Source organism: Pseudomonas sp. GNP014 (assembly GCF_054344005.1).
In genome coordinates this window covers 2,941,863-2,999,533 of sequence record NZ_JBTGUS010000001.1, presented here as the reverse complement: position 1 = coordinate 2,999,533, position 57,671 = coordinate 2,941,863, and the positions used below count along the sequence as shown (strand labels likewise).

The window sequence follows — 57,671 nt, the reverse complement described above, 5'->3', positions numbered from 1 at the left end:
GCCGTAAACATGGCCACAGCCAAATCCAGCGACAACACCATATTGGCGCTATTCCCTCCCCACGCTCCAGACGCCACCACCCCGGTGGTCGGTGCTGTCTATGGTGTGCCCAAGCATGTCTACGACCTCAAGCCCATGGGCCTGACCATCGTCGTCGACCCTCCGCAATCTGGCACGCTGCAAGAAGGCGATGTCATTCGGCTGCGGCTCAACGGCGCCGATACCGAAGCCACAAAAACCGTCCTGGCTGGCGAAGAAAATTCCCGTCACACCCTGTATCTGCCCAAGGGCCTGCTGCTGACCGATCGCGTCAATACCCTCGTTTACACCATCACCCGCATCAGCGAAAACAAAGGCACCTCCACGCCGGAGCTGACTCTGCTGTACAACAGCATCCGCCCCGGCATCGAGGATCGCTCGCCCGGCGATAGCGCCCATTCCGAACTGCAACTGATCCTGCCCCAGGACGTGCTCGACGACGGCATCGACGCCGACCGCGCCAAACAGGGCGTGCAAGTATGTTTCGCCTACCCTTACTGCCGCGCCTACGACCAGATCCGATTGAACTGCAACGGTCAGGATGTCGCGCACACCGTGACCGCCGCCGAGGCCCCGCCCACTCCCTCGGCCGAGCCGACCAGGATCTGCGTGATGGTCGAGGAAGCGGTGTTCCTGAGCGCCGGGGACAACCCGAAGTTCATCTTTTCCTACACCGTCACCGACCAGCTCGGCAACGGGCCGGACACCGATTCGCCCTATTCCGGCGCGGTGGAGGTCGATGTGAACCTGAAGGAAACCCGCCTGGTCGCCCCCGATCTGGCCGAGGATCCGGATGACCCGAACGACGATCCGAGCACTATTGATCTGGACAAACTCTCCGGCAAGGATCTGACCGTATTGGTCCACACCTTTGCTCCGTTGTGGCAACCCAACGATAAAATCCGCGTGAGCTACAGCGCCACCGCGTCGAACGGCACCGTTACCCTGCACAGTGTGGAACAGGACGTCGTGCGCATCCCGTTCACCTACAAACTGATGGTGCCCAACGCCAAAGTAATCGCCGGCAGCGTGGTGCGGGCGAAGTACGAATTGCTGAAAAATGGCAACGTCTTCGCCACTTCGAAAAATGCCGTGGCCGAAGTCATCGGCTCAGAGGCTATCGAGTTGTTGCCGCCAGTACTGCTGAAACCAGCGGTGAGCCCGATCGACGCGCTGGCCTATCCGCAAGGCGTGACCATCCGGGTCGAATATCTGGGCGCTCTGCCAGGCGACAAAGCGCGGCTGGTGGAGGTCAACCCACCGACAGGCGCACCGCAGTTTCCACTGGTGCCGTTCAACAATAATAAACGCACAAACACTGTATTAAGTCTGGCGTTCCTGACAGCCAGGCATGGCAAGGAAATTCGGTTGCGGTGGAACCTGAATCGCGATAATGCACAGAAAGGCAAGTCGCCTGATTTGAACCTGAGCGTGTCGAAGATTAACGAGGGCGATACGCGTTTGCCGACGCCGGTGGTGGATGGCAAGACCGGCAATGAACTCGACGTGGCGCTGTTACAGCCCACCGCCCAGCTCACCGTTGCGACCTGGCCGCACGTCGAGGGTGAGCGGCTGTGGTTGCAATACGAGGGCAAGGACAATCAGGACAAGACCGTGACCTTCGACGACCTTCGCGGTGAAGTGGGCGTGGGTGCATCAGGCTTGAGCAGGACGGTGCCGCTGGACTGGTTGAAAGACTTGAAAGATGGCAGTGAATTGAAGGTGACGTTCAAGGTTAATTTTGATGGGGTGGCGAATGCGGCGACGGCGGTTGGGTTTCCTCGGCGCATTTACACCGTCAGCACCGTGGAGGATGTGAAACCGACAATCGACTCAATCAAAGGCTTACCACCGAGCAACATCGAAATCCCGGACAACGGCTACACAGTAGAAACTTCAGTGATTCTCATCGGTATAGCCGCAAGGGGCCAACAAGTTGATGTAGTGGATGGTGACGAATCTAAAGGTGAACCCTTCGCAAGTCCGACAGATGGAGAATGGAGGCTGACTGTTACAGATCTGGACTTGGGCAGTCACAGTTTTACTGCCAAAGCGCTGTACGGCTCTGGCGCATCGTCGCCGGCCAGAACACTGACAGTAGCGCCACCATTCGTTATAGATACATCGACAATGCTCATCAACAGCGTTTCCGTAAAATACAACTGGCCAACCACCGGGCTTGAATCAATAGGTAACTCAAAAACAAGAACCCCCACCGGCGGACTTGAACCGTACAGCTACGAGTCTAGCAATACAGCTGTAGCCACTGTATCGAATCAGGGCGAAGTTAAACGCCTGAAAAACGGCAACGTCACCATTACGGTGTACGACGCCGTTAGAAATTCTGTGAGCTATCCGGTCAGGCTGGAAAATGTGTGGCAAATGCACGTAAAAAATGTGGGGGCAGTAAATTTTGATGGGGCAGTGGCGTGGATGAACAGCCTCGGCGCCTCGCCAATGACGCAAGAAGCAGTCAATGATTTCTTACGCGTCTACCAGACTCCCTATACCTTCTTTGGGCAGAACGCCTGGTGGTGCACAACCGCTGGATGTTCCGGAAACTCTGCACTTCTTTTTGATCCATCCCCCCGCATTTCTCGATGTGAAAATAAAGGAGGTCCAAACGGGGCTTGGGCATTGAAGCCATTCAACTAGGGAGCTGAACGGAGCCAAACCACATTTTCCCGTTTTTTAGTACAAAAGATCGCAGCCTTCGGCGACTCCTGCAAAAATCGGGAGTTGCCGAAAGTTGCGATCTTTTGCTTTTAGGACTTACCCGATTCGAACCGGTCCGCTAACAGTTAGCCGCACCCTGACCACTCGTCGAAAACCCCAACCCACCTGTCAGATCTGACAGGTGCGCTTTCCCCCACAAAGCGCTCTGATAACTCCTGCCCGCCCACCGTCCAGGAGCCGTAAACATGGCCACAGCCAAATCCAGCGACAACACCATATTGGCGCTATTCCCTCCCCACGTTCCAGAAGCCACCACCCCGGTGGTCGGTGCTGTCTATGGTGTGCCCAAGCATGTCTACGACCTCAAGCCCATGGGCCTGACCATCGTCGTCGACCCTCCGCAATCTGGCACGCTGCAAGAAGGCGATGTCATTCGGCTGCGGCTCAACGGCGCCGATACCGAAGCCACAAAAACCGTCCTGGCTGGCGAAGAAAATTCCCGTCACACCCTGTACCTGCCCAAGGGCCTGCTGCTGACCGATCGCGTCAATACCCTCGTTTACACCATCACCCGCATCAGCGAGAACAAAGGCACCTCCACGCCGGAGCTGACTCTGCTGTACAACACCATCCGCCCCGGCATCGAGGATCGCTCGCCCGGCGATAGCGCCCATTCCGAACTGCAACTGATCCTGCCCCAGGACGTGCTCGACGACGGCATCGACGCCGACCGCGCCAAACAGGGCGTGCAAGTGTGTTTCACCTACCCTTACTGCCGCGCCTACGACCAGATCCGATTGAACTGCAACGGCCAGGATGTCACGCACACCGTGACCGCCGCCGAGGCCCAGCCCATTCCCTCGGCCGAGCCGACCAGGGTCTGCGTGATGGTCGAGGAAGCGGTGTTCCTGCGCGCCGGGGACAACCCGAAGTTCATCTTTTCCTACACCGTCACCGACCAGCTCGGCAACGGGCCGGACACCGATTCGCCCTACTCCGGCACGGTGGAGGTCGATGTGCATCTTCGGGAAACCCGCCTGGCCGCCCCCGATCTGGCCGAGGATCCGGACGATCCGACCGACGATCCGAGCACCATTGATCTGGACAAACTCGCCGGCAAGGACCTGACCGTATTGGTCCAGACCTTTGCTCCGTTGTGGCAACCCAACGATAAAATCCGCGTGAGCTACAGCGCCACCGCGTCGAACGGCACCGTTACCCTGCACAGTGTGGAACAGGACGTCGTGCGCATCCCGTTCACCTACAAACTGATGGTGCCCAACGCCAAAGTGATCGCCGGCAGTGTGGTGCGGGCGAAGTACGAATTGCTGAAAAATGGCAACGTCTTCGCCACTTCGAAAAATGCCGTGGCCGAAGTCATCGGCTCAGAGGCTATCGAGTTGTTGCCGCCGGTGCTGCTGAAGGCAGTGAGCCCGATCGACGCGCTGGCGTATCCGCAGGGCGTGACCATTCAGGTCGAGTATTTAGAACACCTGCCAGGCGATAAAGCGCAGCTGGTGGAAGTTAACCCACCCGCAGGTGCACCAGGGTTTCCATTGGTGTCGTTCAACGCCAATAAACGCACCAACACCTTGTTGAGCCAGGCTTTTCTGATCGCACGACAAGGCAAGCCCCTGGTGTTTCGCTGGCACCTGAATAGCAATAACGCGGAGGTTGCCCAATCGCCTGAGCTGAACCTGAGCGTGTCGAAAATTACCGAGGGCGATGCACGTTTGCCGACGCCGGTGGTGGATGGCAAGACTGGCAATGAACTCGACGTGGCGTTGTTACAGCCCACCGCCCTGCTCACCGTTGCGGCATGGCCGCACGTCCAGGGTGAGCGGCTGTGGTTGCAATACGAAGGCAAGGACAATCAGGACAAGACCGTGACCTTCGACGACCTTCGCGGTGAAGTGGGCGTGGGTGCATCAGGCTTGAGCCGGGCGGTGCCGCTGGCCTGGCTGAAAGGCTTGAAAGATGGTCGTGACTTGAAGGTGACGCTCAAGGTTAATTTTGACGGGGTGGCGAACGCGGCGACGGCGGTGGGGTTTCCGGTGCGCTCTTATACCGTCAAGGCAGGCGCCGACGTGCAACCAGTGATCACCCGGGCCGAAGACAGCCAAGGCGTGGAGATCCCGCAGGGAGGCACGACACGTGACACCACCGTGATCCTCACCGGCAGCGCAACCCCGGGTCAGAAGGTGCAAATCTTCGACGGCGCCGCCGACAAGGGCGAAGCCAGCGCCGACCCGCTGAGCGGAATCTGGAGCCACAGGATCAGCGGACTGACCGTCGCAGAGCACCCCTTCACCGCCAAGGCCTTGTACGGTTCAGGCCAGACATCGACCGTGCGCAGCCTGAAAGTCTCCGCGTTGCCCGAGCTGATTATTGACAAAACACCGGTGGTGCTCAGCGCCCGCAACTGGATCGCGGTAGGGGAAGAACTGCAGAAGCTTCTGGTCGCCAATCCGACGCCGCCGGTCGGCACCTACGCAGACCGATTTCCGCAGCAAGGCACCCCGCCCTATACCTACACGTCTGCCAATGAGGAGATTGCCGTTGCCAACCCAACCAACGGACGGATTTCCGGGACGGGGAATGGCACGACGACCATTACCGTTGCGGATGCGAGTGGGGATGTGGTGGAGATTCAGGTGACGGTTAGTCGAGTCAGGCGGATACATCGGTCGCCAAACAAGTTAAACACTTGGTACGACGCCGACCAATGGCGAGATGCCAATGATCTTGGCACGATCACCAACGCATCCGTAGATAATGAGTTGGAAAGGTTCTTCCCTTGCCAACTATCACCTGCCCCCCTCGCTCCGCACCCCGATTCGACGATTGGGTGGGTCCAAGGTCAAGGCTGCCTGGCGGTCGGAGATGAACGTCGATGGAGATCGCTCGCTAATCTCCCGCCTTTCTACGCTTTGGGATATTCAGTGTGTTGCACATGATTTGAATCTCGCCCCCTTGATCCGAAAAACGTTATTTCCCCTCCCACCCCGTTAAGGGCGTGGAGGGGAATTGATTCTGTCGCTGGCAGACAAATCAAAAGATCGCAGCCTTCGGTGGCAATCTTTTGCACTTAAACCACAGCGTTTAAAAAACACCTTCAGACACGTCTTACAGGCTACACATCCTTGCGCCATTGCCTACAGCTACGCCAGAATCGGCCGGCTTGTGGGTCTTGGGTGCGGGTTCTATTGTGGGTCGGTCGCTGACACATCAGTGATCGGGTCTCGCAGCCCGTCGATCTCTGGACGCACAACACCCGCTTTTTTTATGGCGGCTGTACGTGGGAGACCTTCGGGTCTGCCGGTTCTAGAGTCCCGGTCTGCGACCCGCGTATAGCTGCCACCCTCATTCGTCTCGCAGCGAACGTTGGCAGCTCCAATGACTCTAGGAGCTTCTCCATGATCAAACCAACACCCAACCCGCCCGAAACCGACGCCACCTCCCCCTACGAATCCCTCGACTCAAAAAAACTCCACGAAGCCGCCGACCGCGCCCTCGATCACTACCTCTGCCCGCCCGGCTCCCCCCCACTGCCACGCAGAAGCCGCGGGATGTACGCCGTCACCGCCGACTTCAAAAACGAAGAACTGCTGGTCGATGCCAGCGACACACTCGCTTCAGCCAGAACCATCGCCCATGACGCCGCCGCCCTGTTGCCGGTAGCGCAGCGCCGGACGCTGCTGGGGATTGCGCAACTGATCATGCTGAGTGAGCTGGCGGTGAACCGCGCGCTGGATAATCTGCAATTGCCCCAATAGCAAGGATCTGTGACAAGGACTGAGCAAGGCGTTGTGGCCGCTGACGCCTTCGCGGGCAAGCCCGCTCCCACAGGGGACGGTGTTGCCCACAAACCTGTGTTTACACGCACAACCTGTGGGAGCGGGCTTGCCCGCGAAGGCGGCCTCGCAGCCAGCACAAGTCTTCAGGCATAAAAAAACCGCCGTCCGGTTCAATCGGGACGGCGTTTTTTTTGTTTCATCACGGCAGAGTCAGGAATCACGCCGCAGATCCGGCGGAATCGGCAAATCATCCTTGAGCGGATCCGGGCGCTTGCCCTTGCCCGCACGGTGCTGGCGGATCTGGTAGACGTAGGCCAACACCTGAGCGACGGCCAGATACAGCCCGCCGGGGATTTCCTGCTCCAGCTCGGTGGAGTAGTAGATCGAACGCGCCAGGGCCGGCGATTCGAGGAGCATGACGTTGTTGGCCACGGCGATTTCGCGGATTTTCAGTGCGAGGAAGTCGCTGCCCTTGGCCAGCAGCACCGGTGCCCCGCCCTTCTCCGAGTCGTACTTGAGCGCCACAGCGTAGTGGGTCGGGTTGGTGATGACCACGTCGGCATCGGGAATCGCCGCCATCATCCGCCGCTGGGACATCTCGCGCTGCACCTGACGGATCCGCTGCTTGACCTCGGGCCGGCCTTCCTGATCCTTGTGCTCGTCGCGCACTTCCTGCTTGGTCATCTTGAGCTTTTTCATGCTCTCCCAGATCTGCACCGGCACGTCCACCGCCGCGATCAGGATCAACCCGCAGGCCATCCACAATGTGCTCCAGCCGACCAGCAAGACGCTGTGAATGATCGCCTGGTCCAGTGGCTCATGGGCAATGCGCAGCAGGTCGTCGACGTCCGACGACAACACCACGAGCGCCACCGCCAGCACGATGAAAAACTTCGCCAGCGCCTTGAGCAGCTCGACAATCGCCTTCATCGAAAACATGCGCTTGAGACCGGCGCCGGGGTTCATCCGGCTGAACTTGGGCGCCATGGAACCGGCGGCAAACAGCCAGCCACCGAGGGCGATCGGCCCCAGCAGTGCAGCGAGCAGCAAGGTGATCATGATCGGCTGAATCGCCACCAGGGCGATCTTCCCTGAATGCAGGAGAAAGGTGCCCATCGAGCGTTGATCCATGATCACTTCCCGCGACAGCGAGAAGTTCATGCGCATCAGCTCCATCAGATCCTGCGCGAGCATGCCGCCGAAAATCAGCAGGCCACCGGCGCCGGCCAGCATCACCGCGAGGGTGTTGAGCTCTTTGGAGCGCGCAACCTCACCCTTTTCACGGGAATCCTTTTTGCGTTTCTCCGTGGGGTCTTCTGTTTTGTCCTGACCGCTTTCGCTCTCAGCCATGACTCAGCGCGCCTGTGCCAGTTCGCGTAAAAACTGCAGAGCCTCGGCGGCCAGCGGTTGATACTGGTTGAGAATGTCCGCCAGACCGACCCAGACGATGAACAGGCCGAGCACCAGGGTCAGCGGGAAACCGATGGAGAAGATGTTCAGTTGCGGCGCCGCGCGGGTCATGACGCCAAAGGCGATGTTGACCACCAGCAGCGCCGTGATCGCCGGCAAGACCAGCAACAGTGCCGCACCCAGGACCCAGCCGAGTTTGCCGGCCAGCTCCCAGTAATGTGCGGTCATCAGACCGCTGCCGACCGGCAGCGTGGTGAAACTCTCGGTGAGGACTTCGAACACCACCAGGTGGCCGTTCATCGACAGGAACAGCAAGGTCACCAGCATGGTGAAGAACTGCCCGATCACCGCCACCGACACGCCGTTGGTGGGGTCGACCATCGAGGCGAATCCCATGCCCATCTGGATCGCGACAATCTGCCCGGCCACCACAAAGGCCTGGAAAAACAGTTGCAGGGAAAAGCCGAGAATCGCGCCGATCAGAATCTGCTCGGCAATCAGCAGCAAGCCGCTCAGGTCCAGCGCATTGACCGCCGGCATCGGCGGCAGGTTGGGCGCGATCACCACAGTAATTGCCAGGGCGAAGTACAGCCGAATGCGCTTCGGCACCAGGGTCGTACCGAACACCGGCATGACCATCAGCACCGCGCCGACGCGAAACAGCGGCAACATGAATGTCGCCACCCAGGTACTGATCTGGGTGTCGGTCAGCTGAAGCAACGATTGCATGGCTTAGCCAATGACCATCGGGATGTTGTGGTACAGCTGGATGATGTATTCCATGAAAGTCTGCACCAGCCACGGGCCGGCGACGATCAGCGTTACCAGCATCACCAGCAGTCGCGGCAGGAAACTCAGGGTCTGTTCGTTGATCTGCGTGGCGGCCTGGAACATTGCCACCAGCAGGCCGACCAACAGGCTCGGAATCACCAGCACCGCGACCATCAGCGTGGTCAGCCACAATGCTTCGCGGAAAATGTCGACCGCAACTTCAGGGGTCATGGCGAGACACCGCCGAAGCTACTCGCCAGGGTGCCGATAATCAGCGCCCAACCATCCACCAGGACAAACAGCATGATCTTGAACGGCAGGGAAATGATCAGCGGCGAGAGCATCATCATCCCCATCGCCATCAGCACACTGGCAACGACCAGGTCGATGATCAGGAACGGAATGAAGATCATGAAGCCGATCTGGAACGCGGTTTTAAGCTCCGAGGTGACGAAGGCCGGCACCAGAATAGTCAGCGGCGCCTGATCCGGCGTGGCGATGTCCGTGCGCTTGGACAAGCGCATGAACAGCTCCAGATCGCTGCTGCGGGTCTGGGCGAGCATGAAGTCCTTGATCGGCACCTGGGCCTTTTCCACTGCCTGTTGCGCGGTGAGTTTTTCCGCCAGGTACGGCTGCAGCGCATCGTTGTTCACCCGATCGAACACCGGGGCCATGATGAACAGCGTCAGAAACAGCGCCATGCCGGTGAGGATCTGGTTCGACGGCGTCTGTTGCAGGCCGAGGGCCTGACGCAGGATCGAGAAGACAATGATGATCCGGGTGAAACTGGTCATCAGCATGACGAACGCCGGAATGAAGCTCAGCGCGGTCATGATCAGCAGGATCTGCAGGCTGACCGAATACTCCTGCGCGCCGTCGGCGTTGGTGCCCAGCGTGATCGCCGGGATCGACAACGGATCGGCGGCGAACGCCAGCGGCGCGGCCAGCAACAGGGCCAGCGTCAAGACGATGCGTAGCGCACCCATTACTTCTTATCCTTCTGATCCTTGCCGAGCATCTTCAACAGATGCTGGGCAAACTCCGGAGTGGCTTTCTCGCTGGTCGCCGGCACCGGCACCGGCTCCTTGAGCACGTGCAGCGCGGTGATGGTGCCGGGGCTCAGGCCGAGCAGAATCTGTTCGTTGCCGACCTGCACCAGCATCAGCCGGTCACGCGGCCCGAGGGCGCGCGAACCGATCAGTTCGATCACCTGGCCCTTGCCGGCAGGACCGGCCTGCTGCACACGGCGCAACAGCCAGGCGAGGAAAAAGATCAGCCCCAGCACCAACAGCAAGCCGAACACCAGTTGCGTCAGTTGCCCGGCCACACCGCTGTTGACCGCCGGTGCGGCGGCTGCGGCGGCAGGTGCGGCGGCCGGTTCCGCCGCCAGCACGCTCAATGGCAACGCCAGCAACGCCCAGAGAAACCGTTTCACTCAGCGCAGCTTCTTGATGCGTTCGCTTGGGCTGATCACGTCGGTCAGGCGGATGCCGAACTTCTCGTTGACCACCACCACTTCGCCGTGCGCGATCAGCGTACCGTTGACCAGTACGTCCAATGGCTCACCGGCCAGACGATCGAGCTCGATCACCGACCCCTGGTTCAGTTGCAGCAGGTTGCGGATGTTGATGTCGGTGCTGCCGACTTCCATCGAGATCGACACCGGAATGTCGAGGATCACGTCCAGGTTCGGACCGTCCAGCGTCACTGGATCGTTGTTCTTCGGCACGCTGCCGAACTCTTCCATCGGCAGACGGTTGGAGCTGGCCGTACCGGCGTCAGCGGCCAGCAGTGCGTCGATGTCAGCCTGGCTGCCATCACCGGTCTCTTCCAGGGCCGCAGCCCATTCATCAGCCAGTGCCTGATCGTCCTGGGCGTTCATATCGTCGTTCATCATTTGTCCTCGGCGGGCAACAATTCAGTTAAATGCGTGGGAATAAGAGCGGCGCTTCAGCGACGCTCGATCGGCTCGATCACCTGCAACGCGAGGTTGCCTTTGTGCGAGCCCATCTTGACCTTGAAGGCCGGTACGCCGTTGGCGCGCATGATCATGTCTTCCGGCATTTCCACCGGGATCACATCCCCCGGCTGCATGTGCAGGATGTCGCGCAGCTTCAACTGACGGCGGGCCACGGTGGCGCCGATCGGTACGTCGACATCGAGCACGTCCTGACGCAGGGCGTTGACCCAGCGCTCGTCCTGATCGTCGAGGTCCGACTGGAAACCGGCGTCGAGCATTTCGCGCACCGGCTCGATCATCGAGTACGGCATGGTCACGTGCAGGTCACCGCCGCCGCCATCGAGTTCGATGTGGAAGGTGGAGACCACAATCGCTTCGCTCGGGCCGACGATGTTGGCCATGGCCGGGTTCACTTCCGAGTTGATGTACTCGAAGTTGACTTCCATGATCGCCTGCCAGGCTTCTTTCAAGTCGACGAACGCCTGCTCCAGCACCATGCGTACTACGCGCAGTTCGGTCGGGGTGAATTCACGCCCTTCGATCTTGGCGTGACGGCCGTCGCCGCCGAAGAAGTTGTCCACCAGTTTGAACACCAGTTTGGCGTCGAGGATGAACAGTGCGGTGCCGCGCAGCGGTTTGATCTTGACCAGGTTGAGGCTGGTCGGCACGTACAGCGAGTGCACGTATTCGCCGAATTTCATCACCTGGACGCCACCGACGGCAACGTCTGCCGAGCGGCGCAGCATGTTGAACATGCTGATGCGGGTGTAACGGGCAAAACGCTCGTTGATCATTTCCAGAGTCGGCATGCGTCCACGGACGATGCGATCCTGGCTGGTCAGGTCGTAGCTTTTGACACTGCCGGGTTCGGCAGCGTTATCGGTCTGTACCAGACCATCGTCGACACCATGCAACAGCGCGTCGATTTCATCCTGGGACAGCAGATCCTGCACGGCCATGTCGTGTTCCTACTGCAGTACGAAATTAGTGAAAAGCAACTGTTCGATCACCACTTTGCCCAGCTCTTTCTGCGCCACTTCCTGGACGCTGGCTGTGGCCTTCTGGCGCAGCATCTCCTGGCCGACCGGGGTCGCCAGTGTGGCGAAATCCTGACCGGAGAAGAGCATTACCAGGTTGTTGCGGATCACCGGCATGTGCACTTTGAGCGCTTCGAGATCAGCCTGATTACGCGCCAGCATGGTGATGCTCACCTGCATGTAGCGCTGACGGCCGTTCTGGTTGAAGTTGGCGACAAACGCCGGCGCCATCGGCTCGAAGATCGCCGGCTGCTTGCCGACCGGCGCGGCTTCGGCCGCTGCGGCAGGCTTGCTCTGAGCACTGTGCATGAAGTACCAGGTTGCGCCCACGGACACACCGATCGCCAGCAGCAGAGCCACCACGATCAGGATGATCATCTTGAGTTTGCCTTTGGTCGCGGGGTCTTTTACAGCTGCTGCTTCGCTCTTCGCCATGCCAATAATCCGTCACTAATCGGGTTTTCACAGTCGCACCGCAAGGCAAGAGCAAGTGTTATGCCAGAAGTGTCGGAGCACAGGACGAGAGGGAATGGTGAATCGATGCAAGCGCCTGTGGGAGCTGGCTTGCCAGCCCCCACAGATTTCAGGGAGGGTGTATCAGGCGTAATAGTCGACGGCGCTGGAGCCGATCACGCTGGTGGTTTGAGCAGCCGCTTCAGCCACAGCCGCCGGCGTCAATTCTTCTTCAGCCGAGTCCAGACGACCACCCGCAGCGCTGGTGCGCCCAGTCTGGCCCTGCTGCGCCTGCTCCTGGCCTTGACCCTGCCAGCCACGCCCCTGATCGGACACGTTGACGTCGACCTGACCCATGCCCTGCTGGGTGAACATGTCGCGCAGGCGATGCATCTGCCCGTCCAGCGCTTCACGCACACTTGGGTGCGCGCTCATGAACGTCACTTGCGTCTGCTGATCCGGCACCATGTTCACGCGGATGTCCAGACGCCCCAGTTCCGCGGGCTGCAATTGAATGTCCGCCGCCTTCAGGTTGGCGCTCGACAGGTACATGACGCGGTTGACCACTTCTTCGGTCCAGCCGCTCTGATGCATGGCGATCGGCTGGTTCACCGGAACGGCGTTCGCGGTCTTCGGCGTCGCCGCCTGGGTCAGCGCCGCCAGACGGTTGGCGAAGTCATCGACACGCGTATCGCTGGTGGCGGCTTTCAGGTCTTTGAGGCCATCTTCGATCAGCCCGCTGAATGCTTTTTCGCCACCCTGGCTGGTGCTGTCCTTGTCGGCCTGCACGTCGAGCATGCTGGCCATGCCGGCGGCGAAGTTCTGCGCCGAAGTCAGCTCGCCATCAGCCTGAGCCTGCGCAGGCGTGGCTTTCGGCTGGGCCTGGCTGGCGGCGGAAATGTGCCCGCCCTGCTCCATCGCCATGCGTACGACGGGCAACGCATCGAGCGGATCGGCTTCTGGGTCGAAAGCACTGTCGGGCGCCGGGTCTTTGACCGCATTCGGCAAGACCGCCACCGCCGGCGCTTCGCTGGCTGCCGGTGCCGGCGTTGCAACCACTGGCGCCTGCACGACGGGCGGCGTCACCGCCGGCTGCACGGCGACGGCCAGCGCCGGATCCAGTGTCGGATCCACTGGCGCGGTATCGGCCACCGGCGTTTGCGCAGTATCGCGGGTGTCATCGCTGGCGCTCTGGTCGTCACTCGCTGCCGGCTTGTCGGCAGGCAACGCTTTGCCGCTATCGGCAACCGGCGGTTGCGGGGCGGCAGACTGGTCTTGGCCGACGTCCTTTTTGCCGCTGTTATCGGCCGCCTTGTCCCGCGCTGGTTTCGCCGGGTTGTCGGCGCTCACGGCGGGCTTGGCAGGGGCCTGATCGGCGAATACCTGAGCGAAGCTCGAAGCCTTGTCCCCGGCGTCTGCGGCCGTCGCCGGCGCTTTGGACGAGGCGGCTTGCGCCTTGGCCTGAGCGGCGGTCTGAAGAAGAATATTGGGGGTCGCAGGCATAACACGGTCTCCGCTGCACTGGGATCGTAGGTACAGTTGGACGAGATAACTGCAAGTGCCGGGCCAGTTTCACCCGACACTCGATAAAAGCGCCGGACGGCGGCTTTCAGTGGGTCAGTGCGTGTTGCCGCTCGCCTTCATAAACCGGGCGTACTTCGCAGAACTCGCTGCTGATATCAGCGACCAGCCTGGCAATTTCCGAGGGGCTCTTGTCTTTGGCCTCGGCCTCCAGCTCATGACAGAGTTCTGCCAGGCGCACAGCGCCCATGTTGCTGGCGCTGCCCTTGAAACTGTGGGCAACCTCGGACAATACCCTGGCATCAGCGGTCTTTTGCAGCTCATGCAAGCGACTTTCGGAATCGGCCAGAAAGGTATCCAGCAGTTCCGGATAGCCGTCCTCCATGACTTCGCGCAAGAGGCTCAAGGCCTCGCGATCCACATGTTTGTCAGTCACTTGTTCACTCCTTGATCAAGAATTGCGCCGATTATGCCTGAACCTCCCAGAAAAACTCCACGCGGGCACTACGACCTTCGTCCGACCAACTGGCGTTATGCCCCAATTGCCGGACCAGGCTGACACCTCGCCCCGACAGGCGGACGCCGTCGAGGGGGCGCCCCATGATCCGGGCCACATCGAAACCCTTGCCACTGTCTTCGACCCGAATGATCAGACGCCCACCCTCGCCGTGCGGCAACACCTGCAAATGTACGCGCACGAAGCCTTCCTGCAACGCCTCCAGCCTCGCGTTGCGCTGCTGGTAATAACGAGCAAAACCCTCGGCATCGCGCTTGAGGCTGGAATCGAGCCCGAGCACACCGTGTTCCAGCGCATTGGAATACAGTTCGGCAAGCACGCTGTACAGCGCACCGCTTTGCGCCCGCAAGCCATGCACCTCCAGAAGCAGTTGCAAAAGATAGGGCAAAGGATTGAAGCGCTGGAGCGTGGCGCCGCGAAACTCGAAGCTCACCGACCAGTCCAGCGGGCAGGATTGACCGCTGTCGGAATACACCGGAGCCGGCAGACGAACCTGTGCCGGCGCCAGCAGACTGACCTCGACCATGCTCACATCGTCACGTGCCTCACCACGAAAATCGCGCAGCGCCTGCTCGATATCGTCAAACAGCCGATCAGGCTCACGACTGGCGGCGAACACCCGCTGCAAGCGCTCGACGCCGAACAACTGATCGTTGGCATCACTGGTGTCGATGACTCCATCGGAGAGCAGAAACACCCGATCACCGACCGCCATCGAGTGCACTTCCGTACGATCGTCAAACGCCTGCGGACTCAGCACCCCTAACGGCAAATGACGCGCAGCCAGCGGCTCACGCTCGCCCGTAGCAATCCGGTGCAGATACCCGTCGGGCATGCCGCCGTTCCACACCTCCACCGAGCGCCGCTGAAAACTCAGGCACAACAATGTCGCGCAGCAGAACATGTCCACCGGCAGGATGCGTTTGAGCTTGGCATTCATTTCGCGCAGGGTTTCGGCCAGGCCATAGCCTTTGGCGGTCATGCCGTAGAACACTTCGGCCAGAGGCATCGCGCCCACCGCCGCCGGCAGACCGTGGCCGGTAAAATCGCCGAGCAGGACGTGCATGTCTCCGGCCGGCGTGTACGCGGCCAGCAACAGATCGCCATTGAACAGCGCATAAGGCGATTGCAGGTAGCGGATGTTCGGTGCGCTCAGGCAGCCGGAATGCGCGACCTTGTCGAACACCGCTTTGGCCACGCGTTGTTCATTAAGCAGGTAATCGTGGTGTCGGGCGATCAGGTCGCGCTGTTGCAGGACCGTAGCCTGCAAGCGGCGCAAGCGATCCATCGCCTTGATTTTGGCGGCAAGAATCACCTGATTGTAAGGCTTCGCCAGAAAATCGTCGCCACCAGCCTCCAGACAACGCGCCAGCGCCTCGCTTTCGGTGAGCGAGGTCAGAAAGATGATCGGCACCAGGGTTTCCCCGGCCAGCACCTTGATCTGCTGTGCCGCCTGAAACCCATCCATCACCGGCATCATCGCGTCCATCAGCACCAGGTGCGGTTGCTGCTGACGGAATACTTCAACCGCTTCGGCGCCGTTGGCTGCCGTCAGCACTTCATGACCCTGACGGCGAACGATGGTCGACAACAGCAAGCGATCGGCAGCACTGTCTTCGGCGATCAGGATGGTCAGCGGCTCTTGCGCCTGCATGACGGTCAACTGATGTCGAACAGTTTGTCGAAATTGGAGATGGCGAGGATCTTGCGCACGTCGGAGTTGCTGTTGACGACCCGTACATCAGAGTGATCGCCGCCGGCGTGATCGCGCAGCAGAAGCAGCATGCCCAGCGCCGAGCTGTCGAGATAGGTGGCCTCTTTGAGGTCAACCACAATGGACCCGGGTTTTTTTTCAACCCTCTCGTAGGCTTCGCGAAACTCCTGGTGCCGGCCGAAATCGAAACGCCCCCTGACCGAGATCGTCAGTTTTTTTCCATCCGCAGAGACTTCTGTAACGACTGACATTGACTGGCTTCCTTGTCATTGACGAACGTGTACAAGGTTTAGCACTTGGACAGGTTTGGGGCAAGGCTGGAGGCCGGATCAAATGGGGAGCGATTTAAAACGAATCATGGCGCGGCAAGCGCTGGGCCAGTTCGTCTAGCAGCTTCTGCTCGCGCTTGTCCTCGGCCCGCTGCGCCTCTTCGCGATAACGCTGCACCAGCTTGCGCAAACCTTCGACGCGGGCGAAGGCCTGTTGCCAGGCCTCACGGGCCTTCTCGAGGTTGTTCTGGTGCCAGACCAGGCTCTGGCGCTGCTGATCGACGGCGGTGTCGAGTTGCGCGAGAAAGCCTTGAAAGCCCAGCAGCCATTGCCCGGTTACCCCGGTGCTGCCGCGCACGATCCATTGCTCGGAATAATCCAGACGAAAGGCGTGGAGGTCAGCGAGCTTGCTTTGCGCCACTTTCACCTGCCCCTGGAAATACCCCAGGCGCTGCACGGCGGCTTTCTCGGCCTTCTCGGCCATGTCCACCACCGGCGCCAGACGCGCGGCTCGACTCAGGGCCATGATCGGTTAACCGCCGGGAGCCGGGGCGAAGAGCGAAGCCAGATGGTTTTCACTGGAGCCCAGGTTAACGTTGTCGTTGAGCCCCTGGCGCAGGTACATCGTCATGGCCGGATGCAGATTGATCGCCGTGTCGGTTTCGCGGTCCCCCCCGGCCACGTAAGCGCCGACGCTGATCAGGTCGCGACTCTGCTGATAGCGCGACCAGTATTGCTTGAACATCTGCGCATGGTTCATGTGCTTGATGCCAACCACCGCCGGCATTACCCGGCTGATCGACGCTTCAATGTCGATGGCCGGGTAATGACCTTCTTCGGCCAGACGCCGGGACAGCACGATGTGGCCGTCGAGCACGCCCCGCGCCGAGTCGGCAATCGGGTCCTGCTGGTCATCGCCCTCGGACAGTACGGTGTAGAACGCGGTGATCGAGCCGCCACCCTTCTCCGCATTACCGGCACGCTCCACCAGTTTCGGCAGTTTGGCGAACACCGAGGGCGGATAGCCCTTGGTCGCCGGGGGCTCGCCAATGGCCAGGGCAATTTCCCGCTGGGCCTGGGCGAAACGGGTCAGCGAATCCATCAGCAACAGGACGTTCTTGCCCTTGTCGCGGAAATACTCGGCGATTCGCGTGCAATACATCGCCGCACGCAGACGCATCAACGGCGCATCGTCCGCAGGAGATGCGACGACCACGGAGCGCTTGAGACCTTCTTCACCGAGAATGTGCTCGATGAATTCTTTAACTTCTCGACCCCGCTCACCGATCAGCCCGACGACGATGATGTCGGCCTCGGTGAAGCGGGTCATCATGCCCAGCAGCACGGATTTACCGACACCGGTACCGGCGAACAGGCCCAGACGCTGGCCCCGACCGACCGTCAACAAACCGTTGATGCAACGGATGCCGACGTCCAGCGGCACGCTAATCGGATCACGGTTGAGCGGGTTGATCGTCGGGCCATCCATCGGCACCCAGTCTTCGGCCTTCATGCTGCCCTTGCCGTCCAGCGCACGACCGGCGCCGTCGAGTACGCGGCCGAGCATGCTCATGCCCATCGGCAAACGCCCGGCGTCGGCCAGTGGCACCACGCGGGCGCCCGGGGCAATACCGGCAACACTGCCGACCGGCATCAGGAAGACTTTGTTGCCGGAGAACCCCATGACTTCCGCTTCCACCTGGGACGGGTGGTAAGTGTCGTCATTGATCACCATGCAGCGGGTGCCCATGGCGGCGCGCAGGCCTTCGGCCTCCAGCGTCAGGCCGACCATGCGCAGCAGGCGGCCTTCAAGGATCGGCGCACCGGCAATTTCGGTGGCTTCGGCGTAGGTGCTCAGGCGCTTGGCGAAACTGGTGCGTTCAAGGCGCATCGGCGGTGTCCGCGAGCGGCGCGTCAGGGCTGACGGCCGGTTTGGCGTCCTCGGGAATATCCAGACTCAAATCGGCAGCGGCCGGGTGCAGGGCCTGTTCGTGCAACTGATCGAACAGTTTGGCCATGACCTGACTGACCCGCGACTCGATGCTTGCGTCGATGCGGCTGTGCTCGGTTTCGACCCGGCAGCCGCCCGGCAGCAGCGTTTCGTCTTCGACGATGCGCCAGTTTTCTTCATGGCGTTCGCGCAGGGCTTTGACCTGGGCGAAGTCCTGCGGGTTGACGTACAGGCGCACATTTTCCACGCCCAGCGGCAACAGTTTGAGGGCATCGCGCATGACGTGTTCGATCTGGCTCGAGTCGATGGCCAGCTCGCGCCTGATCACTTGTCGGGTGATGTGCTGAACGAGGTCGACCAGAGACTTTTCGATCTGCGTGTCCTGCTCGGCAATCGGTTCGAACAGGTGGCTCATCAGTTGCTCGAGGCTGGCGATTTTCGCCGCCAGCGCAACTTCAGCTTCCTGACGCACCTTCAGCGTGGTGCTGTGAAAGCCTTCTTTTTCGCCGATGGCGAAGCCCTCGTTGTAAGCCTCCTGACGGATGCTCTCGAGTTCTTCCAGGGTCAGTGGCTGGACTTCTTCCAGCGGCACTTCTTCCATTTCCGGCGGTTCGGGCTCCGGCTCCGGCTCGGGTTCCGGTGCCGGCGGATCGAAGCTGGGCATGGTCCAGGATTCGAAACCGCGAACATCCCGGGCACGGATCAGATCCGTTACATCGTCATGCTTGTCCATGGGCTTAGATCATTTCCTCGCCGCCCTTGCCACCGAGCACGATCTCGCCGGCTTCGGCCATACGACGGGCAATGGTGAGGATTTCTTTCTGCGCGGTTTCCACGTCGCTGACGCGCACCGGGCCTTTGGCCTCGAGGTCGTCGCGCAACAGTTCGGCCGCACGCTTGGACATGTTCTTGAAGATCTTCTCTTTGACGCCTTCGTCGGAACCCTTGAGGGCCAGCACCAGGACATCGGAAGAGACTTCGCGCAACAGCGCCTGAATGCCGCGATCGTCGACGTCGGCGAGGTTGTTGAACACGAACATGAGGTCTTCGATCTGACCGGACAGGTCTTCGTCGACTTCGCGGATCGAATCCATGAGCTGGCCTTCGATCGAGCTGTCGAGGAAGTTCATGATGTCTGCCGCACGCTTGATGCCACCCAGGGTGGTGCGCGAGGCATTCGAGTTGCCGGAGAACTGCTTCTCGAGAATCTGGTTCAGCTCTTTCAGCGCGGCTGGCTGCACGGTGTTCAACGACGAGACGCGCAGGATGATGTCCAGACGCACTTTGTGGTCGAAGTTGCCGAGCACTTCACCGGCCTGATCCGGGTCGAGGTACGCAACCACGATGGCCTGGATCTGCGGGTGCTCGTAGCGGATCACGTCGGCAACGGCGCGTGGCTCCATCCATTTCAGGCTGTCGAGGCCGCTGGTGTTGCCACCGAGCAGGATGCGGTCGATCAGGCCGTTGGCCTTGTCTTCACCCAGGGCCTGGGTGAGCATTTTGCGCACGTAATCGTCGGAGCCGACGCCGAGGCTGGTCTGGTCGCCGACGATGTCGACGAACTCGCTCATGACCTGCTCGACCTGCTCGCGATGGACGTTGCCCATCTGCGCCATGGCCACGCCGACGCGCTGAACCTCTTTCGGGCCCATGTGACGCAGCACTTGTGCGGCATCGGTCGAACCCAGGGACAGCAGCAGAATCGCGGCTTTGTCGACCTTGTTCAGTTTGACGGTAGCGGCTCGGTTATCACTCATCTGCGTTAATCCACTCTTTCACGACCTGAGCCACGCGACCCGGATCTTCGGCCACCAGACTCTTGATTGCATTCAGCTGCGCGTCATAACCCTCGCTCGGGCTCGGCAACAGAATGCTCTGCGGACCACCGAGGCTCACGCGGTCGTTGGCCAGTTCGCCGTCCAGGCCGCCCATGCCACCGAGTTCCACGTCGCTGCCCAGACCGGCCAGCTCCTTGCCTTTGCCACCGCCAGTGATGTTGTTCAACACCGGACGCAGCACACCAAACACCAGCACCAGGATGAACAACACGCCCAGCACTTGTTTGACGATGTCCCAGAACCATGGCTGGGAGTAGAACGGAATATCGGCGACCACTTCGCCGCGCTCGGCGGAGAACGGCATGTTGATCACGCTGACGCTGTCACCACGGCTGGCATCGAAACCGACGGCGTCCTGCACCAGACGGGTGAAGCGCGCCAATTCGTCGGCGCTCCACGGCGCACGGCTGGTTTCACCGTTGGCCGGGTTGACCTTGACCTGATCGTCGACCACCACCGACACCGACAGACGATTCAGGCGACCCTGCTGCTGTTTGGTGTGGCTGATGGAACGGTCAAGCTCGAAGTTCTTGGTGGATTGTTGACGCTTGTCCGCCGGGTACGGTGCAAGCATAGGCTGGCCGGTGGCCGGGTCCATGATTTGCTGACCGTTGGCATCGACCAGTGGCTGACCGGGTTGAATCATGCCGGCCGGCGCTGCGGTGCCACCGGTGGTTTGCGGCGCCGAGGCTGGCGACGGCGGCTGGTTGCTCAGGGCACCCGGCACACCTTGCGGGCCATTGCTGGCGGTGCGTTGTTCGTTGACCGACTGCTCGCTGCGCAACGCCGGCTGATCCGGGTTGAACTGCTCGGCGGTCGATTCGACGGCACTGAAATCGACATCGGCCGAGACTTCAGCCTTGTAGCGATCGTTGCCCAGTACCGGTTGCAGGATGTTGTGCACGCGCTGGGTGAGCATGCTTTCCATGCGGCGGCTGTAATCGAACTGCTTGCCGGCCATGGTCATTTCGGAGTTTTCCGCCTGATCGGAGAGCAGGTTGCCCTTCTGATCGACGACGGTGATCTGCGATTTGCTCAGTTCAGGGACGGACGTAGCCACCAGGTTGATGATCGCGACCACCTGCCCCGGCTCCAGCGAACGGCCGCTGTACAGTTCAACCAGAACCGAAGCACTTGGCTTGCGCTCATCACGCACGAACACCGAGCTCTTCGGAATCGCCAGGTGCACGCGGGCACCCTTGACGTTGTTCAGACTGGAAATGGTGCGCGCCAATTCGCCTTCGAGGCCGCGACGGTAGCGGGTGGCTTCCATGAACTGGCTGGTGCCCAGACCCTGTTCCTTGTCGAGGATTTCGAAACCGATGTTGCCGTCGCTGGGAGTGACACCAGCGGCCGCGAGTTTCATCCGCGCACGGGACAGGTCGTCGGCCTTGACCAGCAAGGCGCCGGAGTTCGGCTCGACGGTGTAGGGAATATCGGCGGAGGCCAGGGTGTCCATGACCTGCTTGGCGTCCATGCCGGCAAGGCTGCCGTACAACGGACGGTAATCCGGCTGCTGCGACCACAGCACCACGGCAAAGCCAATCGCCACGCTCGCAGCCAGGCCGACCAACAGGCCCACCTGACGCAGCATGGTCATCTCGGAGAGGTTTTCCAGGAAGGACAGGCCGAACAGCGGCGGTTTGCCGTCTATCGGGGTGGCCTTGGCCGGAACGTTATCGGCGACTGCTTCTGCCATGACTCAATCTCGTCCTTAAACCGGCATCTGCATGATGTCTTGATAGGCTTGAACCAGTTTGTTGCGCACCTGGGTCAGAGCCTGGAACGACACGCTGGCTTTCTGCGAAGAAATCATCACGTCCGTCAGATCGACGCCGCTTTTGCCGATTTCAAATGCGTTGGCCAACTGGGTCGACGCCTGCTGGGTATCGTTCACTTTGTTGATGGCCTGACCGAGCATGTCGGAAAAGCTGCTACCTGCCTGTTCAGGGACGGCGGCAGTCGATTTCGGCGCAGACATGGCATCCATTTGCATGGCCTTCATGTCCATCATCAACCGATTAAATTCAATACCTTGGCTCATGGTCTACTCTCTTGGGCGGCCCGCAATTTTTTGACACTCACTCGGCGGGTACACAGGTGTTAGCAACAAGGGTGCCAGCTCGGCTGACCTGTTTCATAAAAGCCGTTCCGGGCTCCCGGCCAGCGCTGAATCACCGTAACGACCGTGGGAGGGGACTTGGTCCCGAAGCTGGCAGGTCAATCACATCATCCGTGAATGACCCAGCGCTTTCGGGAACAAGCCCCCTCCCACATTTGCCAGCGTCAACTTTCAGGTGGCGAACAGATAACCTTCGACGTCCATCCCGGCATCGCGCATTTGCGCCAGTTTGTAGCGCAGGGTGCGCGGACTGATGCCGAGCTTTTCCGCCGCTTCCTTGCGCCGCCCGCGCTCGCTGCGCAGGGTGTCGATGATCATCTGGAACTCGCGGCGACGCAGGTCATCACCCAGCGCGCCGGCCGAATCCGCTTCGATTTCAACTTCACGCACCACGCCCGGCGTCGGCGCCGATACCGGCAACGCGGCGAATGTCACCGGCCCTGCCAGACAGAAATCCTGCGGCTGAATCAGGCCGCCCTGTTGCAGGATCAGTGCACGCTGAATGGCGTTATCCAGTTCGCGCACGTTGCCCGGCCACGTGTAGCCCGTCAGGCACGCCTGCGCCGCGGGCGAAAGTTTCGCCGCAGCATGCTTCATTTTATTGACGTGTTTGGCCAGCAAGCGCTCCGCCAGCGGCAAGATATCGGCAGTGCGCTCGCGAAGTGGACGCCAGGCCAACGGGAAAACCGACAGACGGTAATAAAGGTCTTCACGGAACCGCCCCGCCGCCACTTCGCCCGCCAGATCGCGGTTGGTGGTGGCGACCACACGGATGTCGAGACTGATCGGTTTGCGCGCTCCGACCCGCTCCACTTCGCGCTCCTGCAACACGCGCAGCAGCTTGGCCTGCAGGCCGAGGGGCATTTCAGAGATTTCGTCGAGCAACAGCGTGCCGCCATCGGCCTGCTCGAACTTGCCCGCTTGCGCTGCGATGGCGCCCGTGAACGACCCCTTCTCATGACCGAATAATGTCGCTTCGAGCATGTTGTCCGGGATGGCCGCGCAATTGATCGCAATGAAGGGCTGACTGGCGCGATGGGATTGCTGGTGAATGTAGCGCGCCAGCACCTCCTTGCCAGTGCCGGACTCGCCAGAGATCAGCACCGTGGAATCGCTGCGCGCCACCCGCGCGGCCAGTTCCAGCAACTGCGCGCTGGCAGGTTCGACCGCGATCGGACCTTCAGCATCGCTGGCGCCGGGGTTGCCCAAAGCATGCCGGGCGACCAGGTCAAGCAAGGCCTTGGGCTCGAACGGCTTGACCAGATAATCCGCCGCACCCTGGCGCATTGCATCCACCGCACGCTCGACAGCGCCGTGGGCGGTCATCAGCAACACCGGCAGTTGCGGCTGCCGGGCCCGCAACAGTGCGAGCAATTGATGGCCATCCATGCCGGGCATGTTGACGTCGCTGAGCACCAGGCTGAACGCTTCACGCGCCACCGCCGTCAACGCTTCTTCAGCGCTACCGACGGCCTGGTAATCGTGGCCGGCCAGCAACAGCGTATCGGCCAGCGCCTCGCGCAACGAGCGGTCATCCTCGACCAGCAAAACCTTGATGCCCATGACCTTCACTCAGCTCCCTGTCCAGCGGAAAACAGCGGCAGAATCACCTGCGCGCACGTGCCGCGCCCGACCCGCGAACGCATCTGCAATTCTCCCTGATGTGCCCGGGCGACTGCCTTGACCACGGTCAGGCCGAGGCCGGTGCCGGTGACTTTGGTCGTGAAAAACGGCTCGCCAAGCCGCTCGAGCACAACCGGATCAATACCGCTGCCACTGTCGCTGACGCACAAACGCAGGGTTTTGTCGCGGGTGTAGCAGTGCACTTTCAGGCGCACGTTGCCGTCACTGGCCTGAATCGCGTTTTCAATCAGGTTCAAAATGGACCCGACCAGCGTGTCGCGATTGCACAGCAACTCGCCGACATGGCTGTCGCATTGCCAGCGAACGGGCAAGTCCTGCACATGGGTCAACGCCGCGGCTTGCAGCGACTGCATCAAGGCATTGGGGGTGATGCGATCGGTCAGCGGCAGCTCGCCACGGGCGAACACCAGCATGTCGCGCACCTGATGCTCCAGCTCATGCAAGCGCTCCTTGAGACGCCCGGCAAAGCGCTGCTGGGTGGCGACCGGCAGTTCCTGTTCGGTCAAATGACTGGCGTAGAGCAACGCTGCGGAAAGCGGTGTGCGGATCTGATGGGCCAGCGAGGCGACCATGCGCCCCAGCGAAGACAGGCGCTCGTGACGCGCCAGTTGATCTTGCAGGTGACGGGTTTCTGTCAGGTCATTGAGCAGCACCAACTGCCCCGGCTCGGCATCCAGGGAGCGGGTGGCAATCGACAGGCGTCGACCGTTTTTCAGGGAAATTTCATGACCGTCGTCTTCACGCGGGGCGAAGCAACGGGTGATGACGTGACGCCACAACTCGCCTTCCAGCGGAAGCCCGAGCAGGTCGATGGCCGCCGGGTTGGCCTCACGGACGATGCCATGGCCGTCAATCACGATAACGCCACCCGGCAACAGATCAAGAAGGTGTTGCAGGCGGTTGGCCAGACGCTCTTTTTCCGCCAGTTCCTGCATGCGCTGGGCACTGACCACGGCCAGTTCACCCTTGAGCTCGGTGACCCGCGCTTCGAGCATGCTGTAGGAATCGGTCAGCTGGCTGGACATCTGATTGAACAAGGCGAACGCCTGCTCAAGACCCTGTCGGCTGGCCTGCTCTACGGAGGACGGCTGCCCCTCGGAGCTGGAGGCAGAAGACATCTGGGCGGCTTGGGGCATTGTGCTCTCTCGCTTGGCTGACCGTCAGTTAAACGGAACGTTGCGAGGGATGTAGCAATACCCGTGCCTAAAAAAAACTGCTTATAAATGAGGTGCTTGAAAAACAGGCGTCAATCATCTGCCTGTTCATCGCCTTCCCGCCGGCTCATGCCGTACTTGCGCATCTTTTCCACCAGCGTGGTACGACGAATGCGCAGGCGTTCGGCCGCACGCGCCACAATGCCGTTGGCATCGTCCAGCGCCTGCTGGATCAGGCCCTGCTCCAGACCACCGAGGTAGTCCTTCAGGTCCAGGCCTTCCGGCGGCAACATGGCATTGGCGGTAAAGTCCGGGGTATGGCCGTTGATGGCCACGCGCTCTTCGAGATCGCTGCGCAGGCTGTCGACCATCTGCTCGTCTTCGTCATCGACGTAGCGGAATTTCTTCGGCAACTCGACCACGCCGATCACCCCGTAGGGATGCATGATCGCCATGCGCTCGACCAGGTTGGCCAGTTCGCGGACGTTGCCCGGCCAGCCGTGACGGCACAGCGACATGATCGCCGCGGAGTTGAAGCGGATCGAACCGCGCTTCTCGTGCTCCATGCGCGAGATCAGTTCGTTCATCAGCAACGGGATGTCTTCGACGCGCTCACGCAGCGGCGCCATCTCGATCGGGAACACGTTGAGGCGATAGTAGAGGTCTTCGCGGAAGGTGCCGATCTCGATCATGCTTTCGAGATTCTTGTGGGTCGCAGCGATGATGCGCACGTCGACACTCTGGGTCTTGTTGCTGCCCACGCGCTCGAAGGTACGCTCCTGCAGCACGCGCAGCAGCTTGACCTGCATCGGCAACGGCATGTCGCCGATTTCGTCGAGGAACAGCGTACCGCCGTTGGCCAGCTCGAAACGCCCGGCACGGCTGGTGATCGCGCCGGTGAAGGCGCCCTTCTCATGACCGAACAGTTCGCTTTCCAGCAGCTCTGCCGGAATCGCCCCGCAGTTGACCGGGACGAACGGCGCGTCGCGGCGCTTGGAATGGTAATGCAGGTTGCGCGCGACCACTTCCTTGCCGGTACCGGACTCGCCCAGGATCAGCACGCTGGCGTCGGTGTCAGCCACTTGCTGCATCATCTGCCGGACGTGTTGAATCGCCCGGCTGGTGCCGACGAGGCTGCGGAACAGATTGGGTTCGCGATGCCGGCCGCGCTCGCGGGCCTGGTCGTACATTTCGCGATAGACCTGGGCGCGATGCAGGGAGTCGAGCAACTTGCTGTAGCTGGGCGGCATTTCGAGGGTCGACAGCACGCGGCGACGCTGGTCTTCAGGCAGGTCAACGGAAGAATTATCACCCATTAACAAAACCGGAAGGAACTCATCCCATGTCGAGAGTGTCTTTAACAAGCCCAAAAGCGCACCAGGAGCATTCACCGTCCCGATCAGTACGCAAATGACTTCACGACTTGATGACAAAGAGCCGACAGCCTGCTGCCAGTCATGGCTGCCGCAGGGCAAATTTTCTTCGCCAAGAAAATTCAAGATCACCGCCAGGTCGCGGCGGCGGACGCTATCGTCATCAATCAGCAGAATTTTGGTTTCACGCCACATGCAATAGCAACTTCCCTAGTCAACTCAATGCCCGAAAAATGGGGCAAGCGAGACGCTTGCAGGACACCATGTGCCTGTAGACGCCTGAAATCTGAAAACAGCCACTAGTTAAGTCAAAAAACCGTGCACAGTCAAATTTATGGCGCACATGTCTGGATTAACTGGGGGTTAATTAACCAAACAGATGGTAAACCTTTGCCGCGTTCTGCGCTTGGGTGATCTGCGACATCTCATCGACTATCGCCTGCCGCTCACCGGTCGCTGCATCCAGCAACCGCTTGTAAACCCCGAGCAACTCCTCAAGGTTGTCGCGCAACGCGGCCTCGTCCACCGAAGCTTCACTCAAGACGTCTTCCATGCAGGAACGGCAAGCCATGTCCAGCTCGCTGATGGCTTCCCAGTTGCGCTCGGCCAGAGCACCGACCAGAGCCTCGCGGGTTTCTTCGATTCGCTGCAATACAAGACTCATGGTGATCTCCTTAAAACTGTGGAGCCGGCGTGCCGATGGCATCCCAGCCGTCCTTGACCGTACGCAGCAGGTCAGCGACTTCGTCGAGGATCTTTGGATCGGTCTTGGCGTTGGCTTCGGTCAGACGCTTCATCATGTATTCGTAGAGATTAGCCAATTCGCCAACCTGTTCCGACCGATTCTCCAGATCAAGCCCTTCAAGCAAACCACCGATGATGCCGATGGCTTTGCCGATCAGGATGCCCTTGTTCGGGATGTCCTTGCGCTCCATGGCGCCTTTGGCCTGAGCGATACGATCAAGACCGCCCTCCATCAGCATCTGCACCAGGCGGTGCGGGCTGGCTTCGGAAGTCTGGGCCTGAGCGCCAATCTTCTGGTATTGGCGAAGGGCTAACATCGGATTCATGTTCTACCTCATCAAAATTTCTATGGTACGCATATCAAGGGTATCGACGACGCGTCAAAAAACTTTAGATTCAAATGCAAAAAGCCCGGAGCGTAGAAAAACGCTGCCGGGCTTTTGGCGTTTCAGGCCTTAGCCTTTCTGTTGAGCGGTCAACGCCTCGAACATCGACGTGATGTTGCTGGCGGTGGCCTTCAGCTTGCCGACAAGGGTATCCATGTCGTTGTACTTTTTGGTCAGTACAGCGGTCAGGGTTTCGATACGACGATCGAGCGCAGCCTGATCATTGGTCAGTTTGGTCTTGGTCTTGTTCAGACTGGTGGTGCGCTGATCCAGAATCCCACCAGTAGTGGAGAACGGCGTAATCGCTTTTTGCATGCGCTTGAGCAGACCGTTGTCAGAACCCAACTCGCCAACGAACATCTTCTGGACTTCGCCACCCAGCTTCTTGTCATTCATGGCAGCGGTGAACTTGGTGCTGTCAAAAGTGAGCGCACCGGTTTTCTGATCGGTGGTAATGCCCAGTTGCGCCAGAACGGTCAGCTTGTCGCCCGAACCGGTTTGCGACAGCGGTTCGCGGATGGCCGACAGGATCGAACGCGGCAAAGCGTCGCCAGTCAGAGCCGCCGCAACGGTCGGCTTGCCATCATCGTCCAGGGAAGGCTTGGTCAGCGCAGTGATGCCGTTGGCCAGAGCATTGTAGGCATCGACGAACTTCTGAATGGAAGCCTTCAAGCCATCGTTGTTGCTGGCGACGGTGACAGTGGAGGTACCGGTCGCTACCAGATTCAAGGTCAGGCCGGAAACAGCCTTGTCGACGGTATTGCTCTTGCTGGTCAGGGCCATGCCGTCGATGGTGAATTCGGCATCGATCGCCAGAGCACCAATGGAACCGGCGGACGTCGCCGTCATCGGCGAACCGCTGGTACCGATTACCGTGCCACCATTGATGGCCAGCTCGGAAATGCCGCTGACGGAAATGTCGGAACCCGCACCCGTGGTAGTAGAACCCAGTACCAGACGCGAACCAAAGGAGTCAGTGACGATGTTGGCACTGATGCCTGCGCTCTTGAGCTTGTCGTCACCGTTGATCGAGTCGCGCACCGATTGCAGTGTCGCCCCAGCCTTGATGTCGAGGTTGTATGTGCCAGTACCCTGCTTGATGGTCAGCGTGCCAGCCGTAATCGGACTGGTGTTACCACCTGCAAAAGCGGCACTGGCGACCTTCGAGGAGGTGGCCAGCTTGCCGACGGTCACAACGTAGTTACCATTGACCGCCGTGTTGCCGGCAGTGGCGCCGAGGATCTTTGGATCAGAGGAGGTTGCAGCAAAACCCGGAAACTGCGGATTGGAGAGACTGCCCAGATCCGTCAAGGTCTGGGTGAAAGCCGTCATCAGCGACTTCAAGGTACCAATACCGGAAATGCTTGCGGTGTTGGTCGCAGTCCCACGGTCGATCTGACCTTGCTTGGCCGCTTTGTCAGCGTTTACCAGAGCTTTGACGATAGCACCGGTATCAAGGCCGGAGCCTAAACCCGTGCCCGGTAGAATTGGACTTGCCATGTGGAACTCCCTTCAGTGTGTCGCCGGCCTTTTGACCACTACAACGCCCAAAAGAACATAGCAACAAAATTCGTGCCAGTTGTCAGACTTTTGCGCTGAACAACAGGCTGCTTGCATCATTCAAACTGTTCGCCAGCTTCAGAACCTCTTCGTTAGGGATCTGACGGATCACCTCACCGGATTCACTGGCAATCACTTTGACTACAACTTTGCCTGAAGGCTCATCTATCGAGAACTCCAGGTTACGCTTGACCGACTGCACAAACTTTTCGATTTCCTGAACGGCCATCTTCAGCTTGTCTTGATCGGTCTGCTCGTTTTTACTTTCTTCCTTGACGGCAGCTACTGGAGCAACCACCGGGCGAGGCTTCTCCGCAGGCTTGTCGGCAACAGTCGTCGCCTGCTTGGCCGCAGGATAAGACAAGTTCAGCTTGGCGCTCATATCCATGTCCATCACCTCTTAAAAAAGTAAAAAGCGAGAGAGCGCGACAAGCGCACTCCCCCGCCAAAACTCATCAGCTATTACTGAAGCAGTTTCAGTACAGCGGATGGCAGTTGGTTGGCCTGAGCCAGAACTGCGGTCGAAGCTTGTTGCAGAGTTTGTTGCTTGGTCAGCTGTGCAGTTTCAGCAGCGAAGTCGGTATCTTGTACGCGACCCAGTGCAGCACTGGCGTTTTCGTTGATGTTTTGCAGGTTGGAGATAGTGCTGGTCAGACGGTTCTGAGCAGCACCGAGGTCCGCACGGCTGGTGTTGATGGTTTTCAGAGCTTTGTCGATCGCGTCGATTGCAGCTTTGGTGCTTGCTTCAGCAGTGGTGCTGTCGGTACCGGTAACAGCGATAGTAGCCGAACCAACGCTCAGAGTTGCAGCGTCGAAGCCGCTGTTCAGAGTGATGGTGATCTGGTTGGTAGCGCCAGTGTTGGAACCAACCTGGAAGGTCATGGTGCCAGCAGTACCGTCGATCAGGTTTTTGCCGTTCAGGTTGGTCGACTTGGCGATACGAGTCAGCTCGTCCGACATGGTCGCGAATTCTTTGTTCAGAGCAGCACGGTCGTCGGTGCCGTTCGAGTCGTTTCGTGCTTGAACAGCCAGTTCACGCATACGCTGCAGAATGTTGGTCGATTCTTGCATCGCGCCTTCAGCGGTCTGAGCGATCGAGATACCGTCGTTGGCGTTTTTGATCGCCATGGTCTGACCACGGATCTGCGAAGTCATACGGGTAGCGATTTGCAGGCCGGCGGCGTCGTCTTTAGCGCTGTTGATTTTCAGGCCGGAAGACAGGCGAGTCATCGAAGTGGACAGAGCGTCGGAAGCACGGTTCAGGTTTTTCTGAACGTTCAACGATGTGACGTTAGTGTTTACTGTTAAAGCCATGACGAATTCCTCGTTGGTTGGGTACTGCGGCTTCCGGCCCTGGCAACCGCCGGGTATGGCCTAGAGAACCTTCGTAATAGTTATCGTCGGGATTGGAACTTGCTTTAGGGGATTTTCGAAAAAAATTGCCATCAGACGGCCACCCCTCGTAAATCAAGGACTTGGCGGCCGTCGACAAACGAAAAAATGGCGCCAGGAATACGCCGGAAGCTCAAGATCGGGAGCCAGAACCGACGAGTGGGGAGAAATTGTCTAAACGGACAGACTGTCCGTGATCAGTTGAGTCAATTCGTATTCGAGGTAGTCCGCCAGTGCCAGCCAGTTTTGCGCCTCCTGACATTCCAGCATCAGACTGAGAACCTGCAGCCATTGGTGTTGATTATCCGCATCCGCTTGATCGAAGGATGGTTGCAGCGCAGCGGCCAGATCAATCATCGCCAACCCTGCCTCAACGTCACGCCCCAGCCGGAACAACGTCGCACACTGCTGTGCCTGCTCGACAAACATTGCACTCATAGCGCCAACTCCGGATGAAAGGCGGTCCCGGCAATGATCGCCCCGGCCCGACTGCTGTTGTAAAAGCGCACCTGGGGATGCCCGGCGATAAAGCGCTCCAGTTCGCACAGATAGCTACGGAAGTTGAGTTGAGTCTTGATGCGTTGGCCGTGGCCATCGAGCACCCAGTGTTTCGCCGCACCGAGTTGTGGCCCCAGTTCACCGTCACTCCAGCCGGCATGGGTCTTGTCGCCCGGGAAGGCAAAGTCGGCACCGAACAGGGTGATTTCCCCGGCCCCCATTTTCACCGCCAGATCCACTGCCGGATGGATCACACTGCCGCCACCATGCAATTCACCTTTGGGGAATTGCTGGCGCAATGCCTGATAGATCGGGCTAGGTGAATAGGCTACATAGCGCGGGCCTTGCCACGCACTCAACACTGACGGATCGACCATGGGCATATACACCAGACGAATGGCGCTCGTGCCGGCCGGCGGCAAGTGGCGCTCGGCAATGCGCTGATCGATCGTAACCACGATGTCGGGGCGAATCCCCTGTTCAAGCAACGGTCTATACGCGGTGTCGACACAGATAAACAGCGGCCGTGCCTGCTGCTCGCGGATCGTCCGCAATCGCTGGAAGTGCATTTCCAGGCTCGGCCCTGTCGCAATCACAAACACCGGCATGCCCGCGCACGTGCCGAACAGCTCGGCGACATCCGCATCGACCTGCATCAGCGTCTGACTGGCATGCAAGCGTTCGACAATGTGCGCAGCGTGCGGATCAAACTCGCGATTATTGAACGTAAGGTGCGTCTCGCTGATCAGTCGGTCGCGGATTTTCGCGTTGTAGTCGTCTGCCAGCACCAGCTCGGACGGCAAGGCAAAGAAAGGCAGGCAGATTTCCTCGCGATCACCGGCGTAGTGCAACTGGACGCGTGAATCGCCGAGCCACGGTGTTTGATCAAGCAGTTGCAGCACCAGCGAAAACACGGCGCCATTGAGGATGTGCACGTGCAATTGCGCGAGTGCCGGACGTAGCAGCAACTCGTGTTGCAGATCGCCCAAACCGGCACCGTAGACGTGTAACACCGGGCTGTCGGCTGCCAGGCTTGCGGCCTGCACCTGCGCTTCACGCATACGATCATGCCGACTGGTCAACTGAATGCCATTGACGCTCAAGGTCGAGCCCAGTCCTTCCACCAGATCGGCCTGCAACGAACTCGGGTCTTCGCTCAGCAGACGCGCAGCCACCGCAGGCCAGCGCTTTTCGATGATCTGGGTATTGGATTGAAAAAACTCGCTCATGGCGCCTCGCCTGACATCCGGGCAAAAAAATAGCGCTCAAGGTTACACCTTGAGCGCTTTTTTGTGCCGCGTTTTATAGAAAAACAGGTGACTCAGGGACGATAGATGATCGCCGAACCCCAAGACAAACCGACACCGAAACCGCTGATCGCAACGCGACTCCAGTCAGAATCGAGCACGTGTTTTTCCAGCAGCAACGGAACACTCGACGACACGGTATTACCGGTCTCGACCATGTCCTTGATGAACTTCTCTGGCTCGCCTTCGAAACGCCGCGCCACGGCATCGACAATCGCCGCACTGCCCTGGTGAATGCAGAACGCATCAATGTCGTCGGCCTTGAGGCCGGAATCGTCGAGCAACTCGTGCAAGTGCGCCGGGACTTTCAGCAGCGCGAAGTTGAACACCTGACGACCGTTCATGAAGAACACACCATTGCTGACCTTAAGGTGCGGAGCGCCGGAGCCGTCAGTACCGAACTTGGCTTTACCCAACGCCCAGGTCGGATCTTCGCCCATCCAGGTGGCGGTGGCGGCATCGCCGAACAGCATGGTGGTGTTGCGATCTTCCGGGTCGACGATCTTCGAATAAGGGTCAGCGGTGATCAGCAAGCCGTTCTTCAGGCCTGCGGCTTCCATGAAGCCCTTGATCGCATAGATGCCGTAGACGTAACCGGAGCAGCCCAAGGAAATATCGAACGCCGCGACATTGGTCGGCAGACCGAGTTTGTCCTGCACGATCGCAGCAGTGTGCGGCAAGCCTTCTTCGTCACCGTTCTGAGTGACGACGATCAGTGCGTCGATCGACTCACGCTTCAGCTCAGGGTTGCTGGCAAACAGCGCATTGGCCGCTTCCACGCACAGATCGGAGGTTTCTTGTTCAGCGTCTTTGCGCGGCAGGAATGCCGAGCCGATCTTGCCAAGGATGAATTCTTCATCCTTCTCGAATTTTGCACCTTGTGCGTAATTGTCCACGCCGGCTACAGGAACGTAGCTCGCAATGCTTTTTATGCCAATCATTACGGCTTCCCAATAAAAAACAGCCCAAAACCACCGCTCGCAAGGATTCGAGGGGCGCCGACAAACAGAAAACGGCCGCCACGACGGGCAGCCACGGGGAGCGCAAAGGGCTATCACTGGAACCGATAAAGGGCCAGGCGCCATCTCCCCGATCAATACAATACAGTGAAGATGCGCGTTATGACTCGCAGGTCACGCTATTTTGCCGAATCGGTTGCAGATCGGGTTATTCGACCAACGACCAATCCAGCGGCGTACCGCGCTTGATGGCCGTGCGAGCGCAACGACCAAGAACCGCCTCGGTGTGCTTGGGCGGCAGACCGAGACCGGGGCGAATGGCGCGCACATTGGCAGTGGTGAAGGCCTCGCCCGCCGCCATGTCGGCGGTGACGTACAGCGAACGGCGGTAGACCAGTGACTTGCGCTCGGCTTCGGTGGGACCGTATTGCACCTGGCCCATGGCTTGCCAGGCGCGCTCGGTCTCGAGCACCAGACTGGCCATTTCCGCAGGTTCCAGCGAGAAACTGGCATCCACCCCACCCGCCGAACGGTCGAGGGTGAAGTGTTTTTCCACCACCGTTGCACCGAGCGCCACGGCCGCCACCGACACGCCGACGCCCATCGAGTGGTCAGACAGCCCGACCTCGCATCCAAACAGCTCACGCAGATGCGGGATCGTGCGCACGTTGCTGTTAAGCGGTGTCGCCGGATAAGTGCTGGTGCACTTGAGCAACACCAGATCCTTGCAGCCGGCTTCGCGGGCGGCGCGCACGGTTTCATCGAGCTCTGCGATGCTGGCCATGCCGGTAGAAATAATCAGCGGCTTGCCAGTGGCGGCGACACGACGAATCAACGGCAGATCGGTATTTTCGAAACTGGCAATCTTGTAGGCCGGCACATCGAGGCTTTCGAGAAAATCCACGGCGGTGTCATCGAACGGCGTCGAGAACGCGAGCATCCCCAGTTCTTTCGCGCGGGCAAAGATCGGCGCATGCCACTCCCACGGCGTATGGGCCTTTTCATACAAATCGTAGAGCGAAGTGCCCGCCCACAGGCTGCCCGGGTCCTTGATGAAGAACTCGCCCTCGGCCAGATCCAGGGTCATGGTCTCGGCGGTGTAGGTTTGCAGTTTCAGCGCATGCGCCCCGGCCTTGGCGGCGGCCTCGACGATTTGCAGAGCAACGTCCAGCGACTGGTTATGGTTGCCGCTCATCTCGGCAATGATGAACGGCGGCGCGGCGGCGCCGATCAGGCGATTGCCAATCTTGAAACTGCTCATGTGCGGTGATCCTTCAAAACACGGGTGAACGCGCAGGCACTTTGAGTGAACCCGGCGTCGCGAAAAACATTCAGTGAGGCCTGGTTGGCCGGCAACACTTGAGCGGTGATCGCGCTCATCTGCGGCCAATGAGCAGAAGCGAACGCTTCGCCCCGCGCCAACAGTGCACCGCCCCAGCCGAGACCAAAACGCCCTTGCAGCAAATACAGCGAGACCTCCGCGTCAAAACCACGCAAGTCATAGCGCAGAACGCCGACCGGGCCGTCATCGCCTTCAGCGACCAACAGCAGCCGCTGAGGGTTACGCAAGCTCGCAGTCAGCCAGTCCAGATGTTGCTTCCAGTCGATAACGCCAGCGTCCAGTGACCAGCGGCGCACCGCCTCGGCATTGCGTCCGTCAAACAACAACTGCGCGTCGTCCAGCGTGGCCGGGCGCACCTTGAGCACCGCGCCCGCCAACGCCACCGCAACCCGCAGCGCGCCGCGCCCATCGACCAATTGCCGCGAACGTTCGGCCAGGCTTTGGCGCAGATAAACATTGTCGACGACCAAGCCGATGGCTTGGCGCAATTGCTCGACGCTGACCTGCTCGCGGGCACCCAAGAACACATGCGCGCCAGCCGCCGCCATGACTTCGCCGTTGGCATACTGATTATTCGACACAGCTATGCAGATCGTTGGCAGCCCCAGTGCCGCGCGCTCCCAACTGGTACCACCGCCGGCGCCGACAAACAAATCGGCCTCGGTCATGCGTTGATGGAAATCGCTGACAAAACTGTGCAATCGCCAATTCGGCCGTGTCTCGGCCAGGGCCTGCATCTGTGCCCATGCCGGGTTGTCGGCGCCGGCAACGAAATCCACTTCGAGCTCGGGAAAATCCGCCAGCGCCAGCATCGCGTGATGAGTCTGCATCGCCGCGTCGAAACCGCCGAAATTCACCAATACCCGCCGAGCCTTGGGTTTGATCTCGATGGCCGGGCACATGAACTCCTCGCGCAGCATGGCAAAACGCGGACCAAGCAATGTGCGACAACCGTCAGGCAACAGCGGCGCGTAATGCTCGCTCAGGCCGGAGAGGTTCTGATTAAGCAGCAGGTCAACGCTATAGCGCCGAGTGGCCAGATCATCCACTGCTGCAATCCGTGACGCCCAACGCCGGGCCGCCGTTTGCCAGTGATGATCGAGGCCATAGTGGTCGGCAATGATCCAGTCGAACCCTTCATGACCGTCGAGCAATACATCCAGTGCATCAATGTCCGCTTGCCACGGCAGCATCGATTCGATGGCCTGCTGTGGATCTTCTTCGGCATAGCGTTCGGGTAATGCGAACGTCTCGAAACCTTCTTCCTGCAACGCATCAAGCCGATGCCCCGGCAAGCGCCGACAGGCAAATGCGACGTGACTGCCCTGCTTGCGCAACACCCGGGCCAGCGTCAGGCAACGGGCAATGTGACCGCTGCCGATGGTCGGCGACGCGTCCGCACGGATCAGCACTCTCATTGCACTTCCCCGCCAGCCTTGAGCGCGGCGTACAGGTATTCGGCGCGTTTCCAGTCTTCGACAGTGTCGATGTCCTGCACCAGATGCCGAGGCAGGATTACCGGCAGACTGGCAGGCGAATACAAGACCTCACCGCGCATCCATGCCTCGCGTCGGCCCCAGTAGAACTGACCGGCATCCTGGAATGCTTCAGGCAGATCCTGCGAGCGGGTATTACGAAACTCCGGATACAACGCCGTCAGCGCCCCCTGCCCGTCCAGCGTCAACGCGCGCTGCACGGGAAAACCAAAGCTGCAAACAGAAAACGCGAAGGACTTGTCGCACTGCTGCTCCAGCAATTCGAAGCCCTCACGCAGAAACCGCGCCTGCAACAACGGGGCCGTGGCATAGACGCAACAGGCGTAATCAAACGCTGGCAGTTGCTGCAAGGCATGCACGATCACCGCTGCCGTGCCGGTGAAATCATCGGCCAGATGCGCAGGACGCAAAAATGGCACCGTGGCGCCATGAACCCGCGCGAGCTCGGCGATTTCTTCGTCGTCAGTACTGACCACAACCTCGTCGAACAACCCCGAGTCCAGCACCGTGCGAATCGAACGGACAATCATCGGCACGCCATCGAACGGCGCAAGATTCTTGCGCGGGATGCGTTTGCTGCCCCCGCGGGCCGGGATGATTGCAACGTTGCTCAAGGGCGTTTTTCCAGAAGGAACCAGGTGACGTCGTCAGCAGGAAATTGTGGGTCACGGTGATACACAAAGCCGTAATCCAGCAGGTGCAGATCAGCGTAGCGATCGAGCATTTCACCGGCGAAATCGCGTTTGAACAGTTTGCCGCTGTTGCCGCGGTAGGACACTTCCACCGGCGCCGGATTGTAGTACTCCGCGATCAGGATATAGCGCTGGCTGAGCTCGTACAGCTGCGCGTAGGCCTTCGGCAACAGTTCCGGGGCAAGATGAATCAGCACGCCTTTGCTCAGCGTCAGATCGTAGGAGCGTTCGCAGGGAAAGTCGAACAGCGAACCGTGCCAGATCTTTGCGATGTTCAGTGCTTTGGCCTGTGCACAGGCATTGGCGTTGATCTCGACGCCGGACAACTCGCATTGCGGCAACAGTTGATGCAGCGCCTGCAAGTTGTTCCCGACATTGGTACCGAGTTCCAACAGGCTGTCGATCCGCCCCGTTCTCGCCAGCGCCTTGGCAAACAACGCCAGATTGGCCGCCACCAGCGATTGCCCGACGTTGCGCGCAACGTACTCGTTGCCGAAGTCACCCTGCCAGAATTGTTCCTGTTCACTCAGATTGCGCATTGCCATTTCCCATCCACCGCCACAGCGGTGTTCACTCAGTCAACCGTCGCAATTGCTCGACCACATAGTCCTGCTGCTGATCGCTCAGCAAAGGAAACAGCGGCAGGCTGATCGCTTCGGCGTAATAGCGCTCCGCTTCGGGGAAGTTTCCCTCGGCGAAACCCAGGTCGCGATAGTACGGCTGCAAATGCAGTGGAATATAGTGCAGATTCACCCCGACTCCGGCCGCACGCAAGCCTTCGAAGACCTGGCGGTGGCTGAGATTGATCCGATCGGTCTGCAAGCGGATCACATACAGATGCCAGGCGGATTCAGCGAGCGGTTGGGCGCTCGGCAAGGTCACAGGCAAATATGTCAGCAAATTCGCGTAACGTGCGGCCAGCTCGCGTCGACGGGCGATGAAACCGTCCAGTTTGTGCAGTTGCGACAAACCGAGCGCGGCTTGCAAGTCGGTGATCCGATAATTGAAGCCCAGTTCCACTTGCTGGTAATACCACGGGCCGTGGCTGGCTTCAGTCATCTGCTGCGGATCGCGGGTCATGCCGTGGCTGCGCAGGCGTTGCAAGCGCTCGGCCAGTTCCGGGCGATTGGTCAAGACCATGCCGCCCTCGGCACTGGTGATGATTTTCACCGGGTGGAAGCTGAACACGGTCATCGCGGCGAATTCGCCGCACCCGACCGGCCGCCCCGCGTAGGACGCACCGACCGCATGAGAGGCGTCTTCGATCACCGTGAAGTTGTAGCGCTCGGCCAGTTGGGCAATTCTGCGCATATCGCAGCTCTGCCCGGAAAACGCCACCGCCACAAGCACTTTGGGCAGCACGCCATCGCGCTCGGCAGCGTCGAGCTTACCGGCCAGGACTTCAGCATCGAGGTTCCAGGTCAGCGGGTCGATATCGACAAAATCCACGTCGGCGCCGCAATAACGCCCGCAGTTGGCCGACGCCAGAAAGGTGTTCGGCGTCGTCCACAAGCGATCGCCCGGCCCGAGTCCGGCGGCCAGGCAGGCAATGTGCAGCGCCGCGGTGGCATTGCACACCGCCACCGCATAATCGGCCTGACAGCGCTCGGCCATGGCCTGCTCGAAGCGCTCGATGGTCGGCCCTTGTGTGAGCCAGTCAGACTTCAACACCTCGACCACGGCGTCGATATCTGCCTGATCGAGGCTTTGCCGACCGTACGGAATCATACCGAGAGCTTCGCGTGCAGGTCGGCGATCTGCCCCACCGAGAGGAAATGCGGATTAGTGTCGGAACGGTATTCGAAGTCTTCGCTGACCGGCCGGCCGCGCTCACCGAGCTTGTCTTCGGCGAAATCGACGTCAACGCTGGTAAAGCGGATCGACGGCTGGATGGTGTAGTGATCGGCAAACTCCAGGGTCATCCGCGCATCGTCCAGCGGCACCATCAACTCGTGCAGCTTCTCGCCCGGACGAATGCCGACGTGCTTGTGCGGCAGGTGCTCGGCCATGCCCCGGGCCAGATCGACGATGCGAATCGACGGGATCTTCGGCACGAACACTTCGCCACCGTGCATGCGTGCAAAGCTGTCGAGGACGAACTGCACACCGTGATCGAGGGTGATCCAGAAACGTGTCATGCGTTCGTCGGTGATCGGCAGCTCTTCAGCGCCCTCGGCGATCAGTTTGCTGAAGAACGGCACCACCGAGCCACGGGAGCCGGCGACGTTGCCGTAGCGCACCACGGCAAACCGGGTCTGCTGTTCGCCGGCAATGTTATTGGCGGCGACGAACAGTTTGTCCGACAGTAACTTGGTTGCGCCGTAGAGGTTGATCGGGCTGGCGGCCTTGTCGGTGGACAGCGCAACGACTTTCTTCACGCCATTGTCGATGGCTGCGGCGATGATGTTTTCCGCGCCGTTGACGTTGGTGCGAATGCACTCGGTCGGGTTGTATTCCGCTGCCGGCACTTGCTTGAGCGCGGCGGCATGCACGACGTAGTCGATGCCGCGCATGGCCTGACGCAAACGGTCGGCGTCGCGCACATCGCCAAGGAAATAGCGCATGCACGGCGCGTTGAACGTCTGCTGCATTTCGTATTGCTTGAGTTCATCCCGGGAGAACACCACCACGCGCTTGGGCTGGTATTGCTCCAGCAGGCGCCGGATGAAATTGCGCCCGAACGAGCCGGTGCCGCCTGAGATGAAAATCGATTTACCGTTGAACATGTCTTGAGTCCTGTTTCCTGATCGTCAGGCTTAGGCGAGCAACTGCGCCCAGTCGATGCTGGAGGCCTGGCCGAGGGTAAAGCCCTTGTCGGTCAGGGAAAGGTTCGGGTTGCGCGCCGCATCCTGAGCAAAACGTGCCGACCATTTGTCATGCAGCGCGGCGGCGGTTTGCGTGACTGGCGGCAACAGGCCCGGATGTTGAATCTGTGCCTGCGGGCACCACACGGTAAGGTAACCGGCATCCGCGACTTTCAGGCACAAGTCGATGTCGGCGAAGGCGCTGTCGAAATGCTCCTCGTCCAGGCCACCCACGGCGTCGAACAGCGCCTTGCGAATCATCAGGCAGGCGCCGGACACCGCCGAATAGCTCTGCTCGACCTGATTGCCGAACAGGTAACCGGCAGCGTCTTTGCTTTCACCGATAAACACCGCATTGACCTGACCATCACTGCCCAGCACCAGACCGCCCTGGGTCGTGGCGCCACGGCCGTCCACCAGTTTGGCGCCCACGATACCGACTTCCGGACGCTGAGCCTGATTGAGCAATGCATCGAGCCAGTTGGCGTTGACCACCTCGGCCTCGGCCGAAAACAGCACCAGGTACTCACCTTTGGCTTCGCCACTGGCGAGGTTGTACAACGCCGACTCGCTAAGCCGCTCGCCGCTGCGCAACACGCGAATGCGATCGCCCTTGCCCTGCAGACTGTCCAGCCACTCAAGCAATTGCGGCGATTGGCTATGGTTGTCGACCAGCAGGATTTCGTGGCGCTGGTAGCGGGTTCGCTGCAACAGGCTGACCAGCGCTGTTTGCAGGTGTTCGAGATTGTCCTGGCTGTGCAGGATGATCGACACCATCGGTCGCTCGCTGTGCTGGTAGTCGATCTGCCAGGTTGACGGCAACTTCGAACTGACCTGACCACGGTAACCGCGCTGACTCAGATGCCGCGTCAGGGTCTGGCGTTCATGGGCATTTTCTTCAGCCTTCGGTGCGTTGCAAATCAGCAAAGGCTCGGCCAGATGCGCCAGACCGGCGAGGCCGCCGTCTTCGATCAGCCGCAGCAACAGGTCCAGCTCCAGCGCTTCGGTGTACTCGCTGGCAAAACCTTTGGCTTGCACCAGCGCATCACGCTGGATCAACCAGTGACGCGCCATCAGCGACGGCACGGTTTGCAGCAGGTCGAGATTCACGCCCGGGCGGAACGCGTGCGTCAGTTCGCCGCCCGGCTGGCGATGGATTTCATCCATGGCCACGGCCCGCACGCCTTCGGCACCGATGAGTTCCAGGCTGGCCCGCAACAGGCCGCTGACGGTGAACTGGTCGCCCGCCTCGGCCAGCAACAGCCAGTCGCTGCTCATTTGCGCGATGACCTGATTGATCCGCTCCACATAGTTGGAGGCGCTGACTTTGACGAAGTGCACGGTGTCGCGCACGGTGGTCGTGGCCGGCAGTTCGCCAGCGGTGAACACCACCACTTTGAAAGCCTTGTATTGACCGCCGACCAGGCTGTCGAACGTTGCCTGAAGCTTGACCATGTCGGCGTCCAGGTCCAGCAACAGAATGCCTACCTGCGGTCCGCCATTGTGCTTGGCCAGATGGCGGGCGATGGTCGGCAATTGCGCCGCGTGCGGATTGCGTGCCTCCAGCCATTGCAGCAGCCGCCCGCTCGGCATGTTCTCGAACAACTTGCGGTCGGCCTGCCCCGGCACCGAGTTCAGACGCTGCAGCCACGCTTGCAGCTTCAGCCCTTCTTCATGCTCATCGCTGCCCAGCAACGACTCGGCAAGACGCTTGACCACTTCACGGTTGAACAGGTTGAGGGTCAGCGCTTCCCAGAGCCGTGCGCGAATCGTGCGCTCGTCGTCGTTAGGGTGCAGGCGCATCAGCTCATGCTGACGCAGCAGCACGCCTTCGAGCTCCTGCAACTGCACGCGACCGGCCGGCATGGCGTGTAGCAGGAATTCGAATTCGGTCAGTAAATCGAACATCGGCTTGTTGTAGAACGGCATTTCCACGAACTGCTCGGGAGCGAAAGAACGTACCGGTTCCTTATCGCATTCAATCCACGCCGAACGGAAAATCGGTGCGCCCGCCAGCGAAACACCCTTGAGCAAACAATTGGCCATCTGGGCAAAGGTGTTCAGCGCAATCTGCTTGATCGCGGCCGGATCCTGGTCGCTGAGCGGCGTCTTGATCGTTGCCAGAAACTCAGCGAACTGCTCACGCTCTGCCACGGTTTTCGCGTCCTGATAAGCAAGGACGGTCAGCACGTTGGTGTTGTGATCCGAATTGCCATAGTTCACTTCACGCACGGCAAACGGAATCGGAAGAATGCGCGCCTTGGCACAGGCCAGCAGATAGAACGAGTGACCGATTTCCTGCCACTCGAAGCTGGTACCTGGCGGTAACTGGCTGTACCACTGTTGCAGCAGATCAGTGCGGGTCACGGCATAGAACGGCGGCAGAAACTGCCCCATGAAGTCCATGATCCGGGTTTCAGCGTCTGGCGAGTCGTAGTCTTCCTGCACGCGCTTGTCGCGGCGGTAATAGGTGACTTCGTTGGCACGGGTCAGGTACATCATCCCGTAGCCATGGCACACACCGTAATCGGTGTTGGCGTGCAGGAATTCGACCGACGCAGTCAGCGCGTCGTGAATCAGGAAGTCATCGTCGGCAGCGAACACCATATAAGGCGTCGTGACCTGCGCGACACCCCAGGTCAATTTGTCCTGCAAGCCCTTGTAGGTGTACTGCGGCAAATGCCGGTAGTCGACCGACGGAAAATCCACAGCGATGCGGTCGTCGCACTGCACGGACGAATCCAGCACCAGCACCCTGGCCGGGTAACTGCTGTAGTACTGCAAGGTACGACGCAGGAAGGCACTGCGGTTGTGGGTGATGACCACCACCGTGAACAGCTCGTCCAGCGGTGTCACATTGGCTTGAGTACTGCTTTGAACCTGCATTTTCCTATCCCCACAACCGGCCAGTCGCCTGAAGTCTGAAACTGTTGTTGATTAACGAACGCGACGCAGATAGCCGTCCGGCGCCACGGTGATCAGCAGTTTGTTTTGCAGCTGCTGGTCGATCTCGAAATCCTGGTTCTCTTCCAGGTATTTCCACACCGCGGTTTTCGGGTTGTCGCCCGGGCCCCATGGACGGTCCGGGAAGAAATCGGCCGGCATGTCTTCAACCACGGTGTCCATGACCACGCAGTAGCTGTCGACCGACACCAGCGGTGCGTACAAACGCAGCTCTTCCAGCACATGATCGTGGGTGTGGTTGGAGTCGAGGACCAGAATGACTTTCTTGCCCTTGGCGGCGGCTTGAACCTGTGCAGCGATGGCCGGGTCGATGCTCGAACCTTCGATCATCTTGATGCGCTTGGCCATCGGGTGGCTTTCGATCGCTTCACGGTTGTGCGGGCGAATGTCGAGGTCGATGCCCAGCACTTCGCCGTGGCCTTGCAGCTCCAGCAACGAGGCGTAGTAGATGATCGAACCGCCGTGGGCGATGCCGCACTCGATGACCAGATCCGGCTTGACCTGCCAGATGATCTCCTGCATCGCCATCATGTCTTGCGGCAACTGGATGATCGGGCGGCCCATCCACGAGAAGTGGTAGCTGTACTTGTGTTTGGCCGATTCGTTGAAGAAATCACGGGCCAGGCCCGTCAGCTTCTGGTCGTCACCCTGTTGGGCGATCTGCTCGCGGCACTCGGCTTCGAAGGCTTTGTTGATGCTGTTGTCGGTCATTTTAATAATCTCAAGGGTCACTGAAACGAAGCGCTGTCGACGGCGTGATAGACGTAGCGTCCACCGGTCATCCGCTTGATCTCTTCGAGGTAATTGGAATTCATCACAAACAGGTGGGCGCCTTCGGGCAGCGCGTCCATCGCTTCCTGGGGCGAGGACACCCGCGCGCCGCTCAGTGGCAGATAACGCCCCTGTTTGGCCGGGTTGATATCCACCACACGGTCTACGGCCACACCGGCGCGCTGCAGGAACAGCGAATAGATCACGCCCTTGGACGAGGCGCCCCAGATCGCCGAACCCTGCTCGGGGGCAGACTGAATGATCTGCACGGCGCGATCGAGGCTGGCGGTGAATCCGTCCGGCAGCGTCAGGCGTGGCACCGGTTGTTCCGGGGTCAGGCGTAACGTCGACAGGTCGGCGACGATGTACAGGTACTGGCCACCGAACAGGTGGCCGGCCTCGTGCACGGTGCCGAACATCCGGCGCAGGTCATCGAGGCGGAAATAATTGACGTGTTCGTAGAACAGGTCGAACCAGGCCTTGTGCTCGAGGATCCAGTCAAAGCACGGCACTTCGATGTAGATCTGCCCGCCCTGATTGGCTTCGGCGATCACCGACAGAAAGCTCACCGGGTCTTCGATGTGTTCCAGCACATGGCGCAGCACGATGGCGTCCGCCGCCAGACCAAGGCCACGGGTGAACGGCGCCTTGATCACGTCGGCGTTGTCGCCTTCGTAGGCCGGGTCGATGCCGGTGATCGAGTAGCCGAGGCCCTTGAGCAACTCCAGAAAGTAGCCTTTGCCACAGCCGACTTCGATCAGTTCCTGGCCCTTGAAGTGTTTAGCGATGATGCCTTCGACATCGCGCAGGTGCTGCTGGAACTGGCCGGAATGCGCCTGCTCGTTCTGGTAGTCGGCGTCATAGCTGAGCTTGTCGGCATCGAACGCAGCGTTGAAGATCAGACCGCTGCGCTCATCCTGCACCAGCAGCATGTCGGCGCTGGCCGAGGCTTTCGCCGACTCCGGGTCGGCGAAGGTGCGGTTCTGCAACACCGGCAGGTCGGTGACCCGATACAACTCGTGCCTCATTGCGGCTCTCCCAGTAGCTGTTGCAAACGCTCGGTCACCGCCCAGAACGCCATCGGTTCGTGGGTCGGGTAAGGGTAGTGACCGAGGTTCAGATTCAGTGCCGCGCCGCGTTCGCGCAGGCGTTCTTCGACCAATGAACGCACCGACACCGGTTGGCCACTGGCGCAATTGATCACTCCGTCGAAGTCGCGCTGCTGCAGGATCGCGGCGAGGTAAGCGGTTGCGGTGGCAATCGGCAAAAAGTCACGCAATTGCTCACCGCCAGACATGTTGAACGACGCGTCTGCGGCATCAATCGCCCGGTCCAGCGCTGCAAGCAGACTGTTGGGGTTCTGCCCTTCGCCATGCAGATAAAACAGGCGCGCCCACTGTAGGGTGAACGGCATTTCCTGCTGCAGGTTTTGCAAAAACAGGCGCAGCGTGTGTTTGGCCAGACCGTAAGGATTGCTCGGCTGGGGCTCGACGCTTTCGCTGAGCGGGCCGCTTTGCAGGCCGTACTCGAAGCAGGTGCCAGTGACCAACACTTGCCGCACACCCGCCTCGACCGCGCCTTTGATAAAGCGGTAGTCGGCCATCAGGTTGTGCTCGAAGTGGAACAGCGCCCGATAGTTCGGCAGGCCCGGCCAAGCCAGATGCGCGAGTACGTCGATGCCCTCGGTCAGCGCGGCGACATCGAGTTCGGCGGCGTGAATATCCGCCGCAACGAACTCGACGTCATTGATCCACGGCATGCCTTGTGCGGTTTCTACGTTGCGCGCCACGGCACGAACGGCGTCGCCACGGGCAAGCAACGCCGCCACCAGATGCCGGCCGACGAAGCCCGTAGCCCCGGTTACCAGGACTTTCACAGGACTTTCAACTCAGGCACGGCGATCACGAAGCGCCCGTCCCATTGCCGCACCTGAGCCAGTTGCTGACTGACTTCGTGCAACAGGTTCCATGGCAGCACCAGCACGTAATCCGGTTTCTCGATGTCGATCTGCGCCGGCGCGACAATCGGGATGCGACTGCCCGGCAGGAACTTGCCCTGCTTGTGCGGGTTGGCATCGGCGACCCAGGCCAGCAGGTCGGGTTTGACCCCGGCGTAGTTGAGCAAGGTGTTGCCCTTGGCGGCGGCGCCATAGCCGACCACACGTTTGCCGTCGGCCCTGGCCTGCAACAGAAAGCGCAGCAAGTCATGCTTGATGCGCTCAGCGGCGGGGGCGAGGGTCGCGTAGTAGCCGGCGGTTTTCACCCCGGCCTCCAGCTCGGCTTGCAGCTGTTGTTGCACCGCCGGCTGCACCGCACGACGCTGGCCGTCCTTGCGCTGCACGAACACCCGCAGCGATCCGCCGTGCGTGCTCAACTGACTGACGTCGAACACTTCCAGGCCATTGCGTTCACACAGGGTCTGCACGGCGGTCAGCGACAGGTACGAATAGTGTTCGTGATACAGCGTGTCGAACTGCGCGCCAGCCATCAGCGTCAGCAGTTGCGGGAATTCGAACGTTGCTACGCCGGTTGGCTTGAGCAGCGTCGCGAAACCGCCGAGGAAATCGTTGATATCCGGCACATGGGCGAGCACGTTATTGGCGGCCATCAGGTCGGCGCCCCAACCTTCGCTGCGCAGCTGTGCAGCCGTCTCACGACCGAAGAACAGTTCACGAATCTCCAGGCCCTTTTCCCTGGCTGCTTGCGCGGTGCTGCGGGTCGGCTCGACGCCGAGGCACGGGATGCCACGACCCGCGACGTACTGCAGCAGGTAACCGTCGTTGGCCGCGACTTCAACCACGCGACTGTCGCCCGTCAGGCCAAAGCGCTCGACCATTTCGGCGACATAACGCTCGGCGTGGGCCAGCCAAGTGCTGGAGAACGAACTGAAGTAGGCGTACTCGGCGTCGAACAGACTGTCGGCACGGGTGTAATCCTCGGTCTGCACCAGCCAGCATTGCTGGCACACGGCAACCTTCAACGGCACCCATTGCTCGGCCTGTTCCAGGCGATCGGCGTGCACGTAGGCGTTGGACGGTGGCGAGGTGCCGAGGTCGATCAGCGGCAGGCTCAGCGGTGCGGCGCACCCACGGCAGTTCATAGACGCACTCCAGCAAAGTGTTGATCGAGCGCGGGATGGCTGGAATCACGCGCTGACAAATTATTGACAGGCAACGGCCAAGCGATCGCCAGCCGTGGATCGTTCACCGACAAGCCGCCCTCGTGCTCCGGCGCGTAATCAGCGCTGTGCAGGTAAAGCAGTTCGGCGTCGGCTGTCAGCGTCTGGAAACCGTGGGCGAACCCGGCCGGAATCAGCAGGCTGCGACCGTCGCCAGCCTTGAGGTGCTCGGCGTGCCAGTGCAGAAAAGTCTCGGAGTCCGGGCGCAGATCCACCGCCACGTCCCACACTTCACCACGCAGACAGGTGATCAGTTTGGCTTCCGGCGCATTGGCATTCTGATAATGCAGACCGCGCACACTGCCCTGCTCGCGGGTGCAGGAATGGTTGATCTGGCGGATGTGAAATTCGCGGCCGAACGCGCTCAGGCTGCCCTCGCAGAACAGCCGGGCGAAGTGCCCGCGCTGATCTTCGAAACGCTTGTGCTGGACGCTGAACAGTCCGGCCAGCGGCAATGCCTTCAGGGAAAACTCGCTCACAGCGCGCCTCGGTACAGGTTCAGTTGGCCGAGGGTCACGGCGCGCATGTCGTCACCGTTCTGCCATGCCAGGTGCCAGTCGAGGGTCTGGGTCAGGCATTGCTGCAACGTCCAGCGCGGCTGCCAGCCCAGTACTTGGCGGGCACGGCTGCTGTCCAGGCGCAGCAGGCCGGCTTCGTGCAATTCGCTTTTTTCGATGCGCAGACCGCGCGCCTGCGGCCAGCGGCTGGCGAGCAGTTCGACCACTTCGCCGACGCTGCACATGTCCGCCTCGCCCGGGCCGAAGTTCCATGCCCCGGCATATTCCGGGCCTTGTTCGTAGAGGCCGGCAGCCAGTTGCAGGTAACCGGCCAGCGGCTCCAGCGCGTGCTGCCACGGACGCACGGCTTGCGGATAACGCAGGGTCACCGGCTCGTCTGCCGTCCAGGCTCTGAGCACATCGGGAATCAGGCGTTCAGGGGCGAAATCACCGCCACCGAGGACGTTGCCGGCGCGCGCGGTGGCCAGGGCCAGACCGTGCTCGGCGTACTTGTCGGCCGGGAAAAACGAGGCTGCGTAAGACTGCGCCAACAGTTCGCAGCAAGCCTTGCTGCTGCTGTAAGGATCATGCCCGCCGAGGGCTTCGTCTTCGCGGTATGGCCACAGCCATTCCTTGTTGGCGTAGACCTTGTCGGTGGTCACCAGCACGCAGGCGCGCACGCAACCGACCTGACGAATCGCTTCGAGCAGGTTCAACGTGCCCATGACGTTGCTGGAATAGGTGCCGAGCGGGTCGCGATAACCTTCGCGCACCAGTGGCTGCGCAGCCAGGTGCAGAACGATCTCCGGCTCGGTGTCGGCGATGATTTCCAGCAAGGCGCCAAGATCACGCAGATCGCCGCGCTGATCGTTGATGCCTTCGTGGACGCACGCCAGTTCGAACAGGCTCGGTTCGGTCGACGGATCAAGGGCAAAACCGCTGACTTGTGCGCCGAGGCTTTGCAGCCACAGGGTCAGCCAACTGCCCTTGAAACCGGTGTGACCGGTAACCAGTACGCGCTTGCCGCGCCAGAAATCCGCACTCAGGCCCATTGCTTCCATGGGGCCTCCCCGTTCTGCCACAGCGCTTCGAGATGGTTCTTGTCGCGCAGGGTGTCCATCGGATGCCAGAACCCTTCGTGCTCGAAGGCTTTCAACTGTTCGTCCGCAGCCAGCCGCGCCAACGGCTCGGCTTCCCAAGTGGTGGAATCATCGGCTATGTACGGCAGCACTTTCGGCGACAGCACGAAGAACCCGCCATTGATCCAGCCACCGTCACCGCGCGGCTTTTCAGTGAAACCAAGCACCTGATCGCCTTGCCGCTCGAGGGCACCGTAACGGCCGGGCGGCTGCACGGCGGTGACGGTCGCCAGACGACCGTGGGCTTTGTGGTAATCGACGAGCTGAGCGATGTTGATGTCGGAAACGCCGTCGCCGTAGGTGAAGCAGAACGCCTCTTCATCTTGCAGATAACGTGCGGCACGCAGCAGACGGCCACCGGTCATGGTTTCCTCGCCGGTGTCGATCAGGGTGACGCTCCACGGCTCGCTGTAGTTCTGGTGCACGTCCATGCGGTTTTCGCGCATGTTGAAGGTGACGTCGGAGGTGTGCAGGAAGTAGTTGGCGAAGAAGTCCTTGATCGCATAGCCCTTGTAGCCCAGGCAGATCACGAAGTCGTGGATTCCGTGGGCGGAATACTGCTTCATGATGTGCCAGAGAATTGGCTTGCCGCCGATCTCGATCATCGGCTTGGGCTTGAGGTGCGACTCTTCACTGATGCGCGTGCCGAGGCCACCCGCCAAAATAACTGCCTTCATCGTCTCCCCTCTTGTTCTTCACCGGGTTCGACCCGCGTTTGCAGGCCTTCTGGCTAAACCTTTGCCTGACTGGGCGCGGCAAAATAGCTGCGAGCGCTCGTTTTATGGCGATTTGCGAGGGTCTTGCAGGAAACGCGCCAGCTCCGCAGACGTTGCGTCGCCGAGCTTCAGGCGCAAAAAAAAGGGATGAATCCGACAGTGGATTCATCCCTTCATCGCCTGTCAGGGTGTCAACACATCAACCGAACATGGCAAACGCATCGCCCGTCACCGGAAGATCGATCACGCCATTCATGACACCTACGTGCCCGACGGTGTTGAAACCGGCATACCAGTCATTGAACTGCACACCGTTGTCGGGCACGCCGCTCCCCGTGTCATTGACGCTGTGCAAACACACGCTTGCGGCAAGTAGTACCTGTCGGCGAAATCACTTCCGCGAACAGTCTGGTTATCGCAATAACTGCCACCCGCGGCGAAACCCGCGCCCAAGTCCTGTGAACTCGGATCAATCCGGCAACCAACCCCACAACCAGTGATTGAGGTTATCGCCACGCAACATGAAATCGCGGTGCACCGCCTCTTTCAATTCATCGCCCATGCGGTAGCTGGCGTCCGGGTCGGCGAGATGCATGCGGATCGCCTGCAGCCATTCTGCGGTGCTGTTGCTGTAGACCTTGGTGCACGGCAGATGGCCACGATAGGCCTCGGTGTCGGTGCAGATCACCGGGTAGCCGCAGGCGCCGTATTCGAGCAGACGCAGGTTACTCTTGCAGTCGTTGAAGATGTGAAACTCCAGCGGTGCAAGGGCCAGGTCGAGGTTCAGGCTGGCCAGTTTGAACGGGTAGCTTTGCAAGCTGATGGCCGAGTGGAATTCGTGGATATAGGGACGCAATTCCTCCGGGCACATGCCGAAGAATACCCACTCCACTTCGTTCGCCAGTTCACGCACCACATCGGCAATGATCTCCAGATCACCGGTGTGGCTGGTGCCGCCACCCCAGCCGACTCGAGGTTTGCTGGAGGTGCGTCGACGACTGGTCAGCGTTGCCCACGGTTCCGGTGACAGCATGTTCGGCACAATGCGGATGTCGCTGTGCATGCTCGATAACGCATCCGCCAGCGGCTGCGTCGTCACCACCACGCGATCGCACAGGGCAATGCCCTCGCGCAGCATCTGCTCGGTGTTGACCGGCTTGTTGCGGGCATGGGTATTTTTCTTCGGCGCACTGACCACGTAGTCGTCGAGCTCGAAAATCCGCAGCGCACTGGAGTACTTTTTAATGCGCAGAATGTCGCTGACCGCACCTTCGCTGTAACGGCATTGCAGGATGATCGAGTCAGGCGCCAGACGCTCGATCTCGACCGTCGACGGCGACTCGTAGGCCCAGCGTCCGAGTGCCCGACCACTGCTTTCCAGCTCGGCCAAGGGTCCGGTCACGCGATAGTGGCCGACGGCCGAACTGTTTACCGGCAAGCCGAGGATCAGCGGCAACGCCCGACTGCAAAACGGGTTCCAGTTATTGCGCAGGGACGGTTCCAGACTGAAGCTCGACACGCCGAGACTGAGCGACGGGCTGTACGCCGGATCCTTGATGATTTTACTCATCCACTGCCGATGGAACGCCTCTTCCTCCTGTTCAGGCAGGATCACCGGCGCGGCCTCTGTCAGCGGCGCTATCACCACACTGGCGTAAGGCGTCCAGACCACCAGATAGCCTTCCTTGCCTGCACGCAGACACAGGTCGACGTCACTCAAGCCACGGGTGTAAGTCACCTCATCGAACTGGCCAAGCTCCTCGAAAACCTGCTTGCGCAGCATCAGGCACTGACTGCTGACCGCGCTCCAGTTCTGCGTCACATGTAAACGCTGCATGTAACCGCGACTGCTGGCCGCCTCGCCGGCAAAGGGCGCACCGACCGGCCCGGCCAGGCCCAGAATCAGGCCCGCGCTGACGATAGCCCCCTCGGGGCTGAGCAACCGCGCACCGACCACGGCGACTTCCGGACGCTGGGCATGATTGAGTAACTCATCGAGCCAGTCGCGTTCACAGATGACCGCTTGCGCGTCAAGCAACAGCAGATATTCGCCACGGGACTGCTCGGCGGCGAAGTTGCGGATCGCGGCAGGATTGTTGTCACCGGCGTAACGCAACACCCGCAACATCGACGCCCCGAGCTGGGCCATGGCGCTCAGCCATTCGAGCATCTGCGAATCAGTGACACCGGCATCGACGATGAGAATTTCGTAAAGGGTATAAGCCGTGCGCTCGATCAGGCTCTCGGTGCAGCGCTGCAAGGCGTGCAGCGAATCACCGGCCTGAATGATGATCGACACCTGCGGGCGCGTCGCATGCTGATAGTCGATGCGGTTGATCAGGGGCAATTCGTCATGACGCATGCGGTGATCGACCCCGATCCGCTGCAGGTGCGCCGTCACGACGGCCGCGTTGTAGTCGATGACTGGCGGCAGCGACAGCCATTGCGCGTAGGTCAGGCTCGATTCCACCTGGACCTCGGCAATGTGCTCGATGGTTTGCGGACCGGCCTCTTCCACCAGGCGCCAGAGCAAATCATGCGGCGCCAGTTCGCCATGGACCGGATCAAATCCGCCCAGCGCCATGAAACGCTGACGCTCGAACGCCAGCGCTCGCCCCACATACGGATAGGCGCGCATCAGATCGAGGTTGAAGTCAGGCTTGAACACTGGTTCGGTCGATTCGCCGTCGACTTGCGCGCCTTCATCGCTGTAGGCGCACAACAAGCCCGGCGTGCCGGCGATACGCTCGGCCAGAATCAGCAGCGCCGAATCACGCAGGGTGTCGCCGGCCTGCAACAGGTAAAACCAGTGGGTGCCTTCCAGTTGCGGGATCACCGCGTTGAGCTGTTGCGCCCAATCGGCCTGAAACGGCAACTGCAGCGTGCGCTCATCAGCCTCGCACTGCGCATCCGACAGCACCACCACCGCCTGCGCCGGATAGAGTTGCGCCTTGATGCTCTGCAACGTCGTGGCCAGCGCAGCACTGTCGCCAGCGTTGTCGATCACAATCGGCACGATCTGCGGACGCATCGGCCAACTGGCAATGCGTTGCGGCATCAGCCGTTGCTCGACCTCGCTGAAGCGGCGAATCGACAACCACTCACGATAGAAGTCGGCGTAACTTTCGCTTTCGGCACCGACACGACCACTGACCACCGTGTTGCGGTTGCCGAGGATGCGCGTTACGCACAACTCCTGCCAGGCGTGCGGCAAGTCACCGGTATTGGCCAGATCAATGTAACGCACCCAGCCGGCGGCGGGCGCCGCTTCACCACTGCGGGCGGCGAGCATTTGCTTGAGCCAGTCCCATTCCACCTTGGCGGCCTTGAGCATTTCCGGGGTCTTGCTCAGACGCTCCGGATACAGGCGCTCGGTGCTCAGCACAGTGCTGAGCGAGACAAAATTGCCACGACGCATCAAGCACACGAACAAGGCAAAATCGAGCGTGGCGACGAAACCGGCGCCCTCCTGAATCAAGGCCGGCAGCAGTTCCAGCACATCGGCGCGACGCATCAGTGCCGCACTGAAATTACCGACGAAGTTCAGCGGCGTCGATTCGAAGATCGCCAGCATGTCATCGCCTTTGAACAAGGCATCGTTCGGGCTGAAACGGCAGTTCTCGACCCGCGGCGGCAAAAGGAAGTTGCCGGCGTCGCTGAGCATGCGCAGGGCGAACACCAGATTGGCATCGGCATGCTCGATCAGTGCCTGCGCCTGTAATGCGATGCTTGGTGCAAACAGCCGATCGTCATCGCACAACACCTTGATGAACTCGCCCCGCGCCGCTTCGACGCAGCGCAGCAGGTTCTTCTGCAAGCCAAGTCGCTGCGGATTGCGCAGGTAACGGATCGGATGGGCCGGCTCGGCGAAGGACTCGACGATCTCACGAATCCGTTCATCGGCCGAGTCATCGCATATGACGATCTCGACGTTTTCGTACGTCTGCGCGAGCGCACTCATCAGCGCCTGATCGAAGAAGCGCGGGTTGAAGGCGGGGATGACGATACTGACGAGGGGGTGTTGATTCACGGCGGGAAACTCTCGAGCGGCGGGTCCCTGCCCTCTTCAGGCAGGAACCCCGTAACCGCTTAGGAAAAGACGGTTGGCAGCTCGACAGGCACAGACTCAGATCTTGTTGAACAAGCCCAGTTGCGCAATCTTGCTGAAGGCCAGTTGCGAAGCCTGCAACATGGTTTGCTGCAGGGTCAGACGGGTCATGACTTCGGCCGGATCGGAATCGCGGATCGACGATTGTGTCTGTGCGTTAGCCAGTACCAGCGACTGATTGGTATCACTCTGGGTCATCAGCGACGAGCCACGACCACCGACCGAACTGATCGCGCTGGACAACTGATCGGTACCGCTGGCGAGGTTGCCCAGACCGGAAGCCAGACCTGCCTGCAACTGCTGGATCGCCAGGGCATTGCCGTTGGTTGGCGTGTTGAGCACGTTTTTCAACTGGTTCACGCTGTCCAGAATGTTCTGGGTTTCGTGCGTGTTGACGGCAATGCTGAACTGATCGTTGGCCGCCGGCGTACCGCTGATGTTGAAGCTCACACCCGATGCAGTGGCGACGCCGGCGACCACGGTGCCGCTCGACACCGGTTTGCTGTCGGCAGTCAACGGCGCGGCGTACAGATCGAAGGCGGTAGCACTGGTAAATTTCATCACCGCCGAACCGGTCGGGAAACTGGCCTTGTAGTCCGTGGAGTTGGTCACGCTGCTGCCGGTGATCTGCGCCGACGACGGGTTACCCGGGCTGCGGGTACCGGTGAAGGTGTCAGGCTTGGCCGCGAGGGTGAACGTATGACCTGGCAGAACGGTGCCCGGTACGTCGCCCGCTTGCAGGTTGATGTTCAGCGTCAGGTCTACGCCGCGAAAGCTTACCGTTTGACCAGCCGTGCTTGCCGGATCGAACGCGCCACCCTGGCTGGCTTCGGCAGTGACATCGTTACCGGCCGAGTCCGTGATCTTCAGTTGAGTGCCGCTGACGAACGACACGCTGTACGGTTCGCCACTGCGGAACTTGCTGTTGTAACTGACATTCGACGACACCTGACCGTTGGACAGCACCACACGGTTGTCATTGACCGCCGGTGCCGTCATGGTGACCTGACTGCGGCTGGTGTTGACGGCTTGCTGGAAGGCTTCCCAGCCGGTGGTGTTGGTGGCCATTTTCATGTTGTCGCCAATGGCCAGGTCGAGGGTCACCTGATCGCCGTTGTAGGCGTAGGTGCCATCGTCATTGCGCGTGAACGGCACGGTGTCGCCCTTGGAGCCGGCGAAAATGTATTTGCCGTTCTCGTCCTTGCTGTTCATCAGGCTGAGCAGTTGCTCTTCGATCTGACCGAGCTCGGAGGCAGTCGCCTGGCGGTCGGAGTCCGTGTAACCGGCGTTGCCGGCACTCACGGCCAGCTCTTTGGCACGCTGCAGCACGTTGTTGATGCTGGTCATCACCGCTTCAGCGGTACCCAGAGTGCCTTTGATCGTGGTGGCGTTGGCTTCGTACTGATCGAGCATCGAAGCCTGCTGACCCAATTGCAGCAGACGCGAGGCACCCACCGGATCGTCTGCCGCAGTGTTGACACGAACCAGGCTGCTCGCCTCTTCGCTGCTCTTGACCACGTTGGCGAAGTTTTTCTGGTAGTTGGCTGCCGAGGACTCGTAAAACTGGCCAGTAGAAATGCGCATGGTTTACGACTCCTTAAAGACTGTTGATCAGTGTGCTGAAGGTTTCCTGCGCAGCCTTGATGATCTGCGAGGACGCGGTGTAGTACTGCTGGAACTTGACCAGGTTGCCGGTCTCTTCGTCGAGGTCGACACCGGACAGCGAGTCACGGGCGCCCTTGGCGTTGGCCAGAATCGCATCGGTGGCGGCACTGTCGAGCTTGCCCTGAGCGGCTTTGGCACCGACGCCTTCGACCAGTTTGCCGTAAGCATCGGTCAGCGAAATGCCTTTGCTGGCAGAGCCGGTGTCGACGGTTTGTTTGGTCTGCAGGTCAGCGAGGACACCGCCGTTGCGGTTGTCCAGCGTGCCCGGCTGGCTGAGGCTGACGTTGACCGCCGTGCCCTTGCCTGGCGAACCGGCAACGGTCATGTCGAAATTGACGGTGTACTGAGTGGCGGGCGCCGGTGGAATCGCCGCACCGGTCGAGTCCTTGAGCGGAATGCTCAGGCTCAGGGTGTTGGTCTGGCCCGGCTTGATGGTGCCGCTGCTGAGCACGCCACCCTTGGCGTCCAGCAGTTGATAGCCCTGGCTGGTGCCATCTGCCGACGGATCACCAAACACCACTTTGACCGGCGTCGAGTACTTCATGCCGTTCTGCATCGCAGTGGTGGTGGTCGGGTCGTAGATGTCGAACTTGGTGGTCAGGGTCGGCTGACCGCTGGCCGGAATGGTCAGCGTGCCGCTGCCACCCGGCGCAATGGCGGCGCCCAACGGAGCGGCGATGGCCAGACGCTTGGAGTCGGTCATCTCGGTCTTGATGTTGGCTGCAGCATTGCGGGTCGGGGTGATCTTGAACGTGTCGCCCGCCGCTGCCGTGCCGCCAGTGAGATTCAGAGAGAAGCCGTCGATCACCGGAGCCGGGGTGGTGGTGGTGCTGAACGCGCCCATCGCAGTGCCTTCCGGCAGCCGCTGCACGGTGTAGTCCGTGGCGCTGGTGAAGGTCACCTTGTAATCGTTGATGGTCAGTTTGCCGGAGTCTTTGATGCTCACATCGAAGTTACCGGAACCGGCACTGTTGCCAATGGTAGCGGTGCTGCGCGAAGCCATGCTGGCCGCGGTGTTGATGCTGTTGAACAGGTTGCCGCCGAAGTCACCGTTCTTGTCGATGCCCTGGCCCTGAATCGAGTTCATCTGATCGGCAACGACCAGCGCAACGCGGCCCAGTTCGTTCATCGCCGGGTCCAGCACGGTGCTGCGATAACGCAGCAGGCCGCCGATTTCACCACCGGTGATGCCCGAGGTGATGTCGATGGAAGTCGAACCGTTGTTGATCTGGATGCCCATGCGCGACGGGTCGGCCTTGGTTGGCGTGACTTCCAGTTTGCTGGCGGTGCCACCCATGACCAACGGCTGACCGTTGCCCAGGTAGATGTCCATGTTGCCGCCACGCTCGACCACCTGCGCACCGGTGAAGGTGGACAGCTGGCGAATGGTCTCGTTGCGCGCGTCGAGCAGCTCGTTGGGCTGGCCGCCGGCGTTGGAAATTTCGGAAATCTTCTGGTTCAACTGGGCCACGGTGGACGCCAGTTTGTTGACCTGATCGGCCATGCTCGACAGGTTGCCGTTGATGTCCTGGTTCTGCGCGTTCAACTGACTGGAAACCGAGTTGAAGCGAGCGCTCAGGGCCTGCGCATCGCTGAGCAGTAACTGACGCGAAGCATCGTCACCCGGCTTGGCGTTGACGTTCTGCACCGAGGCGAAGAACTTGGTCAGTGCACCATTGAGGCCGGTGCCACTGTCGGACAGCAACTTGTCCAGCGGGGTGACCTGACCCAGGTACGCCGCGGCATCGCTGTTGAGCGAAGTGGTGGTCTGCAACTGGGCATCAATGTAGCTGTTGTACACCCGGCGCACGTCAGCCAGGGTGGTACCGGTGCCGATCCAGAGATTGCCACTCTGAATCGAGCCTTTTGAATTCTGCACGGTTTGCTGGCGCGAGTACCCGGCCGTATCGACGTTGGCAATGTTGTTGCCCGTCACCATCAAAGAAGATTGGCTAGCGGATAAACCCGACATCCCGATGTTGAGCAAACTCATGGTTCAAACCTTACTGTATGTTTTATAGAGGCGTTGTCGAAACGCCCGCCGCAGCGTAGTTCTGGTTAACGTTCATCTGCTTGGCAATCTGCGAAATCTTGCTCGCGTAGTTCGGGTCGGTGGCGTAACCGGCCTTTTGCAACTCGCGTACAAACTGTTCTGGGTTATCGGCCGACTTCAGCACATCTTGATAGCGATTATTGCTCTGCAGCAAAGTCACCAGATCGTGGAAGCTGTCCTTGTACGAGGCGTAGGAACGGAACTCGGCCGTCTCCTTGACCATCTCCCCGTTGCGGAATTCGCTGGTGATCGCCCGGGCCGAATCGCCCTTCCAGTTACTGCTGGCCTTGATACCAAACAGGTTGTGGCTGCTGCTGCCATCCTGGGCGCGCATGACCGATTTACCCCAACCGGTTTCCAATGCCGCCTGCGCCACCAGATAGCGCGGATCGACGCCGATACGGTCGGCGGCTTCCTTGGCCATCGGCAGCATGGTGTTGACGAATTCGTCGGCAGAACTGAAGGCTTTTTTCGCCGGCGCCAAGGGAATCTGCGCCATTGCGCGGCCATAGACCTGCATCGACCCGCCGGAGGCTTTTTCGTTTTCGGCACGTACCAGCCAGTCGCCGTTGTACAGCGGTCCGGCGCCGGTCGTGGCGCGTTGCGGCAATTGACTGGCGGCGGTCGGCGTGGCCGACGGCACCAGACCGGCCAGCAACCGATCGGCCAGTTTCGGCGGCAAGGCCAGACGACGCTGGTTGATCAGCGCCATGTCATTACGGTGAGAAATATCGGTGTTCGGCGCATTCACCGAACGCGATGCCCACAACGGACGTTCGCCATTGAGGCGCGACAACGGCCCGTGGGTGGCGACAGTGCCGGCGGCCACCGGGGTGACCACGGCGGCGGCCTTGGCTTTGGCTTCTTCCTGCTTGGCGGCGGACGCCGCTGCAGCCTCACCCGGCGCCATCGGTTTGTTCTTCGACATCTGGCGCATCAACACGTCGGCCAGGCCAATACCACCGCCCTCGCGCGACAACGACACCGCCAATTGCTGGTCGTACATTTCCTGATACTGCTTGGCTGCCGGCGTGTTGAGCGGGTTGTCCTGGCCCAGCGCTTCAGTGGCCGAACGCATCGACTTGAGCATTTCACCGAGGAACAGCGATTCGAATTCCTGCGCCACTTTGCGCATGTTCGCATCGCTGTTCTTGT

Annotated in this window: 51 protein-coding genes (1 of these 51 only partly in view); 3 read left to right on the top strand and 48 right to left on the bottom strand. The window is 60.4% G+C overall.

All coding sequences use genetic code 11. The features are described from left to right. Window positions 1-9: 9 nt before the first annotated feature. The 3 genes from ACXX9E_RS13480 to ACXX9E_RS13470 all read left to right on the top strand — a co-directional run bounded on the left by ACXX9E_RS13480 (window position 10) and on the right by ACXX9E_RS13470 (window position 6,491). Window positions 10-2,694, top strand: coding sequence for an immunoglobulin-like domain-containing protein (locus ACXX9E_RS13480; RefSeq protein WP_458555542.1), 2,685 nt, complete (start codon window positions 10-12; stop codon window positions 2,692-2,694). Window positions 2,695-2,960: 266 nt separating this feature from the next. Next, window positions 2,961-5,672 carry an immunoglobulin-like domain-containing protein gene (locus ACXX9E_RS13475; RefSeq protein ID WP_458555541.1) on the top strand — a complete coding sequence of 904 codons (2,712 nt, stop codon included), beginning with the start codon at window positions 2,961-2,963 and terminating at the stop codon, window positions 5,670-5,672. Window positions 5,673-6,131: 459 nt separating this feature from the next. Then, window positions 6,132-6,491: a DUF6124 family protein gene (locus ACXX9E_RS13470; protein ID WP_458555540.1), complete on the top strand. Its 360-nt coding sequence runs from the start codon at window positions 6,132-6,134 to the stop codon at window positions 6,489-6,491. A gap of 231 nt (window positions 6,492-6,722) precedes the next feature. On the opposite strand, the gene flhB is transcribed toward ACXX9E_RS13470, so the two are convergent. From flhB to flgJ, 48 genes are all read right to left on the bottom strand, one after another. Then, the gene (gene flhB / locus ACXX9E_RS13465; protein ID WP_128616048.1) at window positions 6,723-7,862 is read right to left on the bottom strand and encodes a flagellar biosynthesis protein FlhB; all 1,140 of its coding nucleotides are present in this window, start codon (window positions 7,860-7,862) and stop codon (window positions 6,723-6,725) included. Between the two features lie 3 nt (window positions 7,863-7,865). Continuing rightward, window positions 7,866-8,651: a flagellar biosynthetic protein FliR gene (gene fliR / locus ACXX9E_RS13460; RefSeq protein ID WP_123465777.1), complete on the bottom strand. Its 786-nt coding sequence runs from the start codon at window positions 8,649-8,651 to the stop codon at window positions 7,866-7,868. Window positions 8,652-8,654: 3 nt separating this feature from the next. Next, window positions 8,655-8,924 carry a flagellar biosynthesis protein FliQ gene (fliQ, locus tag ACXX9E_RS13455; protein WP_123465775.1) on the bottom strand — a complete coding sequence of 90 codons (270 nt, stop codon included), beginning with the start codon at window positions 8,922-8,924 and terminating at the stop codon, window positions 8,655-8,657. Further along, on the bottom strand, window positions 8,921-9,679 hold the full coding sequence (gene fliP, locus ACXX9E_RS13450; protein WP_123465773.1) for a flagellar type III secretion system pore protein FliP: 759 nt from the start codon (window positions 9,677-9,679) through the stop codon (window positions 8,921-8,923). Before fliP ends, fliQ begins: the two co-directional genes overlap by 4 nt. Further along, on the bottom strand, window positions 9,679-10,128 hold the full coding sequence (gene fliO / locus ACXX9E_RS13445) for a flagellar biosynthetic protein FliO (RefSeq protein WP_186748329.1): 450 nt from the start codon (window positions 10,126-10,128) through the stop codon (window positions 9,679-9,681). The genes fliP and fliO overlap by 1 nt, the downstream gene beginning before the upstream one ends. After that, window positions 10,129-10,587: a flagellar motor switch protein FliN gene (gene fliN, locus ACXX9E_RS13440; RefSeq protein ID WP_123465769.1), complete on the bottom strand. Its 459-nt coding sequence runs from the start codon at window positions 10,585-10,587 to the stop codon at window positions 10,129-10,131. A gap of 56 nt (window positions 10,588-10,643) precedes the next feature. Then, the gene (gene fliM, locus ACXX9E_RS13435; RefSeq protein WP_003222890.1) at window positions 10,644-11,612 is read right to left on the bottom strand and encodes a flagellar motor switch protein FliM; all 969 of its coding nucleotides are present in this window, start codon (window positions 11,610-11,612) and stop codon (window positions 10,644-10,646) included. A 9-nt stretch (window positions 11,613-11,621) separates the two neighbouring features. Further along, window positions 11,622-12,125 carry a flagellar basal body-associated protein FliL gene (gene fliL / locus ACXX9E_RS13430; protein ID WP_123465767.1) on the bottom strand — a complete coding sequence of 168 codons (504 nt, stop codon included), beginning with the start codon at window positions 12,123-12,125 and terminating at the stop codon, window positions 11,622-11,624. Between the two features lie 162 nt (window positions 12,126-12,287). Next, the gene (locus ACXX9E_RS13425) at window positions 12,288-13,646 is read right to left on the bottom strand and encodes a flagellar hook-length control protein FliK (protein WP_267804812.1); all 1,359 of its coding nucleotides are present in this window, start codon (window positions 13,644-13,646) and stop codon (window positions 12,288-12,290) included. Between the two features lie 106 nt (window positions 13,647-13,752). After that, window positions 13,753-14,100 carry an Hpt domain-containing protein gene (locus ACXX9E_RS13420; protein ID WP_458555539.1) on the bottom strand — a complete coding sequence of 116 codons (348 nt, stop codon included), beginning with the start codon at window positions 14,098-14,100 and terminating at the stop codon, window positions 13,753-13,755. Between the two features lie 31 nt (window positions 14,101-14,131). Then, on the bottom strand, window positions 14,132-15,835 hold the full coding sequence (locus ACXX9E_RS13415) for an ATP-binding SpoIIE family protein phosphatase (protein WP_458555538.1): 1,704 nt from the start codon (window positions 15,833-15,835) through the stop codon (window positions 14,132-14,134). 5 nt (window positions 15,836-15,840) lie between these two features. Then, the gene (locus ACXX9E_RS13410; RefSeq protein ID WP_128615729.1) at window positions 15,841-16,146 is read right to left on the bottom strand and encodes an STAS domain-containing protein; all 306 of its coding nucleotides are present in this window, start codon (window positions 16,144-16,146) and stop codon (window positions 15,841-15,843) included. Window positions 16,147-16,240: 94 nt separating this feature from the next. After that, window positions 16,241-16,690 carry a flagellar export protein FliJ gene (fliJ, locus tag ACXX9E_RS13405; RefSeq protein ID WP_123465757.1) on the bottom strand — a complete coding sequence of 150 codons (450 nt, stop codon included), beginning with the start codon at window positions 16,688-16,690 and terminating at the stop codon, window positions 16,241-16,243. Between the two features lie 6 nt (window positions 16,691-16,696). After that, window positions 16,697-18,055, bottom strand: coding sequence for a flagellar protein export ATPase FliI (fliI, locus tag ACXX9E_RS13400; protein ID WP_123465755.1), 1,359 nt, complete (start codon window positions 18,053-18,055; stop codon window positions 16,697-16,699). Then, a complete protein-coding gene (fliH, locus tag ACXX9E_RS13395; protein ID WP_186748324.1) occupies window positions 18,045-18,848 on the bottom strand; it encodes a flagellar assembly protein FliH in 804 nt (267 codons plus the stop codon). The genes fliI and fliH overlap by 11 nt, the downstream gene beginning before the upstream one ends. Before the next feature lie 4 nt (window positions 18,849-18,852). After that, complete coding sequence (fliG, locus tag ACXX9E_RS13390) at window positions 18,853-19,872, bottom strand: flagellar motor switch protein FliG (RefSeq protein WP_007920042.1); 1,020 nt, start codon at window positions 19,870-19,872, stop codon at window positions 18,853-18,855. Beyond that, window positions 19,865-21,652: a flagellar basal-body MS-ring/collar protein FliF gene (fliF, locus tag ACXX9E_RS13385; protein WP_123465751.1), complete on the bottom strand. Its 1,788-nt coding sequence runs from the start codon at window positions 21,650-21,652 to the stop codon at window positions 19,865-19,867. The genes fliG and fliF overlap by 8 nt, the downstream gene beginning before the upstream one ends. 15 nt (window positions 21,653-21,667) lie before the next feature. Beyond that, complete coding sequence (gene fliE / locus ACXX9E_RS13380; protein WP_458555537.1) at window positions 21,668-21,997, bottom strand: flagellar hook-basal body complex protein FliE; 330 nt, start codon at window positions 21,995-21,997, stop codon at window positions 21,668-21,670. Window positions 21,998-22,246: 249 nt separating this feature from the next. Further along, window positions 22,247-23,638 carry a sigma-54-dependent transcriptional regulator gene (locus ACXX9E_RS13375; RefSeq protein WP_458555536.1) on the bottom strand — a complete coding sequence of 464 codons (1,392 nt, stop codon included), beginning with the start codon at window positions 23,636-23,638 and terminating at the stop codon, window positions 22,247-22,249. Between the two features lie 5 nt (window positions 23,639-23,643). Beyond that, window positions 23,644-24,837 (bottom strand): sensor histidine kinase, encoded by a 1,194-nt coding sequence (locus ACXX9E_RS13370; RefSeq protein WP_458556582.1) that lies wholly within the window; start codon window positions 24,835-24,837, stop codon window positions 23,644-23,646. A 128-nt stretch (window positions 24,838-24,965) separates the two neighbouring features. After that, entirely contained in the window at window positions 24,966-26,441 is a 1,476-nt protein-coding gene (locus ACXX9E_RS13365; RefSeq protein ID WP_003222863.1) for a sigma-54 dependent transcriptional regulator, read from the bottom strand. 172 nt (window positions 26,442-26,613) lie between these two features. Then, a complete protein-coding gene (fliT, locus tag ACXX9E_RS13360) occupies window positions 26,614-26,910 on the bottom strand; it encodes a flagellar protein FliT (RefSeq protein ID WP_123465743.1) in 297 nt (98 codons plus the stop codon). Window positions 26,911-26,920: 10 nt separating this feature from the next. Beyond that, on the bottom strand, window positions 26,921-27,316 hold the full coding sequence (fliS, locus tag ACXX9E_RS13355; protein ID WP_123465741.1) for a flagellar export chaperone FliS: 396 nt from the start codon (window positions 27,314-27,316) through the stop codon (window positions 26,921-26,923). A gap of 129 nt (window positions 27,317-27,445) precedes the next feature. Next, the gene (gene fliD, locus ACXX9E_RS13350; RefSeq protein ID WP_123465739.1) at window positions 27,446-28,876 is read right to left on the bottom strand and encodes a flagellar filament capping protein FliD; all 1,431 of its coding nucleotides are present in this window, start codon (window positions 28,874-28,876) and stop codon (window positions 27,446-27,448) included. A gap of 82 nt (window positions 28,877-28,958) precedes the next feature. Next, on the bottom strand, window positions 28,959-29,324 hold the full coding sequence (locus ACXX9E_RS13345) for a flagellar protein FlaG (RefSeq protein ID WP_123465737.1): 366 nt from the start codon (window positions 29,322-29,324) through the stop codon (window positions 28,959-28,961). Window positions 29,325-29,398: 74 nt separating this feature from the next. Next, window positions 29,399-30,250, bottom strand: a complete 852-nt coding sequence (locus ACXX9E_RS13340) for a flagellin domain-containing protein (RefSeq protein ID WP_123465735.1) — start codon at window positions 30,248-30,250, stop codon at window positions 29,399-29,401. Between the two features lie 252 nt (window positions 30,251-30,502). Next, window positions 30,503-30,766, bottom strand: a complete 264-nt coding sequence (locus ACXX9E_RS13335) for a hypothetical protein (protein ID WP_123465733.1) — start codon at window positions 30,764-30,766, stop codon at window positions 30,503-30,505. Then, window positions 30,763-32,055, bottom strand: coding sequence for a motility associated factor glycosyltransferase family protein (locus ACXX9E_RS13330; protein WP_458555535.1), 1,293 nt, complete (start codon window positions 32,053-32,055; stop codon window positions 30,763-30,765). The genes ACXX9E_RS13335 and ACXX9E_RS13330 overlap by 4 nt, the downstream gene beginning before the upstream one ends. Before the next feature lie 92 nt (window positions 32,056-32,147). After that, window positions 32,148-33,074 carry a ketoacyl-ACP synthase III gene (locus ACXX9E_RS13325; RefSeq protein WP_123465729.1) on the bottom strand — a complete coding sequence of 309 codons (927 nt, stop codon included), beginning with the start codon at window positions 33,072-33,074 and terminating at the stop codon, window positions 32,148-32,150. A gap of 226 nt (window positions 33,075-33,300) precedes the next feature. Beyond that, window positions 33,301-34,353 carry a pseudaminic acid synthase gene (pseI, locus tag ACXX9E_RS13320; protein ID WP_458555534.1) on the bottom strand — a complete coding sequence of 351 codons (1,053 nt, stop codon included), beginning with the start codon at window positions 34,351-34,353 and terminating at the stop codon, window positions 33,301-33,303. Next, window positions 34,350-35,852 (bottom strand): UDP-2,4-diacetamido-2,4,6-trideoxy-beta-L-altropyranose hydrolase, encoded by a 1,503-nt coding sequence (gene pseG, locus ACXX9E_RS13315; protein ID WP_447808642.1) that lies wholly within the window; start codon window positions 35,850-35,852, stop codon window positions 34,350-34,352. The genes pseI and pseG overlap by 4 nt, the downstream gene beginning before the upstream one ends. After that, a complete protein-coding gene (gene pseF / locus ACXX9E_RS13310; protein ID WP_123465723.1) occupies window positions 35,849-36,544 on the bottom strand; it encodes a pseudaminic acid cytidylyltransferase in 696 nt (231 codons plus the stop codon). Before pseF ends, pseG begins: the two co-directional genes overlap by 4 nt. Beyond that, window positions 36,541-37,161: a pseudaminic acid biosynthesis-associated methylase gene (locus ACXX9E_RS13305; RefSeq protein ID WP_458556581.1), complete on the bottom strand. Its 621-nt coding sequence runs from the start codon at window positions 37,159-37,161 to the stop codon at window positions 36,541-36,543. The genes pseF and ACXX9E_RS13305 overlap by 4 nt, the downstream gene beginning before the upstream one ends. 31 nt (window positions 37,162-37,192) lie before the next feature. After that, window positions 37,193-38,350: a UDP-4-amino-4,6-dideoxy-N-acetyl-beta-L-altrosamine transaminase gene (gene pseC / locus ACXX9E_RS13300; RefSeq protein ID WP_123465719.1), complete on the bottom strand. Its 1,158-nt coding sequence runs from the start codon at window positions 38,348-38,350 to the stop codon at window positions 37,193-37,195. Beyond that, the gene (gene pseB / locus ACXX9E_RS13295; RefSeq protein ID WP_123465717.1) at window positions 38,347-39,348 is read right to left on the bottom strand and encodes a UDP-N-acetylglucosamine 4,6-dehydratase (inverting); all 1,002 of its coding nucleotides are present in this window, start codon (window positions 39,346-39,348) and stop codon (window positions 38,347-38,349) included. The genes pseC and pseB overlap by 4 nt, the downstream gene beginning before the upstream one ends. Window positions 39,349-39,378: 30 nt before the next feature. Continuing rightward, window positions 39,379-42,312 (bottom strand): TIGR00180 family glycosyltransferase, encoded by a 2,934-nt coding sequence (locus tag ACXX9E_RS13290; protein WP_458555533.1) that lies wholly within the window; start codon window positions 42,310-42,312, stop codon window positions 39,379-39,381. A gap of 51 nt (window positions 42,313-42,363) precedes the next feature. Continuing rightward, a complete protein-coding gene (locus ACXX9E_RS13285) occupies window positions 42,364-43,101 on the bottom strand; it encodes a cephalosporin hydroxylase family protein (protein ID WP_047292500.1) in 738 nt (245 codons plus the stop codon). A 17-nt stretch (window positions 43,102-43,118) separates the two neighbouring features. Further along, window positions 43,119-44,189, bottom strand: a complete 1,071-nt coding sequence (locus ACXX9E_RS13280; protein ID WP_123465713.1) for a class I SAM-dependent methyltransferase — start codon at window positions 44,187-44,189, stop codon at window positions 43,119-43,121. Further along, a complete protein-coding gene (locus tag ACXX9E_RS13275) occupies window positions 44,186-45,037 on the bottom strand; it encodes an NAD-dependent epimerase/dehydratase family protein (RefSeq protein ID WP_458555532.1) in 852 nt (283 codons plus the stop codon). Before ACXX9E_RS13275 ends, ACXX9E_RS13280 begins: the two co-directional genes overlap by 4 nt. Then, on the bottom strand, window positions 45,034-46,260 hold the full coding sequence (locus ACXX9E_RS13270) for a class I SAM-dependent methyltransferase (RefSeq protein ID WP_267804798.1): 1,227 nt from the start codon (window positions 46,258-46,260) through the stop codon (window positions 45,034-45,036). The genes ACXX9E_RS13275 and ACXX9E_RS13270 overlap by 4 nt, the downstream gene beginning before the upstream one ends. Further along, on the bottom strand, window positions 46,257-46,817 hold the full coding sequence (locus tag ACXX9E_RS13265) for a dTDP-4-dehydrorhamnose 3,5-epimerase family protein (protein WP_186748313.1): 561 nt from the start codon (window positions 46,815-46,817) through the stop codon (window positions 46,257-46,259). The genes ACXX9E_RS13270 and ACXX9E_RS13265 overlap by 4 nt, the downstream gene beginning before the upstream one ends. Then, window positions 46,814-47,896 (bottom strand): CDP-glucose 4,6-dehydratase, encoded by a 1,083-nt coding sequence (rfbG, locus tag ACXX9E_RS13260; protein ID WP_458555531.1) that lies wholly within the window; start codon window positions 47,894-47,896, stop codon window positions 46,814-46,816. The genes ACXX9E_RS13265 and rfbG overlap by 4 nt, the downstream gene beginning before the upstream one ends. Further along, the gene (rfbF, locus tag ACXX9E_RS13255; RefSeq protein WP_123465704.1) at window positions 47,878-48,651 is read right to left on the bottom strand and encodes a glucose-1-phosphate cytidylyltransferase; all 774 of its coding nucleotides are present in this window, start codon (window positions 48,649-48,651) and stop codon (window positions 47,878-47,880) included. The genes rfbG and rfbF overlap by 19 nt, the downstream gene beginning before the upstream one ends. 238 nt (window positions 48,652-48,889) lie before the next feature. Then, the gene (locus ACXX9E_RS13250) at window positions 48,890-49,015 is read right to left on the bottom strand and encodes a hypothetical protein (protein WP_259741327.1); all 126 of its coding nucleotides are present in this window, start codon (window positions 49,013-49,015) and stop codon (window positions 48,890-48,892) included. 144 nt (window positions 49,016-49,159) lie between these two features. Next, a complete protein-coding gene (locus ACXX9E_RS13245; RefSeq protein WP_458555530.1) occupies window positions 49,160-52,720 on the bottom strand; it encodes a glycosyltransferase in 3,561 nt (1,186 codons plus the stop codon). A gap of 96 nt (window positions 52,721-52,816) precedes the next feature. Continuing rightward, window positions 52,817-54,382: a flagellar hook-associated protein 3 gene (locus tag ACXX9E_RS13240; protein WP_123465700.1), complete on the bottom strand. Its 1,566-nt coding sequence runs from the start codon at window positions 54,380-54,382 to the stop codon at window positions 52,817-52,819. Between the two features lie 13 nt (window positions 54,383-54,395). Beyond that, on the bottom strand, window positions 54,396-56,456 hold the full coding sequence (gene flgK, locus ACXX9E_RS13235) for a flagellar hook-associated protein FlgK (protein ID WP_123465698.1): 2,061 nt from the start codon (window positions 56,454-56,456) through the stop codon (window positions 54,396-54,398). 22 nt (window positions 56,457-56,478) lie between these two features. Further along, window positions 56,479-57,671 carry the 3' portion of a flagellar assembly peptidoglycan hydrolase FlgJ gene (gene flgJ / locus ACXX9E_RS13230; protein ID WP_458555529.1) on the bottom strand. Its footprint extends 88 nt past the window's final position, so only the last 1,193 of its 1,281 coding nucleotides appear in the window; its start codon lies beyond the right edge, outside the window; its stop codon occupies window positions 56,479-56,481.

Coding starts and splice junctions, on each gene's coding strand:
- ACXX9E_RS13480 (WP_458555542.1), top strand. CDS start 10: ATGGCCACAGCCAAATCCAGCGACAACACCATATTGGCGCTATTCCCT.
- ACXX9E_RS13475 (WP_458555541.1), top strand. CDS start 2,961: ATGGCCACAGCCAAATCCAGCGACAACACCATATTGGCGCTATTCCCT.
- ACXX9E_RS13470 (WP_458555540.1), top strand. CDS start 6,132: ATGATCAAACCAACACCCAACCCGCCCGAAACCGACGCCACCTCCCCC.
- flhB (WP_128616048.1), bottom strand. CDS start 7,862: ATGGCTGAGAGCGAAAGCGGTCAGGACAAAACAGAAGACCCCACGGAG.
- fliR (WP_123465777.1), bottom strand. CDS start 8,651: ATGCAATCGTTGCTTCAGCTGACCGACACCCAGATCAGTACCTGGGTG.
- fliQ (WP_123465775.1), bottom strand. CDS start 8,924: ATGACCCCTGAAGTTGCGGTCGACATTTTCCGCGAAGCATTGTGGCTG.
- fliP (WP_123465773.1), bottom strand. CDS start 9,679: ATGGGTGCGCTACGCATCGTCTTGACGCTGGCCCTGTTGCTGGCCGCG.
- fliN (WP_123465769.1), bottom strand. CDS start 10,587: ATGAACGACGATATGAACGCCCAGGACGATCAGGCACTGGCTGATGAA.
- fliM (WP_003222890.1), bottom strand. CDS start 11,612: ATGGCCGTGCAGGATCTGCTGTCCCAGGATGAAATCGACGCGCTGTTG.
- fliL (WP_123465767.1), bottom strand. CDS start 12,125: ATGGCGAAGAGCGAAGCAGCAGCTGTAAAAGACCCCGCGACCAAAGGC.
- ACXX9E_RS13425 (WP_267804812.1), bottom strand. CDS start 13,646: ATGCCTGCGACCCCCAATATTCTTCTTCAGACCGCCGCTCAGGCCAAG.
- ACXX9E_RS13415 (WP_458555538.1), bottom strand. CDS start 15,835: ATGCAGGCGCAAGAGCCGCTGACCATCCTGATCGCCGAAGACAGTGCT.
- ACXX9E_RS13410 (WP_128615729.1), bottom strand. CDS start 16,146: ATGTCAGTCGTTACAGAAGTCTCTGCGGATGGAAAAAAACTGACGATC.
- fliJ (WP_123465757.1), bottom strand. CDS start 16,690: ATGGCCCTGAGTCGAGCCGCGCGTCTGGCGCCGGTGGTGGACATGGCC.
- fliI (WP_123465755.1), bottom strand. CDS start 18,055: ATGCGCCTTGAACGCACCAGTTTCGCCAAGCGCCTGAGCACCTACGCC.
- fliH (WP_186748324.1), bottom strand. CDS start 18,848: ATGGACAAGCATGACGATGTAACGGATCTGATCCGTGCCCGGGATGTT.
- fliG (WP_007920042.1), bottom strand. CDS start 19,872: ATGAGTGATAACCGAGCCGCTACCGTCAAACTGAACAAGGTCGACAAA.
- fliF (WP_123465751.1), bottom strand. CDS start 21,652: ATGGCAGAAGCAGTCGCCGATAACGTTCCGGCCAAGGCCACCCCGATA.
- fliE (WP_458555537.1), bottom strand. CDS start 21,997: ATGAGCCAAGGTATTGAATTTAATCGGTTGATGATGGACATGAAGGCC.
- ACXX9E_RS13375 (WP_458555536.1), bottom strand. CDS start 23,638: ATGGGCATCAAGGTTTTGCTGGTCGAGGATGACCGCTCGTTGCGCGAG.
- ACXX9E_RS13370 (WP_458556582.1), bottom strand. CDS start 24,837: ATGTCTTCTGCCTCCAGCTCCGAGGGGCAGCCGTCCTCCGTAGAGCAG.
- ACXX9E_RS13365 (WP_003222863.1), bottom strand. CDS start 26,441: ATGTGGCGTGAAACCAAAATTCTGCTGATTGATGACGATAGCGTCCGC.
- fliT (WP_123465743.1), bottom strand. CDS start 26,910: ATGAGTCTTGTATTGCAGCGAATCGAAGAAACCCGCGAGGCTCTGGTC.
- fliS (WP_123465741.1), bottom strand. CDS start 27,316: ATGAATCCGATGTTAGCCCTTCGCCAATACCAGAAGATTGGCGCTCAG.
- fliD (WP_123465739.1), bottom strand. CDS start 28,876: ATGGCAAGTCCAATTCTACCGGGCACGGGTTTAGGCTCCGGCCTTGAT.
- ACXX9E_RS13345 (WP_123465737.1), bottom strand. CDS start 29,324: ATGGATATGAGCGCCAAGCTGAACTTGTCTTATCCTGCGGCCAAGCAG.
- ACXX9E_RS13340 (WP_123465735.1), bottom strand. CDS start 30,250: ATGGCTTTAACAGTAAACACTAACGTCACATCGTTGAACGTTCAGAAA.
- ACXX9E_RS13335 (WP_123465733.1), bottom strand. CDS start 30,766: ATGAGTGCAATGTTTGTCGAGCAGGCACAGCAGTGTGCGACGTTGTTC.
- ACXX9E_RS13330 (WP_458555535.1), bottom strand. CDS start 32,055: ATGAGCGAGTTTTTTCAATCCAATACCCAGATCATCGAAAAGCGCTGG.
- ACXX9E_RS13325 (WP_123465729.1), bottom strand. CDS start 33,074: ATGATTGGCATAAAAAGCATTGCGAGCTACGTTCCTGTAGCCGGCGTG.
- pseI (WP_458555534.1), bottom strand. CDS start 34,353: ATGAGCAGTTTCAAGATTGGCAATCGCCTGATCGGCGCCGCCGCGCCG.
- pseG (WP_447808642.1), bottom strand. CDS start 35,852: ATGAGAGTGCTGATCCGTGCGGACGCGTCGCCGACCATCGGCAGCGGT.
- ACXX9E_RS13305 (WP_458556581.1), bottom strand. CDS start 37,161: ATGCGCAATCTGAGTGAACAGGAACAATTCTGGCAGGGTGACTTCGGC.
- pseC (WP_123465719.1), bottom strand. CDS start 38,350: ATGATTCCGTACGGTCGGCAAAGCCTCGATCAGGCAGATATCGACGCC.
- pseB (WP_123465717.1), bottom strand. CDS start 39,348: ATGTTCAACGGTAAATCGATTTTCATCTCAGGCGGCACCGGCTCGTTC.
- ACXX9E_RS13290 (WP_458555533.1), bottom strand. CDS start 42,312: ATGCAGGTTCAAAGCAGTACTCAAGCCAATGTGACACCGCTGGACGAG.
- ACXX9E_RS13285 (WP_047292500.1), bottom strand. CDS start 43,101: ATGACCGACAACAGCATCAACAAAGCCTTCGAAGCCGAGTGCCGCGAG.
- ACXX9E_RS13280 (WP_123465713.1), bottom strand. CDS start 44,189: ATGAGGCACGAGTTGTATCGGGTCACCGACCTGCCGGTGTTGCAGAAC.
- ACXX9E_RS13270 (WP_267804798.1), bottom strand. CDS start 46,260: ATGAACTGCCGTGGGTGCGCCGCACCGCTGAGCCTGCCGCTGATCGAC.
- rfbG (WP_458555531.1), bottom strand. CDS start 47,896: ATGGAAGCAATGGGCCTGAGTGCGGATTTCTGGCGCGGCAAGCGCGTA.
- rfbF (WP_123465704.1), bottom strand. CDS start 48,651: ATGAAGGCAGTTATTTTGGCGGGTGGCCTCGGCACGCGCATCAGTGAA.
- ACXX9E_RS13240 (WP_123465700.1), bottom strand. CDS start 54,382: ATGCGCATTTCTACTGGCCAGTTTTACGAGTCCTCGGCAGCCAACTAC.
- flgK (WP_123465698.1), bottom strand. CDS start 56,456: ATGAGTTTGCTCAACATCGGGATGTCGGGTTTATCCGCTAGCCAATCT.